This window comes from Pseudobutyrivibrio ruminis, from assembly GCF_015057245.1.
Taxonomy (GTDB): domain Bacteria; phylum Bacillota; class Clostridia; order Lachnospirales; family Lachnospiraceae; genus Pseudobutyrivibrio; species Pseudobutyrivibrio ruminis_E.
Map to the genome: position 1 here is coordinate 115343 of NZ_SVET01000005.1, position 57671 is coordinate 173013.

General features: G+C 39.0%; 53 protein-coding genes, 1 riboswitch and 1 other annotated feature (1 of these 55 cut by a window edge). Of the genes, 49 read left to right on the forward strand and 4 right to left on the reverse strand.

Features of this window, described 5'->3' with window-relative positions; genetic code table 11:
• Positions 1-75, forward strand: partial view of a molecular chaperone DnaJ gene (locus tag E7274_RS06275; protein ID WP_097075953.1) — the 3' end only. 375 nt of this gene lie to the left of the window's left edge; the window shows 75 of its 450 coding nt (coding positions 376-450); its start codon lies off the left edge, out of view; it ends in the stop codon at positions 73-75.
• On the opposite strand, the gene E7274_RS06280 is transcribed toward E7274_RS06275, so the two are convergent.
• Both E7274_RS06280 and E7274_RS06285 read right to left on the reverse strand, forming a co-directional pair.
• The gene (locus E7274_RS06280; RefSeq protein WP_304174616.1) at positions 59-952 is read right to left on the reverse strand and encodes an RluA family pseudouridine synthase; all 894 of its coding nucleotides are present in this window, start codon (positions 950-952) and stop codon (positions 59-61) included. The genes E7274_RS06275 and E7274_RS06280 overlap by 17 nt on opposite strands.
• Before the next feature lie 119 nt (positions 953-1071).
• A complete protein-coding gene (locus tag E7274_RS06285; RefSeq protein WP_304174618.1) occupies positions 1072-3507 on the reverse strand; it encodes a GH36-type glycosyl hydrolase domain-containing protein in 2436 nt (811 codons plus the stop codon).
• A gap of 321 nt (positions 3508-3828) precedes the next feature.
• On the opposite strand from E7274_RS06285, the gene E7274_RS06290 reads away from it, so the two are divergent.
• From E7274_RS06290 to tuf, 17 genes are all read left to right on the forward strand, one after another.
• The gene (locus tag E7274_RS06290) at positions 3829-4842 is read left to right on the forward strand and encodes a LacI family DNA-binding transcriptional regulator (protein ID WP_044936394.1); all 1014 of its coding nucleotides are present in this window, start codon (positions 3829-3831) and stop codon (positions 4840-4842) included.
• 119 nt (positions 4843-4961) lie between these two features.
• The gene (locus E7274_RS06295) at positions 4962-6359 is read left to right on the forward strand and encodes a carbohydrate ABC transporter substrate-binding protein (protein WP_304174620.1); all 1398 of its coding nucleotides are present in this window, start codon (positions 4962-4964) and stop codon (positions 6357-6359) included.
• 90 nt (positions 6360-6449) lie between these two features.
• Entirely contained in the window at positions 6450-7358 is a 909-nt protein-coding gene (locus E7274_RS06300) for a carbohydrate ABC transporter permease (RefSeq protein WP_044936390.1), read from the forward strand.
• A 39-nt stretch (positions 7359-7397) separates the two neighbouring features.
• Entirely contained in the window at positions 7398-8258 is an 861-nt protein-coding gene (locus tag E7274_RS06305; protein ID WP_074790894.1) for a carbohydrate ABC transporter permease, read from the forward strand.
• A gap of 168 nt (positions 8259-8426) precedes the next feature.
• The gene (rpmG, locus tag E7274_RS06310; protein ID WP_028234592.1) at positions 8427-8576 is read left to right on the forward strand and encodes a 50S ribosomal protein L33; all 150 of its coding nucleotides are present in this window, start codon (positions 8427-8429) and stop codon (positions 8574-8576) included.
• Positions 8577-8594: 18 nt separating this feature from the next.
• A complete protein-coding gene (gene secE, locus E7274_RS06315; protein ID WP_033152863.1) occupies positions 8595-8792 on the forward strand; it encodes a preprotein translocase subunit SecE in 198 nt (65 codons plus the stop codon).
• A gap of 14 nt (positions 8793-8806) precedes the next feature.
• On the forward strand, positions 8807-9337 hold the full coding sequence (gene nusG / locus E7274_RS06320) for a transcription termination/antitermination protein NusG (RefSeq protein ID WP_033152865.1): 531 nt from the start codon (positions 8807-8809) through the stop codon (positions 9335-9337).
• Positions 9338-9347: 10 nt separating this feature from the next.
• Positions 9348-9773 carry a 50S ribosomal protein L11 gene (gene rplK / locus E7274_RS06325; protein ID WP_028234589.1) on the forward strand — a complete coding sequence of 142 codons (426 nt, stop codon included), beginning with the start codon at positions 9348-9350 and terminating at the stop codon, positions 9771-9773.
• 83 nt (positions 9774-9856) lie between these two features.
• The gene (gene rplA / locus E7274_RS06330) at positions 9857-10552 is read left to right on the forward strand and encodes a 50S ribosomal protein L1 (RefSeq protein WP_304174622.1); all 696 of its coding nucleotides are present in this window, start codon (positions 9857-9859) and stop codon (positions 10550-10552) included.
• A gap of 29 nt (positions 10553-10581) precedes the next feature.
• Positions 10582-10716 (forward strand) — a sequence feature (ribosomal protein L10 leader region).
• Between the two features lie 39 nt (positions 10717-10755).
• Complete coding sequence (rplJ, locus tag E7274_RS06335; protein WP_044936382.1) at positions 10756-11310, forward strand: 50S ribosomal protein L10; 555 nt, start codon at positions 10756-10758, stop codon at positions 11308-11310.
• 41 nt (positions 11311-11351) lie between these two features.
• On the forward strand, positions 11352-11726 hold the full coding sequence (gene rplL / locus E7274_RS06340) for a 50S ribosomal protein L7/L12 (protein WP_028234586.1): 375 nt from the start codon (positions 11352-11354) through the stop codon (positions 11724-11726).
• Positions 11727-11951: 225 nt separating this feature from the next.
• Positions 11952-15857 carry a DNA-directed RNA polymerase subunit beta gene (gene rpoB / locus E7274_RS06345; RefSeq protein ID WP_304174624.1) on the forward strand — a complete coding sequence of 1302 codons (3906 nt, stop codon included), beginning with the start codon at positions 11952-11954 and terminating at the stop codon, positions 15855-15857.
• Between the two features lie 19 nt (positions 15858-15876).
• On the forward strand, positions 15877-19548 hold the full coding sequence (gene rpoC / locus E7274_RS06350; protein ID WP_304174626.1) for a DNA-directed RNA polymerase subunit beta': 3672 nt from the start codon (positions 15877-15879) through the stop codon (positions 19546-19548).
• 156 nt (positions 19549-19704) lie between these two features.
• Entirely contained in the window at positions 19705-20124 is a 420-nt protein-coding gene (rpsL, locus tag E7274_RS06355; RefSeq protein WP_028234583.1) for a 30S ribosomal protein S12, read from the forward strand.
• A gap of 149 nt (positions 20125-20273) precedes the next feature.
• Positions 20274-20744, forward strand: a complete 471-nt coding sequence (gene rpsG / locus E7274_RS06360; RefSeq protein ID WP_033152875.1) for a 30S ribosomal protein S7 — start codon at positions 20274-20276, stop codon at positions 20742-20744.
• A 15-nt stretch (positions 20745-20759) separates the two neighbouring features.
• On the forward strand, positions 20760-22877 hold the full coding sequence (gene fusA, locus E7274_RS06365; RefSeq protein WP_304174628.1) for an elongation factor G: 2118 nt from the start codon (positions 20760-20762) through the stop codon (positions 22875-22877).
• 108 nt (positions 22878-22985) lie between these two features.
• Positions 22986-24173 (forward strand): elongation factor Tu, encoded by a 1188-nt coding sequence (tuf, locus tag E7274_RS06370; RefSeq protein WP_015548549.1) that lies wholly within the window; start codon positions 22986-22988, stop codon positions 24171-24173.
• A 200-nt stretch (positions 24174-24373) separates the two neighbouring features.
• Here tuf and E7274_RS06375 read toward each other — a convergent pair whose 3' ends face one another.
• Entirely contained in the window at positions 24374-24853 is a 480-nt protein-coding gene (locus E7274_RS06375; RefSeq protein ID WP_304174629.1) for a helix-turn-helix domain-containing protein, read from the reverse strand.
• A 205-nt stretch (positions 24854-25058) separates the two neighbouring features.
• Between E7274_RS06375 and E7274_RS06380 the strand changes: the two genes are divergently transcribed.
• From E7274_RS06380 to E7274_RS06445, 14 genes are all read left to right on the forward strand, one after another.
• Positions 25059-25256, forward strand: coding sequence for a DNA-binding protein (locus tag E7274_RS06380; protein WP_099412757.1), 198 nt, complete (start codon positions 25059-25061; stop codon positions 25254-25256).
• A gap of 10 nt (positions 25257-25266) precedes the next feature.
• The gene (locus E7274_RS06385; protein WP_304174631.1) at positions 25267-26349 is read left to right on the forward strand and encodes a site-specific integrase; all 1083 of its coding nucleotides are present in this window, start codon (positions 25267-25269) and stop codon (positions 26347-26349) included.
• On the forward strand, positions 26337-26864 hold the full coding sequence (locus E7274_RS06390; protein ID WP_304174633.1) for a helix-turn-helix domain-containing protein: 528 nt from the start codon (positions 26337-26339) through the stop codon (positions 26862-26864). Before E7274_RS06385 ends, E7274_RS06390 begins: the two co-directional genes overlap by 13 nt.
• Positions 26773-27603, forward strand: a complete 831-nt coding sequence (locus tag E7274_RS06395) for an ATP-binding protein (protein WP_304174635.1) — start codon at positions 26773-26775, stop codon at positions 27601-27603. The genes E7274_RS06390 and E7274_RS06395 overlap by 92 nt, the downstream gene beginning before the upstream one ends.
• Before the next feature lie 136 nt (positions 27604-27739).
• Positions 27740-28819 (forward strand): plasmid recombination protein, encoded by a 1080-nt coding sequence (locus E7274_RS06400; RefSeq protein ID WP_304174637.1) that lies wholly within the window; start codon positions 27740-27742, stop codon positions 28817-28819.
• Positions 28820-28987: 168 nt separating this feature from the next.
• Positions 28988-29950 (forward strand): Abi family protein, encoded by a 963-nt coding sequence (locus E7274_RS06405; protein WP_099413287.1) that lies wholly within the window; start codon positions 28988-28990, stop codon positions 29948-29950.
• A 609-nt stretch (positions 29951-30559) separates the two neighbouring features.
• Positions 30560-31960: a hypothetical protein gene (locus tag E7274_RS06410; RefSeq protein WP_304174638.1), complete on the forward strand. Its 1401-nt coding sequence runs from the start codon at positions 30560-30562 to the stop codon at positions 31958-31960.
• A 165-nt stretch (positions 31961-32125) separates the two neighbouring features.
• Entirely contained in the window at positions 32126-32971 is an 846-nt protein-coding gene (locus E7274_RS06415; RefSeq protein ID WP_304174640.1) for a hypothetical protein, read from the forward strand.
• 113 nt (positions 32972-33084) lie between these two features.
• Positions 33085-33843, forward strand: a complete 759-nt coding sequence (locus tag E7274_RS06420; RefSeq protein ID WP_304174641.1) for a LytR/AlgR family response regulator transcription factor — start codon at positions 33085-33087, stop codon at positions 33841-33843.
• A 1-nt stretch (position 33844) separates the two neighbouring features.
• Complete coding sequence (locus tag E7274_RS06425; RefSeq protein ID WP_304174643.1) at positions 33845-35233, forward strand: sensor histidine kinase; 1389 nt, start codon at positions 33845-33847, stop codon at positions 35231-35233.
• A gap of 102 nt (positions 35234-35335) precedes the next feature.
• Positions 35336-36046 (forward strand): hypothetical protein, encoded by a 711-nt coding sequence (locus E7274_RS06430; protein WP_304174645.1) that lies wholly within the window; start codon positions 35336-35338, stop codon positions 36044-36046.
• A 96-nt stretch (positions 36047-36142) separates the two neighbouring features.
• The gene (locus tag E7274_RS06435; RefSeq protein WP_304174647.1) at positions 36143-37126 is read left to right on the forward strand and encodes a hypothetical protein; all 984 of its coding nucleotides are present in this window, start codon (positions 36143-36145) and stop codon (positions 37124-37126) included.
• A 104-nt stretch (positions 37127-37230) separates the two neighbouring features.
• Entirely contained in the window at positions 37231-37722 is a 492-nt protein-coding gene (locus E7274_RS06440; RefSeq protein WP_304174649.1) for a GNAT family N-acetyltransferase, read from the forward strand.
• A gap of 43 nt (positions 37723-37765) precedes the next feature.
• A complete protein-coding gene (locus E7274_RS06445) occupies positions 37766-38656 on the forward strand; it encodes a hypothetical protein (protein WP_304174651.1) in 891 nt (296 codons plus the stop codon).
• 53 nt (positions 38657-38709) lie between these two features.
• Here the strand turns inward: E7274_RS06445 and sstT are convergent, their stop codons facing one another.
• A complete protein-coding gene (gene sstT, locus E7274_RS06450; protein WP_097075942.1) occupies positions 38710-39963 on the reverse strand; it encodes a serine/threonine transporter SstT in 1254 nt (417 codons plus the stop codon).
• Between the two features lie 217 nt (positions 39964-40180).
• Between sstT and E7274_RS06455 the strand changes: the two genes are divergently transcribed.
• The 17 genes from E7274_RS06455 (at position 40181) to E7274_RS06535 (ending at position 57557) form a co-directional block, all read left to right on the forward strand.
• Complete coding sequence (locus E7274_RS06455) at positions 40181-41038, forward strand: hypothetical protein (RefSeq protein WP_304174653.1); 858 nt, start codon at positions 40181-40183, stop codon at positions 41036-41038.
• Between the two features lie 3 nt (positions 41039-41041).
• A complete protein-coding gene (locus tag E7274_RS06460; RefSeq protein WP_304174655.1) occupies positions 41042-42985 on the forward strand; it encodes an ATP-dependent helicase in 1944 nt (647 codons plus the stop codon).
• Positions 42986-43002: 17 nt separating this feature from the next.
• The gene (locus E7274_RS06465) at positions 43003-44568 is read left to right on the forward strand and encodes an ABC-F family ATP-binding cassette domain-containing protein (RefSeq protein ID WP_044936358.1); all 1566 of its coding nucleotides are present in this window, start codon (positions 43003-43005) and stop codon (positions 44566-44568) included.
• 147 nt (positions 44569-44715) lie between these two features.
• Positions 44716-46134, forward strand: coding sequence for an amino acid permease (locus E7274_RS06470; RefSeq protein WP_074790923.1), 1419 nt, complete (start codon positions 44716-44718; stop codon positions 46132-46134).
• A 193-nt stretch (positions 46135-46327) separates the two neighbouring features.
• Entirely contained in the window at positions 46328-47068 is a 741-nt protein-coding gene (locus tag E7274_RS06475; protein ID WP_044936355.1) for an ABC transporter ATP-binding protein, read from the forward strand.
• Positions 47068-47991: a SufB/SufD family protein gene (locus E7274_RS06480; RefSeq protein ID WP_090482163.1), complete on the forward strand. Its 924-nt coding sequence runs from the start codon at positions 47068-47070 to the stop codon at positions 47989-47991. Before E7274_RS06475 ends, E7274_RS06480 begins: the two co-directional genes overlap by 1 nt.
• Positions 47992-48134: 143 nt before the next feature.
• Complete coding sequence (locus E7274_RS06485; protein WP_044936351.1) at positions 48135-48494, forward strand: hypothetical protein; 360 nt, start codon at positions 48135-48137, stop codon at positions 48492-48494.
• A 100-nt stretch (positions 48495-48594) separates the two neighbouring features.
• Positions 48595-49146: a DJ-1 family glyoxalase III gene (locus E7274_RS06490; RefSeq protein WP_044936349.1), complete on the forward strand. Its 552-nt coding sequence runs from the start codon at positions 48595-48597 to the stop codon at positions 49144-49146.
• Positions 49147-49159: 13 nt separating this feature from the next.
• Positions 49160-49621 (forward strand): S-ribosylhomocysteine lyase, encoded by a 462-nt coding sequence (locus E7274_RS06495; protein ID WP_090482160.1) that lies wholly within the window; start codon positions 49160-49162, stop codon positions 49619-49621.
• 113 nt (positions 49622-49734) lie between these two features.
• A complete protein-coding gene (locus E7274_RS06500; RefSeq protein WP_033152898.1) occupies positions 49735-50421 on the forward strand; it encodes a 5'-methylthioadenosine/adenosylhomocysteine nucleosidase in 687 nt (228 codons plus the stop codon).
• 105 nt (positions 50422-50526) lie between these two features.
• Positions 50527-50622: riboswitch (THF riboswitch) on the forward strand.
• 64 nt (positions 50623-50686) lie between these two features.
• Positions 50687-51205 carry a folate family ECF transporter S component gene (locus tag E7274_RS06505; RefSeq protein ID WP_304174656.1) on the forward strand — a complete coding sequence of 173 codons (519 nt, stop codon included), beginning with the start codon at positions 50687-50689 and terminating at the stop codon, positions 51203-51205.
• The gene (locus tag E7274_RS06510) at positions 51205-52491 is read left to right on the forward strand and encodes a bifunctional folylpolyglutamate synthase/dihydrofolate synthase (RefSeq protein ID WP_304174658.1); all 1287 of its coding nucleotides are present in this window, start codon (positions 51205-51207) and stop codon (positions 52489-52491) included. Before E7274_RS06505 ends, E7274_RS06510 begins: the two co-directional genes overlap by 1 nt.
• Positions 52492-52562: 71 nt before the next feature.
• Positions 52563-54245 (forward strand): phospho-sugar mutase, encoded by a 1683-nt coding sequence (locus E7274_RS06515; protein ID WP_304174660.1) that lies wholly within the window; start codon positions 52563-52565, stop codon positions 54243-54245.
• A 147-nt stretch (positions 54246-54392) separates the two neighbouring features.
• Complete coding sequence (locus tag E7274_RS06520; RefSeq protein ID WP_304174662.1) at positions 54393-55127, forward strand: nucleoside/nucleotide kinase family protein; 735 nt, start codon at positions 54393-54395, stop codon at positions 55125-55127.
• Between the two features lie 170 nt (positions 55128-55297).
• The gene (locus tag E7274_RS06525) at positions 55298-55774 is read left to right on the forward strand and encodes a DUF2975 domain-containing protein (RefSeq protein ID WP_242942691.1); all 477 of its coding nucleotides are present in this window, start codon (positions 55298-55300) and stop codon (positions 55772-55774) included.
• 17 nt (positions 55775-55791) lie between these two features.
• The gene (locus E7274_RS06530; RefSeq protein WP_033152907.1) at positions 55792-56004 is read left to right on the forward strand and encodes a helix-turn-helix domain-containing protein; all 213 of its coding nucleotides are present in this window, start codon (positions 55792-55794) and stop codon (positions 56002-56004) included.
• Between the two features lie 2 nt (positions 56005-56006).
• The gene (locus E7274_RS06535) at positions 56007-57557 is read left to right on the forward strand and encodes a DUF4153 domain-containing protein (RefSeq protein ID WP_304174663.1); all 1551 of its coding nucleotides are present in this window, start codon (positions 56007-56009) and stop codon (positions 57555-57557) included.
• The last annotated feature ends 114 nt before the right edge of the window (positions 57558-57671 follow it).

Genomic DNA, 57671 nt, shown 5'->3' on the forward strand with positions numbered 1-57671 from the left:
GATGGAGAATCTGGCGACACAGCTACTGTGGCAGAGATTAATCGTGAATACGAAGATCTCAAAAATCAGATGTAATGAAATTCATATCATCAGGCAATGGGGCAATAAACTCCATTGCCTTTTTGGTTATAGGGTGAATAAAACTGATTTTGTGAGAATGCAAAGCTTGCCTTGCCATATATTCAAAATCAGGATTATACAAATGGTCTCCAATCAGTGGGTGACCGATATATTTAAAATGAACACGAATCTGATGGGTGCGACCTGTCTCAAGATGAATTGAGATTAGGCTGTGCCCTTTTTTCTCATCAATCACTTTATAGTGGGTGATGGCCCGCTCGCCATTTTCAAAATCTACCTGCCTTGTGATAATAGAATCGTCTACACGTCCTATAGGAGCATCTATTGTGCCTTCAGGCTCATCAAGATGACCACGGACGATGGCATAGTATTCTCTGTGAAACTCACGGTTTTTTACCATCGTAGATAAAATATTTCCGGAAACTAAGTGCTTAGCAATGACAGTAAGCCCAGAAGTATTCTTATCTAGTCGATTAGCACATCTAAATATAAAGGGCTTATTCTGAGCCTCATAATAATATGCTAGACCGTTTGCTAAGGAATCTTCGTAGTGATTTAAGCTAGGGTGTATAGGGAGTCCAGCAGGCTTATTAATGACGATTATATCCTCATCCTCATAAACGATATCCAAATCCATTTTTACTGGTGGAATCTTTTCAGATGAATCATCTTCGGAGATATTTACAGTTAAAATCTCACCTGCTTGAAGTTTTCGATTCATATGTACCCATTCACCATCGATAACCACATTGTTAGGCATCTTTTTGATCGCGGTGATGTTAGCGCTGGAGTAACCATGAGCTTTTAGATATTTATCTATAGAATATCCTGCATATTCAGAATTGATTTCATAAGTTAATGTTCTATTCATAGCTATAATTTATCTGTATATAAAGAAAAAGTCAAAAATAAAGAGCTCATACTGGGGCGTATGAGCTCTTATTGAAGAAGGAGAATTGGTTAAATGAAGAAAGTAAAGCTATTACTCTTTTACTTCATTGTAGCAACCACGCTAACTGTTTTTTTAGAAGAATCGAATGGGATAACGTTTCCTTCGATTTCCTTGCCATCAACAGTAAGGCTAGCAACACCCTTTTGAACCTTGTTAGGATTCTTAATTTCGATGTTGTATATTACACCTCTGTATTCACGAGTGATATTGAAATCACCAAATGCAGCAGGTGTACATGGATTTACAGATAATCCCTCTAAGGTTGGGTAGATTCCTAAGATATACTGGGAAATATTTGTAAATGTCCAAGCAGCAGTACCTGTGAGCCAGCTGTTCTTGGCCTCACCGTGGAATCTGGCATCTGCGCCAGCAACCATCTGTGAGTAAACGTATGGCTCAGTTCTATGAATTTCTGAAATGTCCTCGATGTATGAAGGACAGGTCTTTTTGTAAACTTCAAATGCTCTGTCACCACGGCCGATGCATGTCTCAGCAATTGAAATCCATGGATTGTTGTGACAGAAGATACCAGCATTCTCTTTGTATCCTGGTGGATATGATGTGATCTCACCAAGTTCAAGATGATATCTTGTATAAGCAGGCTGTAAAATCATTACGCCGTACTTTGTATCAAGCTTTTCTTTTACAGAATCAAGGGCTTTCTTTGCCTTACCATCATCAACGCCTACACCGGCCATTACACACATACCTTGTGGCTCGATGTAGATCTGTCCCTCATCACATTCCTTAGAACCAACTTTGTGGCTGTAAGCGTCATAAGCTCTGACGAACCAATCACCATCCCAGCCATCTTTTTCAATAGCAGCAGTCATCTTATCAACTTCTGCAAGAACACGAGCTTCTTCAGCAGTGTCTCCCATAAGCTTTGCAAGAGCAGCATATTCACGACCATATTTTACAAACATACCAGCAATAAATACTGATTCTGCAACAGGTCCTTCACTAGGTCCGAAGCACTGGAAGCTTTCGCCTGGATGCTCTGAGAAGCAGTTAAGGTTGAGGCAGTCGTTCCAGTCGGCACGACCAATAAGTGGAAGGTCATGTGGACCCTTGTGATTTACAATATAATCAAATGAGCGCTTTAAGTGCTCCATGAGTGTTGTAGCAACTGACATATCATTATCGTAAGGAACCATCTCCTTAAGAATTGATGTGTCTCCGGTTTCGCGGATGTAAGCAGATGTACCAGCAATTAACCAAAGTGGATCGTCGTTAAATCCTGAACCGATATCAGAATTACCCTTCTTTGTAAGTGGCTGATACTGGTGATATGCTGAACCATCCTGGAACTGAGTTGAAGCGATATCAATGATTCTCTCACGAGCTCTGTCTGGAATAAGATGAACAAATCCAAGTAAATCCTGACAAGAATCTCTGAATCCCATTCCTCGTCCAATACCTGTCTCATAGTAAGAAGCTGAACGAGACATGTTGAATGTAACCATACACTGATATTGATTCCAAATATTAACCATACGGTTTACATGCTCATCATTTGATTCAACATGGAACTTGCTGAGAAGTCCATCCCAGTATGTATTAAGCTTTGCAAGTGCGTTGTCAAAATCTTCTGTAGTCTGATATTTAGCAAGAAGAGCATTAGCTCTTTTTTTATTAATGATTCCTGGTTTTTCCCACTTTTCATCTTCAGGGTTTTCCACATAGCCTAAAGCAAATACAAAAGTTTTGCACTCTCCAGCGTCAAGTGAAAGATTAATCTGATGTGAAGCGATTGGATACCATCCTGAAGCGATAGTATTGTGAAGCTTTCCTTCAATTACAGCTTCAGGTTTATCTGGACCATTATAGGCACCTCTGAATTCATCTCGGCTTGTCTCGAAACCATCAATCTTAGTATTAACTGAATATACAGCGTAGTGATTACGACGCTCACGATATTCTGTTTTGTGATAGATAGTTGAATCAACAACTTCAACTTCACCGATTGAAAGGTTACGCTGATAATTCTTCATATCATCATCAGCATTCCATAAACACCATTCTACATATGAGAAAAGTTGAATATCTTTGTGAGCCGAGCTGTTATTTGTGATTGTTACTTTTGTAAGTTCAACAGGATCGCCAATTGGAACAAAAGTAATAAGCTCTGCTTTAACATCATTTTTTACACCAGTAAATTTGCTGTAACCAATACCATGACGACATTCATATGAATCTAGCTCTGTCTTGGTTGGCTGCCAGCCTGGATTCCAAATTGTATCCCCATCCTTAATATAGAAATACTTTCCGTTTGTATCTGGTGTTGTGTCGTTATAGCGATAACGAGTCATACGTAAAAGCTTTGCATCTTTATAGAAAGTATAGCCACCGCATGTGTTTGACATTAAAGAAAAGAAATCGGTACAACCCAAGTAGTTAATCCATGGTAATGGGGTTTTTGGAGTTGTGATTACATATTCTTTGTTTTGATCGTCGAAATGTCCGAACTTCATATATTCCTCCCTAAAACTAAGAAACAATTATTCATACAGAAAACGATTAAGTGAATAATTTGAGAGAAAAGCGGTTCATTCAAAGAAAATGAAGCGTAAACGTTTAAGTTAAAAGATATATTTTCTCGGCATTAGAATACCATAATTATCCTAAAAAGCAATTAGGCTGTTAAATATTTGGCGATATTTCACTAAAATGGGTTACGAAACTTTAACGAAAAGACAAATTTTCGAAAAAACTATTGTACATTTCGTGAAAAGGGGCTATATTGAAATTACGAAAACGATTAAGCAAATGTTTAACACACTAGGGAGAGAGTGATGGTTTCATTAAAAGATATTGCCGGCCGATGTGGCGTATCGGTTGCTACAGTTAGTAAAGCACTGAATGATCACAGTGACATCGGCGCAGAAACAAAGGAAAGAATCAGAAAAGTTGCTAATGAATTAGGATATGTTCCTAATGCAGCAGCAAAATCCATGAAAACAAATCGTACACATAATATAGGAGTTCTTTTCATGGATGATGCCAACAGTGGTTTACAGCATGACTTTTTCGCAAGTGTTCTTGAAGGCTTTAAAAGAGAAGTTGAAAAAGAGGGATATGATATAACCTTTATTTCAAATGACAGATCAAGGCCTGGAAGAGATTCTTATCTTACACATGCAAGATATAGAAGATTTGATGGTGTAATTATTGCAAATGTTCACTTCGGAGATCCTGAAGTAGTTGAACTAGTAAAAAGCGATATACCAGTTGTAACAATTGATCATATTTATAATGATACAACAACAATCCTTTCAGATAATGTTGGAGGCATGACTGAGCTGGTTGATTTTGCAGTAGCTTCTGGCCATAGAAAAATCGCTTACATACACGGTGCTGATTCTTCGGTAACACGCACAAGATTAGTTACCTTCCATAAAAAGATGGAAGAATATGGAATAGAAACTCCAGATGAGTACTTAATGGAATCTCCATATAGAGATACACATGGTGCTTATGAATGCACATTAAAGCTGTTGGAATTAGAAAACAGACCAACCTGCATTTTCTATCCTGATGATTATGCATCTTATGGTGGTATGAGGGCAATATCAGAAAAAGGGTTAAAGGTTCCTGATGATGTATCAGTAGTTGGATTTGATGGAATCAAAGTAGCAAGACATATTAGGCCACGTCTTACTACTTATAGACAGGATACAGAAGAGTTAGGAAGACAGGCAGGAAAGAATCTTATCGATTTAATTGAAAGACCAAAAACTACATTAGTACAACGAGTTGTAGTAAAAGGAAGATTGCTTGAAGGAGATACCCTAAAGAAACTAAATTAGGCATTGGGTTGAGAAATCAACTTATATAAATGCAAACAAATTAATGTAGATATGATGTTGATGTGTTATCAGCATCAAAGGACGAAAGTCCAGGAAAAATATTTTGGGAGGAACACACAATGAAAAAAAGATTAGTTAGTTTGCTCGCGATGGCAACAATGACAGCAACAATGTTTGCTGGCTGCGGAAGCTCAGAAACAGCTTCTACAGAAGAAGCAGCAGCTCCAGCATCAACAGAGGAGATTGATGCAGAGGCAGAAGCTGTAGAACTTCCTGAGGACACAGGTAAAGTTCTTAACATCTATTGTTGGAACGATGAGTGGCAGACACGTGTAAAGGATTTCTATCCTGGATACGAAGAAGTAGATGCTACTCACGGTAAGATTGGTGATGTTGAAGTAGTTTGGAACATTACACCATCTACAGACAATGCATATCAGAACAACCTTGATGAGGCTCTTATCGCTCAGCCAGACGCAGCTGCAGATGATAAGGTAGATTTATTCTTGGTAGAAGCTGATTACGCTCTTAAGTATGTTGACGAGGATGTAACAATGCCATTATCTGACCTCGGCATTACATCTGATGTTCTTTCAGATCAGTACACATATACACAGAGCATCGTAACAGATAGCAATGGTAAACTTAAAGGTTCTTCATGGCAGGCATGCTCAGCAGGTCTTATCTACAACAGAGAGGCAGCAAAGGAAGTTCTTGGAACAGATGATCCAGAAGAGGTTCAGGCAGCAGTAGCTGATTGGGATAAGTACAATGAGACAGCTAAGAAGGTAGCTGATGCTGGTTACACAATGTGCTCAGTAAACGATACATACAGAACATATGCTAACAATGTATCTGGACAGTGGGTACAGGATGGCAAGCTTGTAATTGACCCTAACGTTGATAAGTGGGTAGATGATTCTATGGCACTTATTGAAGCAGGCGCTGAAGATACAGATGATCTTTGGAGCGATGACTGGGCAAAGGGTAAGAGACCAGAAGGAAAGGTATTCTGCTACTTTGGACCAGCTTGGTTCTTCAACTTCTGTCTTGATGCAGATCAGGATGGCACAATCGCTAACCAGGGCGGTTGGGGATACTGCGAAGGTCCTCAGTCTTACTACTGGGGTGGTACATGGGTATGTGCTGCAACAGGTACAGACAATGCTAACCTTGTAAAAGATATCATCGTTACAATGACAACAGATAAGGGAGTTCTTAAGGATATAGCTACAACATACGCTGACTGCGTAAACAGCAAGGAAGTTCTTTCAGAGCTCGCAACATCAGATGAAGGTAACCTTGACCTTCTCGGTGGTCAGAATCCATACGAGCAGCTTGCAGCAGGTGCTGAGACAGTAGATCTTTCAAACCTTTCTAAGTATGATCAGGGATGTACAGAAGAGTTCCAGAAGGCAATGAAGAACTACTTCACAGGAAATGCAACAAAGGACGAGGCTCTCGATATGTTCAAGACAGCAGTTCATGAGAAGTATCCAGATGTTTCAGTTGACTAATTCTAACTGCAACTAATCAGTGAAATGATTTGGGGCGCGTGGGGATTGGCCCTATGCGCCCCTATTTAAAAGAACTAAAAGGGAGCATTTATGAACAAGAAGAGCAAAGTTGTTAGATATAATAAGTGGGGTTATATCTTTCTAATACCTTTTACAGTAATATTTTTAATATTCCAGTTGATCCCACTTGTTTCAACTATATACAATTCATTCTTTGAAAATTACCGTTCAGGCCTTACTCAGATTGGACCTAACTTTGTAGGTCTTGCAAACTATGCAACAATTGTAACTAACGGTGATTTACCAACATATTTTGCGAATACAATGATTATGTGGGTGTTAGGATTTATCCCACAGATTATCCTTTCATTATTATTAGGAGCTTGGTTTACAGATCCATCTCTTAGATTAAAAGGTCAGACATTCTTTAAAACGGTAATCTATTTACCAAACTTGATTATGGCATCAGCTTTTGCGATGTTGTTCTTTACATTATTTGCAGATAGCGGACCAATTAACTCATTGTTAATTCAGATTGGCGTATTCAAGGAAGCATTCTCATTTATGGATCACGCTGCAAGTGTTCGTGGATTGGTAGCTACAATGAACTGCCTTATGTGGTTTGGAAATACGACAATTCTTCTGATGGCAGGTATGCTTGGAATTGATCCATCTCTTTTTGAGGCTGCTCAGGTTGATGGTGCAACTGCTAATCAGATTTTCTATAAAATAACATTGCCTTTACTTAGACCAATTCTTGTATTTGTTATGATTACATCGCTCATTGGTGGTTTGCAGATGTTTGATGTACCTCAGATCTTAACAAATGGTACAGGTAATCCAATGCGTTCATCTATGACTTTGATTATGTACTTGAACAAGCATTTATATAGTAAGAACTTTGGACTTGCAGGTGCACTTTCAGTATTTATGTTTGTAATAACAGCCATTTTAAGCTTGATAGTTTATAAGTTTACTAACGTTCAGGAACAGAAATAAAATCATTGAAATTAAGTAAAATAGATGAGGAGAATAAAAATGGCAAATAACACAAGCAACAGCCAAGGCGGCGGAGTTCATGCTAGAAGAATAGTTTCTTATATAGTATTGATTTTAATTTCATTCTTGTGCTTATTCTGGTTCTATGTATTATTTATCAATTCTACTAGAAGCAATTCAGAGTTGAGCGCAGGTTTCACTCCATTTCCAAGTGTTCATCTTATTGAGAACTGGACAAACTTGAAAAATGGAACATTACCTATTGTAAGTGGTATGATTAATTCACTTTTAATCGCTGTACTTACAGCTACACTTGCAACATATTTTTCAACAATGACAGCTTATGCTATCCATGCATATGACTTCAAATTAAAGAAGTTTATGTTTACCTTCATATTAATGATTATGATGATTCCAACACAGGTAACTGTACTTGGTTTCTTACAGCTCATTGACAAGATGCATTTAGATAATAGTGCTATTCCACTTATTATTCCTGCGATTGCATCTCCTGCTGTATTCTTTTATATGAAGCAATACATGGATTCTACATTACCTCTTTCCTTAATCGAGGCTGCCAGAATTGATGGTTCTGGCGAATTTAGAACATTTAACCAGATTGTAGTACCCCTTATGAAGCCAGCAATTGCTGTACAGGCAATATTCAGCTTTGTAGGTAGCTGGAATAATTACTTCACTCCAGCACTTGTTCTTCATGATGATACAAAGAAGACACTTCCTATATTAATTGCTCAGCTTCGTAATGCAGACTGGTTAAAGTTTGATATGGGACAGGTTTATATTATGATTGCATTCTCAATCTTCCCTGTTATAATTGTATACCTAATACTTTCTAGATATATTGTAGGTGGCGTTACACTTGGTGGTGTAAAGGGCTAAACATAATAATGAAAAAGACTTGACAGTTCTTGCGTCGTATGCTAAATTTAGCTAGCGACTAAGAAAAGCAGGTCTTTTTTTTATGCTCTTTTTTCGCCTTGTCAAATTGTTCGCTATGACAAGTGAGTATAAGTAGACCAAAGTAGAAATTTAACGGAGGTGGAAGTTGTGCGCACAAAGATAACATTAGCTTGCACAGAGTGCCAGCAGCGTAATTACAACATGACAAAAGACAAGAAGACACACCCTGACAGAATGGAAACAAAGAAGTATTGCAGATTCTGCAAGAAGCACACAATGCACAAAGAGACTAAATAGTCATCCGGGAGGTGCGAAATGGCAGAGGAAAAGAAAACCAAGTCAGGACGTTTTGCGGGTCTTAAGACAGAGTTCGGAAAGATCGTCTGGGCAGATCCAAAAGACGTGTCAAAACAGACAACAGCAGTTGTTGCTGTGTCAGTAGTTGTAGCAGTGATCATCATCGTTTTAGATGCAGTGATCAACAAGGGTGTAAATATCCTAGTTAATTTATAATGGAGGCATCGCATATGGCAGAGGCAAAGTGGTATGTAGTTCATACTTACTCAGGCTATGAGAACAAAGTCAAGACAAACATTGAAAAGGCTATCGAGACACAACATCTCGAGGAGCAGATTCTTGATGTAAGAGTACCTATGGTTGAGGTTACCGAAACTAGGGATGGCGTCAAGAAACAAGTTTCAAAGAAGATGTACCCTGGTTACGTTCTTATTGAGATGATTATGAATGACGAGACCTGGTACGTTGTCAGAAATACTAGAGGTGTTACAGGCTTCGTTGGACCAGGAAGTAAACCAGTGCCATTGTCAGAGGCTGAAGTTAAAGCATACTTACTAGGCGAAAGCACTGAAAGAGTCAACGTTGAGGTTGACTTCGAAGTTGGAGATACTCTTAGTGTCGTAGACGGTACCTGGAAAGATACTGTGGGCGTTGTTAAGTCTATCAATGCTAAGAAGCAGACAGTAACCATCAGCGTTGAAATGTTCGGACGTGAAACACCAGTAGAAATTGATTTCACAGACGTACGCAAGATGGATTAGGAGGAATATCATGGCAAAGAAAATTGAAGGCTATATCAAGTTGCAGATTCCAGCAGGCAAGGCTACACCAGCCCCACCAGTTGGTCCAGCACTTGGTCAGCATGGTGTAAACATTGTGGAGTTTACAAAGCAGTTTAACGCAAAGACAGCAGATATGGGAGATACAATTGTTCCTACAATTATCACTGTTTATGCAGATAGAAGCTTCAGCTTCATCACAAAGACTCCACCAGCAGCAGTTCTTATTAAGAAGGCTTGCAAGCTTCAGAAGGCTTCAGGCACACCTAACAAGACAAAGGTTGCAAAGATTACAAAGGCTCAGGTTCAGGAAATCGCAGAGACAAAGATGCCTGACCTTAACGCAGCATCACTTGAGGCTGCTATGAGCATGATCGAAGGAACATGTAGATCAATGGGCGTTGAGGTTGTTGAATAATTCACAGCTTAGCGAAAACAACGTTCTTACTATTAAAGATTTGAGTGGGAGAGCATAAGCTCGATAAACCACAGGAGGTAAACATGAAAAGAGGAAAGAAATACGTTGCAGCTGCAAGCTCATACGATAAGTCAGCTGCATTCGATCCAGCAGAAGCAATCGCACAGGTAAAGAAGAATGCTACTGCAAAATTTGATGAGACAATTGAAGCTCATATCAGAACTGGTTGTGACGGACGTCACGCTGAGCAGCAGATCCGTGGTGCTGTAGTACTTCCACACGGAACTGGTAAGTCAGTTAGAGTATTAGTATTCGCTAAGGGTGCTAAGCTTGACGAGGCACAGGCTGCAGGCGCTGATTTCGTTGGCGGCGAGGAGCTCATTCCAAAGATCCAGAACGAAGGATGGTCTGAGTTCGATTCTGTAGTTGCTACTCCAGACATGATGGGTGTTGTTGGTCGTCTTGGTCGTGTACTTGGACCTAGAGGACTTATGCCAAACCCAAAGGCTGGTACAGTTACTATGGATGTTGCTAAGGCTGTTGAAGAAATCAAAGCTGGTAAGATTGAGTATAGACTTGATAAGACAAACATTATCCATGTACCTATCGGAAAGGCTTCTTTCACAGAGGAGCAGTTAGCGGACAACTTCCAGACTCTTATGGACGCTATCAACAAGGCTAAGCCAGCAAGCTTAAAGGGTCAGTACATTAAGAGCATTTCACTTGCTCCTACAATGGGACCTGGCGTTAAGCTTAATGTTGCAAAGGTTTCTAACTAATTGTTGACAGCCCAATATACATGATGATATAATGCATAAAGTTGTTGCCGAAGACAGCAGGTGGCGTTAGCCGTAAAGATTTTATCTACCAGCCGAGGACGATTAAGTATTTATCGATTAATCACCCTCTATGTCTTTGACATAGAGGGTTTTACTTTATCCTCATATAAGCAACAAACAAATATTATAAGGAGGAAAAATTCGTGGCAAAAGTTGAATTAAAGCAGCCAATAGTTGACGAGATCTCAGAGCAGATTAAGGATGCAGCTTCAGTAGTAGTTGTAGACGCTCGTGGACTTACAGTTGCAGAAGACACACAGTTACGTAAGCAGCTTCGCGAGGCTGGTGTTACTTACAAGGTATACAAGAACACACTTATGAAGCGTGCTTTCGAGGGAACAGATTTTGCATCACTTGATGATGTTCTTGAAGGACCAAGTGCAATCGCTGTTTCAAAGGATGATGCTACAGCTCCAGCAAGAATTCTTGCTAAATTTGCTAAGACAGCTACAAACCTTGAGATCAAGGCTGGTGTCGTAGAAGGTACATTCTATGATGCTAATGGTATGTCAGCAGTTGCAGCTGTACCAAGCAGAGAGGAACTTCTTTCAAAGTTACTTGGAAGCTTACAGTCACCAATCACAAACTTCGCTCGCGTTCTCAACCAGATCGCAGAGCAGGGTGGTGCATCTACAGAGGCACCAGCTGCAGAGGCAGAGGCTCCAGCAGAGGAAGCACCTGCAACAGAAGCAGAGTAATTTAATTGATTTTTATTATTATTTAATGGAGGAAAATAATCATGGCAAAGATGACAACAGAAGAGTTTATCGCAGCTATCAAAGAGCTTAGCGTATTAGAGTTAAATGACCTTGTAAAGGCATGTGAGGAAGAGTTCGGCGTTTCTGCAGCAGCAGGCGTTGTAGTTGCAGCAGCAGCTGGCGATGCAGCAGCAGCTGAGGAGAAGGACGAGTTCGACGTAGAGCTTACAGAAGTAGGTTCTGAGAAGGTTAAGGTTATCAAGGTTGTTCGTGAGGCTACTGGTCTTGGACTTAAGGAAGCTAAGGAACTCGTTGATGGCGCACCAAAGGTTATCAAGGAAGCAGCTGACAAGGCTACAGCAGAGTCAATCAAGGCTCAGCTTGAGGAGATTGGTGCAAAGGTTACTCTTAAGTAAGTTAAACTCGATTGTTTTATATTTAGCAGGTTCAAATGAACCTGCTAAATTTTTTTGAAAATATCTAATTTAATACTTGACTTTGTTATTGACTTTGGCATAGAATGTAGTTTGCACTATTGTGGTGCAGTGTGTATTTCTATGCTTATTTTTATGCACGGATTTTCACACATTTTATTTGATAAGATTTATCCAAATTTAAATATTATGAGAGGTGGAACGTCAATGGAGAAAAACAGAATACGTCCAGTGAAAGCTGGAAAGAACTTGCGTATGAGTTACTCGAGACAAAAAGAGGTACTTGAAATGCCTAATTTAATCGAGGTCCAGAAGAACAGTTATGACTGGTTCGTTAAGGACGGATTAAAAGAAGCATTTGCTGATATCTCTCCTATTCAGGATAGGGGTAATCAGCTTGAGTTGCACTTTGTTGACTTTACATTGTGCAAGGATGAAGTTAAGTACACCATCCCACAGTGCAAGGAAAGAGATGCAACATACGCAGCACCTTTGAAAGTAAAGGTACGCCTTGTAAACAAGGAGTCCGGAGACATGCAGGAGCATGAAATTTTCATGGGTGATTTACCACTTATGACAGAGACTGGCACATTCGTTATTAATGGAGCAGAGCGTGTTATCGTCAGTCAGCTTGTTCGTTCACCAGGTATCTACTATGCTATCGGTCACGACAAGATTGGTAAGGAGCTCTATTCATGTACAGTAATACCTAACCGAGGTGCATGGTTAGAGTATGAGACAGATTCCAATGACGTTTTCTATGTTCGTGTAGACCGTAACAGAAAAGTACCTGTTACAGTACTTATTCGTGCTCTTGGTTTAGGTACAAACCAGGAAATTATTGATGTATTTGGCGAAGAGCCAAAGATTCTTGCTACATTCGCAAAGGATCCTTCTATTACTGAGAAGAATCCTCAGGGTAGCTACGAAGGAGGCTTACTTGAGTTATATCGTAAGCTTCGTCCAGGCGAGCCACTTGCAAAGGATAGCGCCGAGTCATTAATTCACGGTATGTTCTTTGATCCAAGACGTTACGATCTTGCAAAGGTAGGACGTTATAAATTTAATAAGAAGCTTATGCTTCGCAACCGTATTGCAGGTCATATTCTTGCAGAGGATGTAGTTGACACTACAACTGGCGAGATTATTGCAAAGGCTGGAGATAAGATTACACTTGAGAAGGCTGATGAAATCCAGAACGCAGCTGTTACTCATGTATTCATCCAGACTGAGACACGCAATGTAAAGGTTCTTTCAAACATGATGGTTGATATCACAAAGTTTGTTGATATCGATGCAGAAGCTCTTGGTATTACTGAGCTTGTATACTATCCAGTATTAGAGAGAATTCTTTCAGAAAACACAACAAAAGAAGATATTGAGGATGCTATTGAGCGTTCAGTAGCTGATTTGATTCCAAAGCACATTACAGTTGAGGATGTATTCGCATCAATCAACTACAATATGCATCTTGAGTACGGCATTGGTAAGGATGACGATATCGATCACCTTGGTAACCGTCGTATTCGTGCTGTTGGTGAGCTTTTACAGAACCAGTACAGAATCGGTTTATCACGTCTAGAGAAGGTTGTACGTGAGCGTATGACAACTCGTGACCTTGAGGATATTTCTCCACAGAACCTCATCAACATCAAGCCTGTTACAGCTGCAATCAAAGAGTTCTTTGGCTCATCACAGTTGTCACAGTTCATGGATCAGAACAACCCACTTGGTGAGTTGACACATAAGAGACGTCTTTCTGCCCTTGGTCCTGGTGGTCTTTCAAGAGACCGTGCCGGATTCGAGGTTCGAGACGTACACTACTCTCACTATGGACGTATGTGCCCTATCGAGACACCTGAAGGACCTAACATCGGTCTTATCAACTCTCTCGCAAGCTATGCTCGTATCAATGAGTATGGTTTTATTGAGGCGCCATACAGACGTATTGATAAAACAGACCCAGAGAATCCTCGCGTAACAGACGAGGTTATCTATATGACAGCAGACGAAGAGGATAACTATCATGTAGCACAGGCTAACGTCAAGCTTGACGCAGAAGGCCACTTCATGAGAAAGAACGTATCTGGTCGTTTCCGTGAGGAGACACAGGAGTACGATAAGACTATGTTTGATTACATGGACGTATCTCCTAAGATGGTATTCTCAGTTGCTACAGCCCTTATTCCATTCCTTCAGAATGATGACCCTACACGTGCCCTCATGGGATCAAACATGCAGCGTCAGGCAGTACCTCTTCTTACTACAGAGGCTCCAGTTGTTGGTACAGGTATGGAACCAAAGACAGCTGTCGATTCAGGTGTCTGCGTAGTTGCTAAGCGTGCTGGTATCGTAGAGATGTCAGAGACAAAGCGTATTATCATCAAGGCTGACGAAGACGGAACAAGAGATGAGTATGATCTTCTCAAGTTCACACGTTCAAACCAGTCTAACTGCTACAATCAGCGTCCAATCGTATTTAAGGGTGACCATGTAGAAGCAGGCGAGGTTATCGCGGATGGTCCTTCTACAAAGAATGGTGAGCTTGCCCTTGGTAAGAATCCTCTTATCGGTTTCATGACATGGGAAGGTTACAACTACGAGGATGCGGTTCTCCTTTCAGAGAGACTTGTACAGGATGATGTTTATACATCTATTCATATTGAAGAGTACGAAATCGATGCTCGTGATACAAAGCTTGGACCAGAGGAAATCACACGTGATGTTGCTGGTGTAGGTGATGACGCACTTAAGGATCTTGACGAGAGCGGTATTATCCGTATCGGTGCTGAGGTTCGTGCAGGTGATATCCTTGTTGGTAAGGTTACACCTAAGGGAGAGACAGAGCGTACTCCAGAAGAAAGACTTCTTCTTGCAATCTTCGGTGAGAAGGCAAGAGAGGTTCGTGATACATCACTTCGTGTTCCACACGGTGCTTATGGTATCGTTGTTGACGCAAAGGTATTTACTCGTGAGAACGGCGATGAGCTTTCTCCAGGTGTTAATAAATCAGTACGTATCTACATCGCTCAGAAGAGAAAAATCGGTGTAGGTGATAAGATGGCTGGTCGTCATGGTAACAAGGGTGTAGTTTCCCGCGTACTTCCAGTAGAAGATATGCCATATCTTCCAAACGGTCGTCCACTTGATATCGTACTTAACCCATTGGGCGTTCCTTCACGTATGAATATCGGTCAGGTCCTTGAGATTCACCTTTCACTTGCTGCAAAGGCACTTGGATTTGACATTGAAACACCAGTATTTGATGGTGCAAATGAAATTGATATCCAGGATACACTTGAGCTTGCAAATGACTATGTTAATATGCCATTTGACAAGGAAGAAGCTACAAACGGCGCGGAGACATTCTACGACAAGTACGTTGATATTCTTCGTGACGATGTTATGGAGTATCTTTCTACAAACCGTGCACATCGTGCACTTTGGAAGGGTGTTCCAATCTCTCGTGATGGTAAGGTACAGCTTCGCGACGGTCGTACAGGTGAGCCATTTGATGGTCCTGTAACAATCGGACACATGCATTACCTTAAGCTTCACCACCTTGTTGATGATAAGATCCATGCTCGTTCAACTGGTCCTTACTCACTTGTTACACAGCAGCCACTCGGTGGTAAAGCACAGTTCGGTGGACAGCGTTTCGGTGAGATGGAAGTTTGGGCTCTTGAGGCTTATGGTGCATCATACACACTTCAGGAAATCCTTACAATGAAGTCTGATGATGTTATCGGTCGTGTTAAGACATACGAAGCTATCATCAAGGGTGAAAACATCCCTGAGCCAGGTATCCCTGAGTCATTCAAGGTATTACTTAAGGAATTACAGTCACTTGGTCTTGATGTTCGTGTTCTCGATGAAAATCGTGAAGAAGTTGAACTTATGGAAACAAGTGAATATGGAAATACAGACCTCAATGCAATCATCGCTGGAAGCGATAGAAACTTTGCCTTCGAGGATGACAATTCATTCGCACAGGCAGGATTCTCTACAAAGAAGTTTGATTCTGATGGAGATCTTGTTGATGATGAAGATGATGCAGCATTTGAAGAAGATGATGATTTTGCAGATGTAGCAGATGATTTTGATGAGGAATAAATAGGAAGGGAGCTAGAAAATGCCAGAGAATAAAGAAGCGACATATCAACCAATAGCATTTGACGCAATACAGATTGGATTGGCTTCACCTGAAAAGATCAGACAGTGGTCTCGTGGCGAAGTTAAAAAGCCAGAGACAATCAACTATCGTACACTGAAGCCTGAGAAGGATGGTCTTTTCTGCGAAAAGATTTTTGGACCTAGCAAGGACTGGGAATGTCACTGCGGAAAGTACAAGAAGATTCGTTATAAGGGTGTAGTTTGTGATCGTTGTGGTGTTGAAATCACAAAGGCAAGCGTTCGTCGTGAGCGTATGGGTCACATTGAACTTGCTGCACCAGTTTCACATATTTGGTATTTCAAGGGTATTCCTTCACGTATGGGACTTATTCTTGATCTTTCACCAAAGACACTTGAGAAGGTTCTCTACTTTGCATCATACATCGTACTTGATGCAGGAGAGACAGCTCTCATGTATAAGCAGGTTCTTACAGAAGCTGAGTACCAGGAAGCTAGAGAACAGTATGGTAACGGCTTCAGAGTAGGAATGGGTGCTGAAGCTATCCAGGAGCTTCTCAAGGACATTGACCTTGATGAAGAGGCTACAAAGCTTCAGATTGAATTAGATAACGCTACAGGCCAGAAGCGTTCACGTATCATCAAGAGACTCGAGGTTGTTGAGGCATTCCGTGAGTCAGGAAACAGACCTGAATGGATGATTATGACAGTTATCCCTGTTATTCCACCAGATCTTCGTCCTATGGTACAGCTTGATGGTGGCCGTTTTGCTACATCTGATCTTAACGACTTATACCGTCGTATTATCAATAGAAATAACCGACTTCGTCGACTCTTAGAGCTTGGTGCTCCTGATATCATTGTACGTAACGAAAAGCGTATGCTTCAGGAAGCTGTTGATGCTCTTATCGATAACGGTCGTCGTGGTCGTCCTGTTACAGGTCCTGGTAACAGACCTCTTAAGTCACTTTCAGACATGCTTAAGGGTAAGTCTGGTCGATTCAGACAGAACCTTCTTGGTAAGCGTGTTGACTACTCAGGTCGTTCAGTTATCGTCGTTGGACCAGAGCTTAAGATTTACCAGTGTGGTCTTCCAAAGGAGATGGCACTTGAGCTCTTCAAGCCTTTCGTTATGAAGGAGCTTGTTGGCAATGGTATGGCTCACAACATCAAATACGCTAAGAAGATGGTTGAGAAGTTCGAGCCACAGGTTTGGGACATCCTTGAAGATGTCATTAAAGAGCATCCAGTTATGCTTAACCGTGCTCCTACACTTCATAGACTTGGTATTCAGGCTTTCGAGCCAATCCTTGTAGAAGGTAGAGCTATCAAGCTTCATCCACTTGTATGTACAGCTTTCAACGCCGATTTCGATGGTGACCAGATGGCTGTTCACCTTCCACTTACTCAGGAGGCACAGGCTGAATGTAGATTCATGCTTCTTTCACCTAACAACCTCTTGAAGCCTTCAGATGGTGGTCCTGTTGCCGTTCCTTCACAGGATATGGTACTTGGTATTTACTACCTCACACAGGAGCGTGGTAAGTCTGTAGGTGATACTAGAGAAGAGCTTGGCGAAGGCAAAATCTTCAAGAACCTTAGCGAGGCAATTCTTGCATACGAGAACGATGCATTAACAATGCATGCACGTATCACAGTTCGTGTTTCAAAGCAGCATGCTGACGGAACTGTTGTTACAGGTAATGTTTCATCAACACTTGGTAGACTTCTCTTCAACGAGATTATTCCACAGGATCTTGGCTATGTAGATAGAACAAATCCTGAGAACGAGCTTTTGCCAGAGGTAGACTTCCATGTTGGTAAGAAGCAGTTAAAGCAGATTCTTGAAAAAGTTATTAATACACACGGAGCTACAAAGACAGCAGAAGTTCTTGATGATATCAAGGCAATGGGTTACCACTACTCAACAATTGCTGCCATGACAGTTTCAATTTCAGATATGACAGTACCTGCTCAGAAGCCAGAGCTTATTGCTAAGGCTGAGGAGACAGTTGATAAGATTACACGTCAGTATAAGCGTGGTCTTATTACAGAAGAAGAGCGTTATCGTGAAGTAGTTGATACTTGGAAAGAGACTGATGATGAGCTTACTAAGGACCTTCTTGATGGTCTTGATAAGTACAACAACATCTTCATGATGGCTGATTCAGGTGCCCGTGGTTCTGAAAAGCAGATCAAGCAGCTTGCTGGTATGCGTGGTTTGATGGCTGATACAACAGGTAAGACTATCGAGCTTCCTATTAAGTCAAACTTCCGTGAAGGTCTTGATGTACTTGAGTACTTCATGTCAGCTCACGGTGCTCGTAAGGGTCTTTCTGATACAGCTCTTCGTACAGCCGATTCAGGATACTTGACACGTCGAATGGTTGACGTTGCTCAGGAACTTATCGTTCGTGAATCTGACTGTGTTGCTGGTACAAATCGCGAGATTCCAGGTATGTGGGTATACGCATTCATGGATGGTCGTGAAGAAATCGAGTCACTTAAGGATCGTATTACTGGTAGATTCTCATGCTACACAATCTGCGATGCTAAGGGTGAGGTTATCGTTAAGGCTAACCATATGATCACACCTAAGCGTGCAGCTGCAATCATCGAAAAGGGTGTTGATGATAAGGGCAACCCAATCAAGAAAGTTAAGATCAGAAACGTACTTAACTGTCGTTCACACGTTGGTGTTTGTGCTAAGTGCTACGGCGCTAACATGGCATCAGGACGTGCTGTACAGGTTGGTGAAGCAATCGGTATCATCGCTGCTCAGTCAATCGGTGAGCCAGGTACACAGCTTACTATGAGAACATTCCATACTGGTGGTGTTGCTGGTAACGATATTACACAGGGTCTTCCTCGTGTCGAGGAGCTTTTCGAGGCTAGAAAGCCTAAGGGACTTGCAATCATCACAGAGATTGCTGGTACAGTTTCTATCGAAGAAGATTCTAAGACAAAGAAGAGAGAAGTTGTTGTTACAAACTCTGAAACAGGTGATGTAGAGAAGTACTTAATTCCTTACGGATCACGTATCAAGGTTATTTCAGGTCAGGAACTTGAAGCTGGTGATGAGCTTACAGAAGGTTCTGTAAACCCACACGATATCCTTGCAATCAAGGGTAAGTCAGCTGTTCAGGATTACCTCATCCGTGAAGTACAGCGTGTTTACCGTTTACAGGGTGTTGATATCAACGATAAGCATATCGAAGTTCTTTGCCGTCAGATGTTAAAGCGTATCAGAGTTGACGAGGCTGGTGATACAGGATTTATGCCTGGTTCACTTGTAGACTGGCTTGACTTTGAAGAAGCTAACGAGCAGATGGAGGCAGAAGGTAAGGAAGTTGCTACTGGTACACAGGAACTCCTCGGTATCACAAAGGCAGCCCTTGCTACTAACTCATTCCTTTCAGCAGCTTCATTCCAGGAGACAACAAAGGTTCTTACTGATGCAGCTATTAAGGGTAAGGTTGATCCACTTAACGGACTTAAAGAGAACGTTATCATCGGTCGCTTAATCCCTGCTGGTACAGGTATGAAGAGATATTCAAACATTCCTCTTTCAACAGACAATCAGCTTGCAGATGCAGCAATGTCTACAGAAGAGTTCGAAGGCGAAGCTAATGGTGCAGAAGCACTTTCAGATGAGCTTGTAGATGTAGAATAATAAAAATATATAAAAGACCTTGGCATTGCCAGGGTCTTTTTTTCACATTTTTAACCTTGACATAATGAAATTAAGGAAATATAATGTTCTAGCATGCGCTAATAGGATATTTATGCCTATTTTTGCGTAAAGAAATAAATTAGGAGGTAAAAAAGAATGCCAACATTCAACCAGCTAGTTAGAAAAGGTCGTCAGACATCTGTAAAGAAGTCTACAGCACCAGCACTTCAGAGAGGTTACAATTCTCTTAAGAAGAAGCCTACAAACACTTCTTCTCCACAGAAGCGTGGTGTATGTACAGCTGTTAAGACAGCTACACCTAAGAAGCCTAACTCAGCTCTTCGTAAGATTGCCAGAGTTCGTCTTTCAAACGGAATCGAAGTAACATCATACATTCCAGGCGAAGGTCACAATCTTCAGGAGCATAGCGTTGTTTTGATTCGTGGTGGTCGTGTTAAGGATTTACCTGGTACACGTTATCACGTAATCAGAGGTACTCTTGATACAGCCGGCGTTGCAAACCGCAAGCAGGGACGTTCAAAGTACGGCGCTAAGAGACCTAAGGATGCTAAGTAAAATAGCGTAAAGGCTTAGGAAATTTATTGTATATCACAAAAATTTGGTTAATGTTGTTATTTTTTCTCTATAGAATAAATAATGCATGAACACAAGTAAATTTGTGAGTACCGTTGATCTAACAAATTTTAGTTAAGGAGGGAAGTATCGTGCCAAGAAAAGGACATACTCAAAAAAGAGACGTTTTGGCAGATCCTATATACAATAGCAAAGTAGTTACAAAGCTTATCAACAACATCATGCTTGATGGTAAGAAGGGTGTAGCTCAGAAGATTGTATATGGTGCATTTGGCAAAGTCGAGGAAAAGACTGGAAGACCTGCACTTGAGGTTTTCGAGGAAGCTATGAACAACGTTATGCCTGTACTTGAGGTAAAGGCTAGACGTATCGGTGGTGCTACATATCAGGTACCTATCGAAGTAAGACCAGATCGTCGTCAGGCCCTTGGCCTTAGATGGCTCACAATGTTCTCACGTACACGTACAGAGAAGACAATGGAAGAGCGTCTTGCAAACGAGATCATGGATGCAGCTGGAAACACAGGTTCAGCTGTTAAGAGAAAAGAAGAAATGCATAGAATGGCAGAAGCTAATAAGGCATTTGCTCATTACAGATTCTAATAGGAGGGACAAACAGTGGCAGGAAGAGAATATCCACTTGAGCGTACCAGAAATATTGGTATTATGGCTCATATCGATGCCGGAAAGACTACACTTACAGAGCGTATTCTTTACTATACTGGTGTTAACTACAAGATCGGTGATACTCACGAAGGTACTGCAACCATGGACTGGATGGAGCAGGAAGCTGAGAGAGGTATCACAATTACTTCAGCTGCTACAACATGTCACTGGACTGAGCAGGAAAACTGCAAGCCTAAGAAGGGTGCTCTTGAGCACCGTATCAATATCATTGATACACCAGGCCACGTAGACTTTACTGTTGAGGTTGAGCGTTCCCTTCGTGTACTTGATGGCGCCGTTGGTGTCTTCTGTGCAAAGGGTGGCGTTGAGCCACAGTCAGAGAATGTTTGGAGACAGGCTGACACATATAACGTACCAAGAATGGCTTTCATCAATAAGATGGATATCCTTGGTGCAAACTTCTACGGAGCTGTTGATCAGATCCGTGATAGACTTAAGAAGAACGCTATCGTTCTTCAGCTTCCAATCGGTAAGGAAGATGATTTCCAGGGAATCATCGATCTTTTCGAGATGAAAGCATACATCTATAACGATGATAAGGGTGATGATATTTCTATCACAGACATCCCAGCTGATATGGCTGATGATGCTGAGCTTTATCATACAGAACTCGTTGAGAAGATCTGTGAGTTAGATGATGATCTTATGATGGCTTATCTTGAGGGTGAGGAGCCTTCTATCGATGAGCTTAAGGCTGTACTTCGTAAGGCAACTTGCGAATGTAAGGCTATCCCAGTATGCTGTGGATCTGCATATAGAAACAAGGGTGTTCAGAAGCTTCTTGATGCTATCCTTGAGTTCATGCCAGCTCCTACAGACGTACCAGCTATTCAGGGTACAGACTTAGATGGTAACCCAGTTGAGAAGCACTCATCAGATGATGAGCCATTCGCAGCTTTAGCTTTCAAGATTATGGCTGATCCATTCGTTGGAAAGCTCGCATTTATCCGTGTATACTCAGGTACATTGAACTCAGGTTCATACTGCCTTAACGCTACAAAGGATAAGAAGGAGCGTGTTGGTCGTATTCTTCAGATGCACGCTAACAAGCGTACAGAGTTAGACAAGGTTTATTCTGGTGATATCGCAGCTGTTGTAGGTCTTAAGTTTACAACAACTGGTGATACAATCTGCGATGAGCAGCATCCAGTAATCCTTGAGTCTATGGAATTCCCAGAGCCAGTTATCGAGCTTGCTATCGAGCCTAAGACTAAGGCTGGACAGCAGAAGATGGGCGAAGCTCTTGCAAAGCTTGCTGAAGAGGATCCTACATTCCGTCAGCATACTGATCAGGAGACAGGCCAGACTATCATCGCTGGTATGGGTGAGCTTCACCTTGAAATCATTGTTGATCGTCTTCTTAGAGAGTTCAAGGTTGAGGCTAACGTTGGTGCACCTCAGGTTGCATACAAAGAGACATTTACAAAGGCAGTTGATCAGGAATACAAGTATGCTAAGCAGTCTGGTGGACGTGGTCAGTACGGTCATTGTAAGGTTAGATTTACTCCAATTGATGCTAACGCTGAAGAGACATTCAGATTTAAGTCTTCAGTAGTTGGTGGTGCTATTCCTAAGGAATACATCCCATCTGTTGGTGAGGGTATCGAGGAAGCAGCTAAGGCTGGTATCCTTTGCGGATTCCCTGTTCTTGGTGTAGAAGCAGACGTTTACGATGGTTCTTACCATGAAGTCGATTCATCAGAAATGGCATTCCACATTGCAGGTTCAATGTGCTTCAAGGAAGCTATGGCTAAGGCCGCTCCAGTTCTTCTTGAGCCAATCATGAAGGTTGAAGTAACAATGCCTGAGGAATACATGGGTGATGTAATCGGATCACTTAACGCAAAGCGTGGTCAGATCCAGTCAATGGATGACCTTGGCGGCGGCAAGATTGTTAGAGCACTTGTTCCACTTGCAGAGATGTTCGGATACTCAACAGAGCTTCGTTCATCTACACAGGGACGTGGTAACTACTCAATGTTCTTCGAGAAGTATGAGCCAGTTCCAAAGAACGTTCAGGAGCAGATCATCTCTAACCACGCAAAATAAAACATAAATAGTTGAAAACTCTCAGTATTTTCGATATAATCGAGATACTGAGAGTATAGAACTAACTTTGCCCAAATAGGGGCAGTATATTAAGGAGGATTTTTAAAAATGGCAAAAGAGCATTTTGACAGAACCAAACCACATTGTAACATCGGTACTATCGGACACGTAGATCACGGTAAAACAACTCTTACAGCAGCTATCACAAAGGTACTTGCTGAGCGTGTAGCTGGTAACGCTAAGGTAGATTTCGAGAACATCGATAAGGCTCCAGAAGAGCGTGAAAGAGGTATCACAATTTCTACAGCTCACGTTGAGTATCAGACAGAGAAGAGACATTACGCACACGTTGACTGCCCAGGCCATGCTGATTATGTAAAGAACATGATCACTGGTGCTGCTCAGATGGATGGCGCTATCCTTGTAGTAGCTGCAACTGACGGTGTTATGGCTCAGACAAAGGAGCACATCCTTCTTTCTCGTCAGGTAGGTGTACCTTACATCGTTGTATTCCTTAACAAGTGTGATATGGTTGATGATGAGGAGCTTATCGAGCTCGTAGAGATGGAAGTTACAGAGCAGCTTGAAGAGTATGACTTCAATGATTGCCCAATCATTAAGGGTTCAGCTCTTAAGGCTCTTGAGGATCCAAACGGCGAGTGGGGCGACAAGATCATGGAACTTATGGATACTGTTGATTCTTACATCCCAGATCCACAGCGTGAGACAGATAAGCCATTCCTTATGCCAGTAGAGGACGTATTCACAATCACAGGTCGTGGTACTGTTGCTACAGGTAGAGTAGAGCGTGGTGTTCTTCACCTTAACGACGAACTTGAAATCATCGGTATCAAGGAAGATACACAGAAGACTGTTGTAACTGGTATCGAGATGTTCCGTAAGCTTCTTGATGAGGCTCAGGCTGGTGATAACATCGGTGCACTTCTTCGTGGTGTTAACCGTGACCAGATCCAGCGTGGACAGGTACTTGCTAAGCCAGGTACTGTAACATGCCACACAAAGTTTACAGCTCAGGTTTACGTTCTTACAAAGGATGAAGGTGGTCGTCATACTCCATTCTTCAACAACTATCGTCCACAGTTCTACTTCAGAACAACAGACGTTACAGGTGTTTGCGAGCTTCCAGCAGGTACAGAGATGTGCATGCCTGGCGATAACGTAGAGATGACAATCGAGCTCATCCACCCAATCGCTATGGAGCAGGGTCTTACATTCGCTATCCGTGAGGGTGGTAGAACAGTAGGTTCTGGTCGTGTTGCTACAATCATCGAATAATTTCGAGCGAACAGCCCAACCCAAATAGTAAAATCAAGGCTTCCGAGGATTTCTTCGGGAGCCTTTTTTCATGCGAAAATAGGAAAACGGAGTTAGTAAAAAAAAGTGTCTGGTACTATTCTGGTACTATTTTTAGAAGGTTTAGTACCAGAACATAATAAAAAAGACTTCTTCTCTATGAGAAAAAGCCTTAAAAACAATTACCATTTCTTTATATTTTTTATTTCTTCTGCACGTTTTGGATCACGATGATATTGGAGTTTTACTTTTATAGTATCAACTATTTCATTACGTGCTTCATCATCAAGCTGGTAGAAAGATGTTAATAGATTATCTACATCAGGCATAGCATTCTTCCCATATAACATCATTAAAGGATACATAGAATATAATAGATAATCTTTAACACGAGATTTATCTAATAATCCAGTGTGATCTTTTACAGTCATATAGATTTCATCTTCCTTTAATTCACCAGAGAATGGGCTTGCTGAGCATACTTCATTTACATCTACTCCGAGTTCATTAGCAATTCTTAAAGCATAATCAAATCTTATATTAGTATCTTTTTGGATTATTGAATATAGTGTTGATGCTTTCAATCCAGAAGCTTTGGCAAGCTGTCTAACATTGGTGCCTTTAGCATCAATTAGTTCTTTTAAATTCTTTCCATCTCCCATTATTAATACCTCCAATAATCAGTATTACAATAATTATTCTATCATATTTACGAAAAACATAACAATGAAAAATATAAAAAGTAAAAATAAATTACGAAAATCGTAAATATAGTATTTACAAAATGAATAGCGAATGGTATATTAAATTTACGAAAATCGTAAATTATAAAATTATGTACATAATAAATAGAGAAAGGAGAAGGTTATGAAATCTAATTATATGATAGGCGTTGAAGAAGTATCTGCTGAATTAGGTGTTTCAAAGGGACATGCATATAAGGTAATTAGAGAGTTAAATGAAGAGTTGTCCAAACAAGGATTCATAGTCGTAGCAGGTAAAATTCCAAAAGCTTATTGGGAAACAAAGTTTTATGGATACAACACAATGAATGTAGCAATTTAAGGAGGATAAAATGCCAGCGTACAAAGACGATAATGGAATGTGGTTTTGTTCCTTCTATTACAAAGACTGGACAGGAGTCTCGAAGAAGAAGCATAAACGCAACTTTAAAACGAAAAAAGAAGCACAACAATTTGAAGTGAACTTCAAGCTTGCAGCAAGAGCAGATATGTCTATGAGGTTAAAAGATTTTGTAGAAATCTATTTCACAGACAAGGAGCATGAATTAAAAGCAAGAACAAAGAAAAATAAAAGGTATATGATTGATGCTTATGTAACAACGTACTTTGGGGGTAAAGCATTAAATGAAATTTCACCTTCAGATATTATTGCTTGGCAAAATGATATCAAGAAGAATAATGATTTTTCGGAAGCATATCTAAGAATGTTACAAAATCAATTAACTGCTTTATTTACTCATGCAGAGAGGATATATGGGTTAAAAGATAATCCTTGTAAGCGAGTAAAGAAGATGGGGTCATCTGATGATAGGAGTTTGGATTTCTGGACAATAGAAGAATATCAAAAGTTCATTGATACATTCGAACTTGGTTCAATGCATCGGTTGATTTTTGAGATATTGTTTTGGACAGGAATACGAGAAGGCGAGCTTTTAGCATTAACAAAGAATGATATAGATATTCCTCAGCATAAACTGAATATTACAAAGACGTATTACAGAGTAGATGGTGAGGATATTATCACAACTCCAAAGACGCAAAACTCAGTGCGAAGTATTGACCTACCAAAATTCCTTGTTGAGGAAATATTGGATTATTATAAACGGTTGTATCGTTATCCTAACAATGAAAGATTGTTTGGAATGACAGCAAAGGCACTACAGGAGTTAATGAAAAGGCATATCAAGAAAGTAGATGTAAAAAAGATTAGAGTCCATGATTTAAGGCATAGCCATTGTGCCTATCTGATTCATCATGGAGTACAGCCTTTAATTATCAAGGAGAGATTAGGGCATAAGGATATCAAGATTACACTAAATACCTATGGACATCTATATCCTAACGAGCAACGAAAAGTAGCATCATTACTTGATAACTTGCAAAAGGAAAGGGGGAATAATGATTGCCAGTATTAAAAAATAAGACTCAAGGAAACTTCACTATGATCAGTAATGGAATATTAAGAAATAAAGACCTTCATCTAAAAGAAAGAGGATTACTGGTTACATTGATAGGGCTTCCTGATAAATGGGACTTTTCAATAAATGGATTAGTAGCAATACTTCCAGATGGTAAAGATAAAATAAAGACTGGATTACAAGAATTGGAAAAAATGGGTTATATAACAAGATATCAAGAAAGGAAAGAAGGTGGTGCGTTTGGACCTGAAGTTTTAGAAATACATGAAATACCTGCGGTTTCACCGCGAGTGGATTTTCCGCATACGGATAACCCGTCAACGGGAAAACCGTCAGCGGAAAACCAGACACAATATAATAATAAAGAATATAAAACCAAAAAATATAAAAAACAAAAAAATATAAAGGGGGACAATGCATATGGAAGTGAAAGACATTATGGAACAGCAACTTCAGGAAATCAAGGAAAGAACAATTGGACAAAAGAAGAACTTGATTTATATGGAATCTAATGTTTGCCCAATATGTAAAGGAACAGGTTTTGAGTTTTATGAGGATGAACAAGGCCGTCCATTTACAAGAGATTGCAGTTGTGGGATTCGACAAAAGCTCATTACAAGGGAACGTGTAGCCTTTGCAAATATACCTGAAGGGTTTAAGAACTACTGGTTAGAAAACTACAGTAAGGATATTTATGAAAAGGAGCAATCAAAAATTATTATCGAGAAGAATCTAATCGCTGCGAAATGGTGGATAGATAATTTTGAAAGGATGAAAAGCATAGGAATGGGATTTTATCTTTATTCGCCAACCAAGGGATGTGGGAAAACAAGATTTGCCATTTCTCTGGCAAACGAATTATTGAAAATGGAAAAATGTTCAGTGAAGTTTGCAACGTCAATTGAGATATTAAATGAAATCAGAGCAACCTGGAATAAGGATTATGAATACACGGAGCAGCAGCTTCTTGAAGGGTTAACCAAAGTTGATGTTTTGATAATTGATGATTTTGATACTGAAACACCGAAGGATTGGACGCAGGAAAAGTTTTATCAAATCATAAATGAGCGATACATGAATAATCTGATTACCATTTATACATGCAACATGGCTATTGATAATATGGATTATGATGAACGAATAAAGAACAGAATAAAAGAAAAAAGCTATCAGTTAACTTTTCCAGATGAATCAATAAGGGAGCAAATCGGTAAATGGAATCAGGAAGAATTAAAAGCGGCTATAGCATAGCGAGCGGAGCGAGCTTACCGCATAACGTGTCGTTATGGGTAACCCTCTAGGTATAATGACATAGATGTCATTATACGGGGGCTCTCCGAGGGGTCTGCCGACGGCTTAATTGTCCAAATGAAAGGAGTGATTTTACATGATATCTTGTTCATGTCATTTGTCCAATAAAAAACATGCACTGACCACAACTCATTCAATCACCGCAGCAAGCAAACATAACTTGCGGCTATACACTCAACAATCAGAATACAATGTTGAGCTGATTGAAATAGTTGAGGGCAGTGGTACGAGCATCCTCAATGATGTAAAACAAATATATAAAGATGAATTCTCAGAAGTGTTGAAGGAGTACAATGAAGGTAAGAGAGCGGATAGACAAATAAAAGATTATTTGAAGTATGCCTCCGATAGTAAAAAGAATGATGTAGCTGCAGAAGTTATTTTGCAAATCGGTGATAAAGAATTTTGGGGACAGAAAACAATAGAAGAATGGAAAGCAATGACGCCACTTTTGAAAGAGCAACTGGAAGCTTTTAAAGCTGCAGTTCCTGAATTCAAAGTGGCGTCTGCTGTTATACACTTTGATGAATCATCACCTCATATGCAGGTTGTAGGTGTACCCGTAGCAAGTGGTTATCAGAGGGGAATGAAAAAGCAGGTAGCAAAAACAAAGGTATTCACAAAAGAAAGAATGGAGCGGCTTCAGGGTTTACTACATGATCAAGCCGAAAAACTAATCCAAGAGCATCCAGAAATTTTTGGAGATGAAACTTTAAAGCCAAAGGAAAAGGGAAGAAATAATGATATGTCAAAAGAGTTCTATATCCGCATGAAGCAAAAGCAGTACGAAGAAATCTCAGAGGAAATAACCAAGTTAGAAGTTGAGCGTGATAATCTGGTTGAAGTCAAAAATGAGATTGCTAAGGCAACCAATAAGATAGTTGATGAAGCAGTCGAGAGGATTGCCGATACGGAAATGAAGAAAGAATTTATGAGATATGCGACGCTAAGAGAACCGAAGACAGGTATAGGAAAACTTGTATCAGGAGCATTTAGAAAATTTAAACAATGGTGGGAACTAAACAAAAAGCCTGTTGTGCTAGAAGAAGCTAGAGAGAGTACATTGGAGAAACTAAGAAGATATAAGAAAAACATTGAAGATGAAAATAGGACTAAGGTAAGAAATATAGTGTCAAGAAGAGACTTAGATCGATAAAAATAGTTCGAAGAAATAATGAATTAGCCCTTTAAACATTATTGAAAAAGCCCTATAACCTTGCTATCATTAAATCAATTAGGGATGAGTGAAAATATTAGACGATGTAAAGTGACGGGAGAGCCTCTCGTCACTTTGGCATAAAAATTGGGAGTACAATTGATACCTATGGACAAGAGAAAATTATCTTATGAACAGCAGATAGAAGATTTAAAAGAAAAGAATGTTAAATTTGAAATGTATACTGAGGAAGAGGCGCGGAAGTTTCTTCAGTATAATAACTACTATTTTAAGCTGAAATCATATGCTAGAAATTATACAAAGTATAGCAAGGTGGAATTATCAAATAAATATATTAATCTAGATTTTGCTTGTCTTGTAGAGCTAAGTACATTAGATATGTATTTGCGCCGATTAATTGTAGGTTTGTGTTTAGATGTTGAACATTTACTGAAAACACGTCTTATGAGAGATATTACTAATAACGATTTAGAGGATGGCTACGAGATAGTAAAAAGATACAATGATATTGATTATTCTGTTATGGCAGGAATAAAGGCTAACAAGGATAAATCTGCAACATCGGATTTGATTAAAAATTTTGATGAAAACGATAATATTCCAGTATGGAGTTTTATTGAAACTTTATCGTTTGGTCATTTTATTGAGTTATATGAACTGTATTATGGCGTGTACGGAGGACATTCTTATTCTTCTTATTTAGGCAGTATCAAATTTTTAAGGAATGCAGCTGCTCATAATAGCTGCTTATTGAATTCCATGCGTAAGCCATATTCGATAAAGATTAAAAAGAATAAAGACATAATGGATGCGTTAGCAAAGTCGAATAAATTTTCTACCAGCTACAAGAAGAAAATGGAAAATCCTGTAGTACATGATTTTGTCGTATTATTATTTGTATATTATGATATTTTAAATACACCCGCAAATAGAAATATGAGAGACAAAGGGATGCAACAGGTTAAGGAATTGTTCTTAAAGACTATGCTTAGGAATGACAATGCTAATATGTTTAAGAAGAATGATGTTCTTGTGGAGAATTATCATTTTATATGTGAAGTGATTGCATATTTAGAGAATAGTAGAAACAAGCCTGTATTAAAAAAGTGATTGACATGCTAATGATCATGTTTTACTATAATTATAACGAACGAAAACCTTCGAGGTTTTCAGCGGAAGCGGTGCCAGCATCAATTCCGTCCTTGTTTTATGAAGAGAGAGCACTTAGGTGTTCTTTTTTTATGTGCTAATATATTTTGGCGTTTTGAGCAAAGTAGTCTAGACTTAATACACAATTGAAAAGCATGAGCTTTTATAGGGAGTCGCCATCTGATGGGGCTCCTTAATTTTATTAATAGAGAAATTGTGCTTGGTGACATAATCCTTTTTGTGTTTCATTACAATAAAAGTGCTTTTCATTACATATGGTTAACGATGTAATATGATGTGCCGATATAAATATAGAAAATATAAATAGTCTTTGGAAGTAATGATAAGAAATGGATTTAAAGGATATCAATGGATTGAAAAATCTTTTGATGTCCTTTTTTGATTAAAACAAATTATTTCAAAGGTTGATAAATGGGGTGGTTTTATTGATTGTGTATGAGTAGTTATGAGTAATGTTTTTTTACCACTTGGACCCGAAGCAAGCCAAAGCTTTTGACAAGGGAAAGTGAATCAGCTTTGAATGATAGATAGGCTGAAGAAAGGGTTTATATGACAGATTTTTTAACAGAAAATAGTTTGTATTATCAGAGTAGCAGTTTTAGTAGTAGCTACTTCTTTACAAATCAAAATTATAAAAATTACGATTTCAAAAATGCTATTGAAACGTCAACAAATGAAGCATTAAATGATGTAGATGCATCTATTGAAGATGATTCAAAGGGGAAGACAAGTTACACTCGTATAGTTTCCGCAAGTGTAATGACTAGTCAGATGAGTGCCATAGCCAGTTCTGATGGGGGAACTGCGTATTCATATCAGGGAGTTATGCAAAAATTTGAAATTAGAATTGATGTTAATGGTGACGAGCGGAAGTATACAGCTACTGGAACAGATAAGGATGGAAAGGAATTTTCTAAAGAAATTGATCCTTATAATGTTGATCCTACAGATGCTGATTTTACTGAATTTGCAGCATTATGCTCCTATATTCGAGATACAGAAAACTTGGCTGACGAAACTATGAAATTTGTGGATAATGTAGCAGCTGATGATATTTTTGAGCGAATGAATTATCTTTCAGCATTTTCTGCTGAGGTAGGAAAATTTGAATTTGCTGGACTTAGTAATTTAGCTGCTGAAAAATTAATGCCGCATATCAATAGGCTAATGGAAGTTTTGATTAATTCAGGTATTGGGAATATTGAAGGTGCAAAGATTAATGTGGTACCAACAGGAAGTATTATATCTAGTACAGGAATTATTTCCTCACTAAGCCTTGAATATGATGTTGATTTAAGTGAGTCAGAGCCGAAAGATAATAAGGTTCAGGAAAAAGATTTAGGCATGGGATTTGTTCTTACGCCTGGTATGGGACATGGAATGACGGCTACACAGCTAATCAATGAAGATATTGATGATGTCATTGTTAGAGTAAATATTTCTAATGGCTCATCTTATGATGTAAATCTTTCTGAGGTAGATCCAAGAAATGCTACAGCTATAGAAATGTTTGCTTATTGTCAGTATGCTGATGAAAATGGTACGGGAATAGCTGGAAATCATTTTGGTAGTTGGAGTGCCCTCAAGAGTTTTATGGACCCATTAGGTGGACTAGAATTTTCATCTGTTGAAGAAGCAGCAACTAAGAAATTAAACTGGGTGCAAGCTATTTCTGAGGCTGACGTATCATTTAAAAGAGAATCAACTGGTGAAGTTATGGATGTACAGGATGTATTAAAGATGCTCATTGAGACGTACAGTAAGCTAGAATCAAAGAATGAAGAGGATGATTGGCGAGGCATGTCTGATGAGGAATGGGAAAAGCTTCTTGATCGAGTTGATAATGATATTAATGCTATGATTGAGCTTATTAGAGAAGAAGCCGAAAAAGCAAAAGAGACTCATCAGAAAGAAGATGAATTAGACGAACAGGTCGCAGAAGAAATATAGATATCTATTCAATACATTATTACTGCTATTGATTACATCTCTATAAATGAGCAGATGTAATGGTCGATAGATATTACATCATGGAAGTTATGAGTGCTTTTGGCATTGTTTCAAGGAGGAAATCTAATTTGAAGCAATGCCATTTTTAATGGAGGTGTAAGAACTATGTATGGTATGTCAGTGCAACAGGCAATATTTAACTATTCCGGTTCTGTAATACAAGGAATGCAGAAATATACTAAAATTAATAGCTCAAACAGTAGTTTCTCAGAAACACTTTCAAAGATTGACTTTGCAAAGAGCTCCGGAAAGAAAAGAATCCAACCAGAAGAAAGTACAGTAGATAAATACATATCAAAACATAAGGATAGAAAAGCTGATGTTGATAAGATGGTTAGTGCTGGTGAAAATGTTATAAAGCAGTACCTTGGTGAAAATTACAATCCTGATGATTTGACATTAGAAGAATATAAGGGTGTCATTAATGATGTGATTTCTAAGATTCCTTATGATTCCAGTCAACTAAATGATGTTGAATATATAAATATTACGGAAGATGGCTATAAACAGATGAAATCAGATCCTAAATATGAGGCATGGGTACTTGGATATTTTAAAATTGACAGGGCTGTGCATTTTCCTATTGGAGCTCAGGGACACTACCATGCTGAACACTTTGGAGCTTCAATAGAAGAACATCATGGGGAAGGCTATCCTTTAGAGTTTGCTGATTCTAAAGATGATGAAAGCTGGTGGGAAAAGAGACAGAAACGTCATGATATGTTAATGGAGCTTATGGAAAAATATTATGAAAAACGTCATATGGAAAGAGAAGCAGCTACGAAGAAAAATGCAGAAAGAATGATTGCTTCGGATGCTTTTAGTTTATTCGGAGCTAAGGGGGTCGATAATGTTTTTTCTGAAACTAGTTATTTGGGTGGAGAGATTAGTGCAGCAGCTGAATTTTTTATGATGATGTTCACAGGAACAGGAAATGGAGCAGCACAGTAGAACGTAGTGCGTTTATTCTATTTATGACATTTATCAGTCCATTTGTGACAATAAATTCTAGTTGAGATATATTTAAGGTATACTTTTTAATAAGATGAAAAAGGGGAAAGAAAATGGTTGTAGGTATATGTGATGATGAAATAATAGTTAGAGAATCTTTAGAAAAGTATGTATCTGAATTACTTGGTACTGCCAAATGTGTTCAATTTTCCTCTGGAGATGAAATTTTACACTATTATTTATGCCCAGACAAACCTGAAATAGATATTCTGCTTCTAGATTTAGCTATGGCTGAAACGGATGGTATGGTTGTTGCAGAAACCATTCAGGCTAAAATAAAGGAAAAAGAGCAAAGTGTGAGACTTACAAAACCTTTAATTATTTTTGTGACTGGGATACAGGACAGAATGGCTGAAGCATTTAATGTTAATGCCTTCGATTACATAGTTAAGCCTATAAACAAAGATAAATTTAAAAATACAGTATTGAGTGCTGCAGAGGAAATAAAAAGAATTGATTTGCTGCCTAATTCTTGCAGAGAAGAAAACCATATAACAATAAAAAATGGTGGAACAACTTTTTCATTGAATGAGGAAGATATAGTTTGCATTGAAAGTGTAGGAAGAAAAGTTGTTATTCATGCACTTGGACGGAAAATTGAAATTTATGGAAAAATTGGCGAATGGGAACAGAACTTGGGGGATACATTTTTCAGAGTGCATAAAAGCTATCTCGTAAACATGAAGCATGTGAAAAAATATACCAGAGGAGACATCACAATGGCTAGCGGTCAACAGGCATTACTGTCAAAGTATAGGTATAATGATTTTGTCCAAAGTTATATGAATTATATTGCAGATAGGGAGAGTTGATATGACAGAGGCAACATTTCAAATTATACAGAAGATATATGAGCTTACATTAATTTTTATTCAATTAGGGATTATTGTGAGCTTATTTTTCATTTTTGTTCCAAACGAAGAAATTACAATACGTAAGAGGAATCTTTTTATAGCAACTATATCAGTAGAGCGTTTGGTGATTAGTTTTGTTACAGCTGAAACAAAAGGGGTGTTTTTGTTTATTTCTGCCGTGACAGTATTATTGTTTTTTTATAAGAGAGATAGGGAAATGTTGCCATTGTTGGTATATCTTTATTTCTTATGGAATAGTATTTTTAGTATTTGCTTTATTTTTACAGGGTTTTTATCTGATAGTATTTCTGATTTTCTTTTAGAGCGCATAGATTATGCCTCAGGCGATGCTATGGAAAGTGTGTATAATCAGCTTACAATCTGGATAGTAATAATGGCATTTATCTATGTGGTTTGTGTGACATTCGAGCTGGTGATAGTGAAAAGAATAGTTAGAAAGAAATACCTTATGACGGTTAAGCAGGCATGCTTGTTGTCGGTATATTCAGTAGTTGCATTATTGATGATGTATATGCTAAGTGAAATATCTATTATTCCGTTGGAAAAAGAAGTCTTTATCTTTAGCGAGCAGGACATAAGTATAAGAATTAAATTGCCAGTGATGGCTGTATTACTGTTTTTAGGCCAACTTTCTGGAGTAGTGTTATGGCAGGAGTTCCAAAAGTTAAAAGAACAAGAACTTGAAAATCAGAAAATTATAGCAAGTACAAATTATGCAAAAAAGTATATAGAAGATTTAGATTCTTATCATACTAAAATCCGTATACTTAGACATGATATGGCTGGCAAACTTACGACATTACGCGGATTGATAGAGTCTCATAGTAAAGAAGAGGTAATAGAATATTTATCTCAAATGGGAATAGAACTTAATAGTACTATGCATAAGTTTAATACTGGAAATGCGTTGATAGATGTAATTGTTAACGAAAAGAGTGCATTGGCAGAAGAAAAAGGGATATTATTTGAAAGTGATTTTTTATGGTCTAATGTAATTAGTATTCCTCCATATGACATAGGGGTTATTATGACAAACTTGTTGGACAATGCGATTACAGAGTGCATGGAATATAATCATGAAAGAAGGATAATATTAAGGGGCATCAAAAAAGATAGTTTCTTTATAGTGGAAGTTAAGAATACCTTTACAGGGACGATAACTAAATTTGATGATGGGCTCCCTGTGACAACAAAATCTGGAGAACATGGATTGGGGTTAAAAAGTGTTAAACAGATAGCGGAGAAATATCTTGGTGGTATTACTATAGAGAATAAGGACGGATGGTATAGCGCAATGGTGATGTTGCAGAATTTAGACCAGTTATGACACCCTGGCGCCCAGTTGTTACAAAGCTATTCTTTATCATGTTTTGATGGACGATACTAGATTTAACAGTAGTTAATCATCCAAGCAGATAAGGAGGCACTTATGAATTTTGGAATGGATTATTTCAGCTTGTTAACTGGAGGTATTAATAGTAGTACAAACTCTATTTTAAATCAGTATGGCAAGCAAAAAGTAGGAAAGAATTCAAAGGGGAATGGAATCCAAAAATCTTATGGAGCCTTTAGTACTATCGATAATAGTAAGGTGTTTGGCTCGCTTTATAAGATGGCATCGAAAACCAATGATAAAATTCTAAATGGCGCAAGTAAAGCAGATACCGCAGGACGGCAGCTAAGTAACAAATCAATTTATCAAGATGGAAACCGTAATTCATTATATTCAAATGTCAAGAACTTGATTGATGGATACAATGAGATAGTTGAGGGGACATCAAATAGTTCATCAGTACAAATAAGTAACAGGGCATCTGTGATGAAGAGAATTGCATTAACAAACAAGGCAGATCTCGAAAAAGTTGGTATTAGTTATGACTTTAAAACAGGTGCGTTGTCAATGGATGAAGAAAAACTAAAGAGTGCTGATGCAGGTGATCTACAGAGAGTGTTCGGTACCAATGGTTCATTTGGACAAAACGTAAGAGCTAGTGCTGTAGTGACTCAAAACACAGCAGCGTCATCAATGTTTCAGCAAAACGGATTGGCAGGATTATATAACAGTTACGGAATGAACGGAAAGTATAGTGCGTTGAATAATTACGGACTATCTTCGTTCTTTGGAAGCTGGTTTATTTAACAGATTAGAAATTTAAAAGCAATAGGTGTTAAGGAAAGCATCTGCATTCTATGGATGGATAGAGTGCAGATGCTTTTGTTTTGTGAGGTGTTACATATGAGAATTGGCGAAAGTAATGTAAATAGCTATTCAAACAGACAATATTCAAAGACATATGGTGGAGGAGTGGCACAGGGCGCTTCCTTTGGAGGCTATGTTGAAAGTAGAGTTGAAAAGGAGCAAACTAATTATGGAGCAGAGGGAAAAGTTAAAACTCAGGATGGGAGAGAAATAGATGTTGACTTAAAGATGGAAATGGCAAGAACCAAAAAGCATGATACTTTTATTCAGATGAGTTCTCCATTGGATGCATTGTGTGATCCATTAATTATCAATATAGATGCAAAATCTGCAAGCCTAAGTGATTCAAAGTTTAAATTTGACTTAGACGCAGATGGAAAGGATGATGAGATTTCTTGTCTAGGTAAAGGGAGCGGATTTCTGGCATTAGATAAAAATGGTGATGGACATATAAATGATGGCACTGAGTTATTTGGTGTGAAGAGCGGAGATGGTTTTAAAGATTTGGCCGAGTATGATAAGGATAATAATGGCTGGATTGATGAAGATGATGAGATTTTTAATGATTTAAAGGTATGGTATCGAGATGAAAATGGGATTGACCGTTTAATAGATCTGAAAGAAGCTAGCGTAGGAGCAATTTATTTAGGTTCTGAATCTACTGAATTCACAATGGAAGGAAACGATGAGGCATTAGATGGTAAATTAAGAAGAACAGGGTTCTTCCTGAAAGAAAATGGTGAGGCAGGTACCATCCAGCATGTCGATTTAGCTATAAAAGGCAGAGAAAATGAATTGTTGACAGTAGAAGAACAAATGGAACAGGTCTTGGATAACATAAAATCTAATCAGAGTCGAAGCAGGAGAAATAATAATGCTCAGAGAGAGGCAAAAGCAAGAGCTCAGAAGGCTGCAAAAAGGAAAGCGGATTTAAAGAAGTATTATGAAAAACAAGAGGAATATCGAAAAATGGTGAAGGAATGGCACGAGAGCAAACCTAATCAAAATTTATTTAACTAGGATTAACTTTGGTACTATCCTGGTACCAAAAACAGGGAGAGATACCTTTATTTCATATCATATGATATGATATGGAAAATAATATACAACAGGAGGATACACTTATGGAACTAATTAGAGTACAGGATTCAGACTACAAAAAGACTTACGAGTTGTTTATGACATTTGAGGCAGATGAGAATGGCTTCTTGAATCCGGTATATGGCTACGATTATGACAAATTCCTTGAATGGATAGAAATAAAAAAAGATTGGTCCATGGGAAAGAATCTTCCTGAGGGATTTGTGCCAGATACTACCTTCGTTTTAGAGGATGAGGACAAGTATGTGGGAATATTCAATCTGAGACATTGTTTAAACGATGCGCTTAGAAATGGGTCAGGCCACATCGGTTACGGGGTAGGCAGAGCATATAGAGGCAAAGGATATGCTACAAAAGGCTTAAAACTAGCTCTTGTAGAAGCAAGAAAGCGAGATATACAAGAAGTATATTTATCAGTAAACAAGGATAACACACCAAGTCTTAAAGCACAGCTGGCAAATGGAGCATATATACATCATGAAGATGATACACAATACTTCACAAGAATAAGCTAAATAAATGATATAATTGCCATAGAAAATCATGTTAGGAGCAAGAATGAAAGCATATTATCATTTACCAGGTTTGTTTGAGTTTTATGATTTTTATAAAGTTCTATTACCACTATTCAGGAATCACCGAGAATACTTTTATGATTGGTGTGAAATAGGTTCAATCTATGGTGCTCCAGCAGATTGCTTGTGGGGCGGAGGCCGCGTTGGATTTGGCGAAGAACAGGCAACTGATGTAATCAAGCTACTGAGAGATTACAGCATATCAGCAAGACTTACATTCAGCAATTCATTAATCAGAGAAGAGCATCTAACAGATAAGCGATGCAACAGGCTGTGTGAGCTATTTGAAAAAACGGGTACTCAAAATGGTATTATCATATACTCTGACTTACTTATGGATTATATAAAGCAAAACTATCCAGAGTATTATTTTGTTTCATCAACCACAAAGGTACTAACAGATTTTAAAGATTTAGAGGTAGAACTTGATAGAGAAGATTTCAAATATGTAGTGCCAGACTTTCGTTTGAACAAATCATTTGAAAAGCTGGAGCAGTTGTCCAAAATTCAGAAAGACAAAGTGGAATTTCTGTGCAATGAATGCTGTTCATTTGGTTGTACTGATAGAAAAGAATGCTATGAGAATGTTAGCCGTAAAAGCCTCGGGGAGGATTGCGAGGATCACATATGTCAATCGCCTCAGGCTAAAAGAGGATACCGATTCTCAGATGCAATGCGAAATCCTGGTTTTATCAGCGTAGAGGATATTCAAAACACATACATGCCAATGGGATTTTCTAATTTCAAAATAGAAGGACGTAGCCTGGGAAGTGCGATAGTATTAGAATTCATTCTCTACTACATGGTTAAACCGGAATATCAGCTTATAGTCAGAGAAGAAATCTATTTAGACAGTTCATTAGATTTATTCTAAAAGCAAAAAGCTCACCTCATTAAGAGGTGAGCTTTTAATATATCTAGACAGAATTAGATATCAACTTTAGTAGTTCCGCCAAGGAATGTAGGAAGAGATTTGCCATCGCGCTTCCACTGTGAGTATTCTGCAGTAGCGGCAAACATTACATCGCCTGAAGAGTTAAGGGCAGTCTCAACAGAATCCTGAACTACACCAATGATAAAGCCTACAGCAACAACTTGCATTGCAACATCGGCGTTAACACCGAACAATGAGCAAGCCATTGGTATAAGAAGCAATGAACCACCAGCAACACCGGAAGCACCGCAAGCTGCAAGAGTAGCAATGAATGCAAGGATGAGAGCTGTTGCAAATGATACGTGGATTCCAACAGTATTGGCAGCTGCAAGGGACATAACAGCAATAGTGATAGCTGCACCGTCCATGTTGATTGTAGCGCCAAGTGGAATTGATACAGCGTACATTTCCTTATCCATGCCAAGTGCCTCGCAAAGCTCCATATTTACAGGAATGTTTGCTGCAGAGCTACGAGTAAAGAATGCGGTAACACCAGATTCCTTAAGGCATCTAAATACAAGTGGATATGGATTTGTGCGAAGTACGATAGCTGCAAGAAGTGGATCAATTACAAGTGCAACAACCAGCATACATCCAACTAAAAGTGCTAAGAGCTTTCCGTAATCAGTAAAGATTGCAAGACCGTTTGTTGAAACATTTGAATAAACAAGACCCATGATACCGAATGGGGCAAGATTGATAATCCATTTAACAGCAAGTGAAACGATGTTTGCAAAATCTTCCATTACCTTCTTTGTGTTGTCACTGGCAACTCTCTTAGAGGCAAGGCCAAGAACAACAGCCCAGAAAAGGATGCCGATGTATCTACCATCTACAATAGCGCCGATAGGATTGCCAACCATGTTTACAAGAAGATTTGAAAGAACCTCGCCAACTCCTGTAGGTACAGTGTCTGCTTCGGCAGCTTCACTAAGCATGATTGTCTGTGGGAAAACATAGCTTCCGACAACAGCAACCACTGATGCTAAAAATGTGCTGACCATGTAAAGGATGATAACAAGACCGAATCTTCTATCAAGCTTATCATTTCCTTGAGCGAGGGCAGATACAACAAGCACGAACACAAGTACAGGTGCAACAGCCTTCAAAGCGCCAACAAAAATAGTACCTAAAAGTGAAACAACCTGGAGATTATCAAAAAGTAGTCCGAGGACTGCACCAATCAATAATCCGCATAAAATCCTAATAATAAGACTTACGCTATTATACGCTTTAACTAGTTTCATATAAGAACTCCCTATTAGTTTATTTACCCTATACCAAGGCATTAATTAAGTGATATTTTAACGCTTTAACTCGTTAAAGTAAATAGAGCATAAAAAAATAAAGCATAAATTGAATTATTTCTAACAATAAGTAACATTTAAAAATAGGGAGAGGTTTGATAAAATTTAAAATGTTTGAAACGTAATATGAGTTATTTGTAAATAATGGAGGCTGAATATGAGTTACGCAGAATATGTAAAGCATTATTTTACATTGCCAGATTGTATTATTTTCTTAGTATTAGCATTGGTATTATTAGCAGTTGTTTATGCTGCATTTTATATTTATTCAAAGGGCCGATTCAAAAATCCTCGTAAGATGCAGCATGAGTTTTTCTCTTTGACAGAAAGATTTTACGAGCTGATTTTTTCAGGCGGAAGCATCATAGGATTTATGGCAGCATATTATCTTATTAATCGCTTTGTGACATCGGGAGCTTTTTATCAGTTCTGGAGCGATTATAAAGATTATCTTTTGCTGGTATTTATGATAATATCCATATTGGTCAACACATTTTTTGATCATGTGTTAGTTCCTTTAAAGCGACTTGATAGAGATGAAATGGCATCCATCAGACTCACTGGCATGCTGTATATGATTCTTATCTTTTGTTATATCAAGTTTATATATGAAGATAACAATTATGATATGTTTATCACTTATTTCCTTACACTTATGATAGGTCGATTTGTTTACTTTGATGCAAGCTTTAAGGATTTCCTTCATTGTATTAAGCAGGCGGCTGCGAATATTCCTATTATGATTATGGGATTGACTTACCTTGGTATTCTATGTTTATATGGATATTCAACATCATATTTATTAAAACATAACGGAGTAATCACAAATATCTTCTTCTGCCATTTATATATTGTAGTGGCAATATTTGTTTTGCATTTCATTCCAGAAATTTACTTTAAGAAAAAGGAAAAGGAAAGAGGCAATAGACCAAAGAAAAAGAAACGTCCTAAGCCATCAGATGTAGATGAGGACGTTGAATTAGAAGAAATAGATATAGAAATTTTAGATTTGTAATTTATGCAGGAAAAAGATTTTTTTGAAAAGTACATATCAAGGCTGAATTCACAGCAACAGGAAGCAGTGCAGACCGTAGAAGGCCCTGTGCTGCTTCTTGCTGTGCCAGGAAGTGGTAAAACCACAGTGCTGGTAAACAGACTGGGGTATATGATTTATTGCAAGAACATTGCACCGGAAAATATCTTAACACTTACTTACACGGTGGCAGCCACAAAGGATATGTCTGAAAGATTTGTTAGTATATTTGGACCGGGGCTTGCTGACCGATTGGAGTTTAGAACCATCAATGGCATATGTGCAAAGATAATTGCATATTATGGTCGAATGATTGGAAAAGACCCATTTGAATTGTGCACCGATGAAAAGTTTACAGGACAGCTTCTAACAAATATATACGTAAATGTTGTGGGAGAATACCCAACAGACAGTGACATCAAAGGAGTTAGGACGCTTATTACATATTGCAAAAATATGTATCTTTCCGACGATGAGATTAAGAAGCTTGGTAAAGATGAGGGCATCGATTTAATAAAGATATACAAAACCTACAATAATGAGCTTAAGCAGCGCAATATGATGGACTACGATGACCAGATGATGTATGCCTACAGGATGCTTAAAAGCTCACCAGTGGTGCTTAATCATTTTCAGGAAATCTACAAGTATATATGCGTAGATGAGGCTCAGGATACATCCAAGATTCAGCATATGATTATTGCTCTTTTTGCAGGTGCTAAGGGCAATCTTTTCATGGTAGGTGATGAGGACCAAAGTATCTATGGCTTTAGAGCAGCCTACCCTGATGCACTTCTTAACTTTGAAAACGAGCATCCAGGCGCAAAGGTCCTGGTGATGGATAAAAATTATCGTTCGAACGCAAGAATCGTAGAAGCTGCGGACATATTTATCCAGCACAACAAAGACAGACATAAAAAGCACATCTGTGCAACTAAAGCGGCATCAACAGATATTGAGTTCGTGAAGCTTGGACGAGAGAAGCAGTATTCTTATTTACTTAGCTTGGCAAAAGAAATAAATCGAAAGACAGCTGTTTTATACAGAGATAATGAAAGTGTTTTGCCACTTGTAGATTTGTTGGAAAGAGAAGGCGTTCCATACAACATAAAAAATGCGGATATGGCCTTCTTCACAAACAGAGTGGTGATAGATATAGTAAACATGCTCAGGTTTGCATTTGTTCCTATGGATGAAGAAATATTTATGAAGATATATTTCAAATTCCAGACTTACCTTAGTAAGAAAGATGCAATTGAAATGTGTCAGCTTGCAGAGAGAAATCATTCGGGAATACTAGATGCAGCAGAGCTTCTAAATCTTAATGGACATGTGCTTGGAAATTGCAGATCCCTTAGAACTCATTTTAAGAACATGGCCAGTGAGAACCCATATAAGGCCATAAATCGAATCGAAAAGTTTATGGGCTACGGGGAATATCTAATTTCCAACAACATAGATAACAACAAAGTCTTTATATTAAAGATGATAGCAAAGCAGGAAAAGGATATTCCATCATTCCTGAATAGACTGAATGAGCTCAGAATGATTCTTCAGGAAAAGCAATATACACCAGGCGCCAAATTCATTCTTTCAACTATTCATTCCAGCAAAGGTTTGGAATATGAGAATGTTATTCTAATAGATGCAATAAATGGAGTTTTCCCTAATAAGGTCATTAGGGCTAATTCAAGGGCAACAGCTCAAGACAAGAAAAACTTTGAAGAAGAGCGTAGAATCTTTTATGTAGGAATAACAAGAGCAAAAGAAAAGCTTACAATCTTCAAATACACTGATAAGCAATCAGTATTTATAAATGAGCTGAGGCCGCAAAAAGAAGAAACAATAAAGGCAGAGGTAAAAGCGCCAGCCGGTTCTTATGCGGCAGCCGCCTCATCATATTTAAGTAGAATGCGTAAGCAGGGTTAGAGATAGAAAGGTAAAATATGAGTATTTTAAACGTTGAACACTTATCCCATGGTTTTGGAGATAGAGCCATTTTTGAGGATGTTTCATTTAGATTATTGAAGGGCGAGCATATCGGTCTTGTTGGTGCAAACGGTGAAGGTAAGTCTACATTCATGAACATCATCACAGGAAAGCTTCAGCCTGATGAGGGAAAAATCGAATGGTCGAAGAAGGTTCGTGTTGGATATTTGGACCAGCACACAGTGCTAGAAAAGGGCATGACTATTGGCAGTGTGCTTCACTCAGCATTTGACTTCCTCTACGAGATGGAACAGGAAATGAATGATATCTACGCTAGTCTTGGTGAGGTCACAGACGATGACGAGATGAATAAGCGCATGGAAGAGGCAGGAACTATTGCTGATCTTCTTACAATGCATGATTTTTACATGATTGATTCAAAGGTTGAAGAAGTAGCACGTGCACTTGGCGTATTAGAGCTGGGTCTTGATAAAGATGTTACAGAGCTTTCAGGTGGACAGCGTACAAAGGTGCTTATGGCAAAGCTTCTTTTGGAAAAGCCAGACATCCTTCTTCTGGACGAGCCTACAAACTATTTGGATGTTGAGCACATTGAGTGGCTTAAGAGATATCTTAATGACTACGAAAATGCATTTATTCTTATCTCACACGATGTGCCATTTCTTAACTCAGTAATCAATCTTATTTACCATATGGATAACAAGCAGCTCAATCGTTATGTTGGCGATTATGATAAGTTCCAGGAAGTTTATGCTATGAAGCAGAGTCAGCTTCAGGCAGCTTATAATCGTCAGCAAAAGGAAATCGCAGAGCTAAAGGATTTCGTTGCAAGAAATAAAGCAAATGTAGCCACAAGAAATATGGCTATGTCACGTCAGAAGAAGCTCGATAAGATGGATGTTATCGAGCTGGCAGCAGAAAAGCCAAAGCCAGAATTCTATTTCAAAGAGGCAAGAACACCTAGCCGTGTAATCTTTTCTACAAAGGATTTGATTATTGGCTACGATAAAAATGAGCCACTTTCAAAGCCACTGAATTTGGAGATGCAGCGCAAGCAAAAGATAGTTCTTACAGGTGCAAATGGTATTGGAAAGACCACTCTGTTAAAAAGTATTCTTGGTCTTATTCCACCTCTTTCTGGAACAGTTTATCAGGGAGAGTTTTTGGAGATTGGATATTTTGAGCAGGAGATGGACCAGCACATTTCCACAACATGTATAGAGGAAATCTGGAATGAGTTTCCATCTTACAATCAAAACGAAGTACGTTCTGCTTTGGCAAAATGCGGCCTTACAACAAAGCATATTGAAAGCTTGTGTAGAGTGCTTTCCGGAGGAGAGCAGGCAAAGGTTCGTCTTTGCAAGCTGCTAAATCGCGAGACAAATCTGCTTCTTTTGGACGAGCCTACAAACCACTTGGATGTGGATGCCAAGGATGAGTTGAAGCGTGCGCTTAAAGAATACAATGGAAGCATCCTTATGGTTTGCCACGAGCCAGAGTTTTACGAAGGGCTTGCAACGGACGTGTGGGATTGCAGTCAGTGGACTACAAAAACTATATAATTACAATTTAATAAACAGGTGAGCCGTTTAAAGTGTTAAAGCGAATTGTCTGAATATTTAATTCCTGATTTAATTCTTTAAAGAGATGCTGTATAATACTGATATTCGCTTTAAACCGATAAAGAAAAAAGGGAGGACATTTAATTAATGGATTCAAAAAAAATCAAGTGGTCTACACTTGCGTTTATGGCGTTTTCCACTGTATGGGGATTCGGAAACGTTTTAAACGGATTTATCTACTTTAACGGCATCCAGAGCATCTTTAGCTGGATTCTTATGTTTGCACTCTACTTCGTGCCATACGCACTTATGGTAGGTGAGCTTGGTTCAGCATTCAAGACATCAGGCGGAGGTGTCAGCTCATGGATTTTCGGAACAACTGGTGCAAAGGCAGCTTACTATGCAGGTTGGACATACTGGGCTTGCCACATCACTTACATCGCTTCTAAGTCATCAGGTGGCTTAAAGGCTCTTAGCTGGGCAATCTTCAGAAATGGTGAAACTTATGATAGCTTCCCAACACTTGCAGTTCAGCTTGTTACATTCGCTATTTTGATTTTATTCTGCTACGTAGCATCTCGTGGTCTTAATCCACTTAAGAAGCTTGCTACAATCGCAGGTACATCAATGTTTGTTATGTCAATTCTTTACATCATCATGATGTTTGCAGCACCTGCAATCAATCCTCATGCTGATTATGTATCAATGGAATTTACAAGACAGACACTTATTCCACAGTTTAATGTTAAGTACTTTACATCACTTTCAATCCTTGTATTTGCAGTAGGTGGATGTGAAAAGATTTCCCCATATGTTAACAAGGTAGAGAACCCTTCAAAGGGATTTCCTAAGGCAATGATTACACTTGCTGTCATGGTTATGGTATGTGCTATTCTTGGTACTATCGCTATGGGAATGATGTTTGATCCAGCTGAAATCAATGCAAACTTTGATGCATACAATTCAAACGGTTCATACTGGGCATTCCAGAAGCTTGGTCAGTACTATCATGTTGGAAATTCAATCATGATTATATATGCGCTTTGCAATGCTATCGGTCAGCTTTCAACACTTGTTATTTCAATTGATGCTCCACTTCGTATGCTTCTTGACAATGAGGATGCTAGAGAGTTCATCCCATCTAAGCTTCTCAAGAAGAACGATGCAGGTGCTTATGTAAATGGTATCAAGATGGTTGCAGTTCTTTCAGGTGCTATCATCCTTATCCAGTCATTCGTTCCTGGTGCAGCAGTAGTTCTTAAGCAGCTTACAAAGCTTAACTCAGTATGTATGCCACTTCGTTACCTTTGGGTATTCTTCGCATACATCATGCTCCGTAAGGCTGGTGAGAAATTCAATCCTGAGTACAAGTTTGTTAAGAATCAGGGTATTGCAATCTTCGCAGGATGCTGGTGCTTCTTTGTAACAGCAGCTAGCTGCTTACTTGGTATGTATGTTGAGGGAGATTTATTTAACACATTCCTTAACATCCTTACACCAATCGTGCTTGCAGCACTTGGCGTAATCTTACCAATGATTGCTAAAAAGGAAAAAGCGAACAATTAATTAGTTAATGAAAAATGTAGGGCTACTGAGAATGTTTCTCAGTAGCCCTTTATTAATAAATTTTTAATAAAAAAACAGAGCAAAACGTGGTAATATAATAAAGCTCGATTAATTTTGTACAATCGAATTAGTTGTGCCTAACTGCTACTGGCATAGTAGTTAGGGAGAGTTTTATAGAGTTAGGAGTAGAAATATGCTAGAAATCAAAAACCTGTGTTACAAGGTTGAAGATGAGGGTGACACTACCAAAGAAATCATTGATAATCTTAATCTCACAGTAGAGGATGGAAAGTTTATCGTCATCACAGGACCAAACGGTGGCGGTAAGTCAACACTTGCAAAGCTTATTATGGGTGTAAATGAACTTACATCAGGACAGATTATTCTTGATGGTGAGGACATTTCACAGAAGAATATTACTGAAAGAGCAAAGCGTGGAATTAGTTTTGCATTCCAGGCACCTGTTCATTTCAAAGGAATTAGAGTAATTGATTTATTACGTCTTGCAGCAGGAGAAAACATTTCAGTTGCTGCAGCTTGTGAATATCTTTCACGAGTAGGCCTTTGCGCAAAGGACTATGTTGAGCGCGAGGTTAATGGTTCACTTTCAGGTGGAGAGCTTAAGCGTATCGAAATCGCCACAGTTCTTGCACGTGGTACAAAGCTTTCAATTTTCGATGAGCCAGAGGCTGGTATCGATTTATGGAGTTTCCAGAACCTTATCAAGGTTTTCGAGAACATGCGTAAGACAATCAACGGAACAATCATTGTTATTTCTCATCAGGAGCGTATCTTAAATATCGCCGATGAAATCGTTGTTATCGAAAATGGTAAGGTTAAGAAGCAGGGACCAAAGGATGAAATCCTTCCTGAACTTTTAGGTACATCTGCAGCAGCAAATATTGCTTGCGAAAAGTTAGGAGGTGACCAGTAATGGCTTTAGATGCAATTCAAAAGAACATTTTACATGAGGTCGCTGATTTAGATGGTATTCCACAGGGCGCATACAACATTCGTGCAAACGGTACAAGCGCAGGTAGAAATACAACAGCAAATATCGACATCGTTACAAAAGAAGATAAGCCAGGTATTGATATCATTATCAAGCCAGGTACAAAGGGCGAAAGTGTTCATATCCCTGTAGTTCTTACAGAGAGTGGACTTAAGGATATGGTATACAACGATTTCTATGTTGGAGAGGGAGCTGATGTTACTATCGTAGCAGGATGCGGTATTTCCAACTGCGGAGATCAGGACTCACAGCACGATGGTATTCACACATTCCACGTTGGTAAAAACGCCAAGGTTAAATACGTAGAAAAGCACTATGGCGAAGGCGATGGAAATGGTGCAAGAATTCTTAATCCAGTTACTACTGTTTACCAGGAAGAAGGTAGCTATGTAGAAATGGAGATGGTTCAGATTAAGGGTGTTGATTCAACAGTTCGAACAAACTATGCTGAGCTTGCTGATGGAGCTACACTTCTTATTCATGAGGCTCTTATGACACATGGTAAGCAGCAGGCCACATCTGACTATAAGGTTGTTCTTAATGGTGAAAACTCTAGCGCAGATGTTGTTTCTCGTTCTGTTGCAAAGGATGATTCTGAGCAGATTTTTGAAGTAGCAATCGAAGGTAACACAGCATGTAACGGTCATGCAGCTTGTGATGCAATCATCATGGGAAATGCACATGTAGTTGCTATTCCACGTCTTGATGCAAAGAATGTGGATGCTGCACTTATCCATGAGGCAGCCATCGGAAAGATCGCTGGCGACCAGCTTATTAAGCTTATGTCACTAGGACTTACAGAAGAAGAGGCAGAAGAACAAATTGTGGCAGGATTCCTTAGATAAAAGCGAAAGTAGATACTTTCAGCTACATATTTTGGCATCATGTGTATCAATGAATTCTCTGTGATTTTACTTTATAAAGATTGTGATTTTTGGTTTTGAAAAACATAATCATGATATTATGAAAAAGCACGGAGGGAATGAGTATGGCGATTTCACCAATTATGGGAATAGGTTCATATGGAAATGTAGCATCTGTTCAGCCAATGAATTATGCGGTTGATAATGATGCAGATTTTTCCGATGTTTACAATACTGAGTCTACCAAGCAAAGTGGAGTGGTGAATGGGGCATCTCCTGTTCAGTACCCTAATGCCCAGGTGCAGGATGTAGACGATCAGGCGATTCAGATTGATCCACTGGAGAGACAAAAGAAAACCCTTCAGGTTTCAAATGAATTTAATAACATAGCAATGCAGTTCTCATCAAACAATACTAGCTACAGTATGAAAGGTGTAGGCGCTAGCTATGGAATGGCGGGAAGCCGATTTGATGCATACGCATAAATTTAATATTAAATAGATGATAAAAGAAGCCGAGAAATTCGGCTTCTTTTGTGTTATCATAGATTTTAGTTGATATGATAATAGCAGGGAGGTAATGGATATGAGCAAAGTTCTTATATTTATGGCGGAAGGCCACGAGGAAATAGAAGCACTTACAGTTGTTGATATTCTGAGACGTGCTGATATTGAAATAGACATGGTTTCTATCACAGGCAACAAAAAGGTTCCTGGAGCTCATGGAATCACAACATACTGTGATAAGCTGATAGAAAATACTGACTTTGAAAAAGCAGATATGATAGTGCTTCCAGGCGGAATGCCAGGTACATTAAATCTTGGGCTTTGTGAGCCTCTCATGGATCAGATACATGGATTTAACACCTCAAAGAAGGGGCTTGCAGCTATTTGCGCAGCGCCAACAGTTTTTGGAAAGGCAGGACTTCTTGAAGGAAAGAAAGCTACATGCTATCCAGGAATGGAAGGGGATTTGTTAGGGGCAAATGTTTCAACCGACAGTGTTTGCCACGATGGTCACATCATTACCAGCCGTGGTATGGGAACAGCAATTCCATTCGCACTTGAGATTGTAAAGACATTCAAGGGTGAGGATGTTGCAAATAAGCTGGCACAGGCTATTGTGTATAATAATTAAAACGAGGTTTAAAATGGAAAAGATTAAAAGTTTTACAATTAACCATAATGTACTCACTCCAGGCTTCTACATTTCACGTGTAGATGATGGAGATATAATCACATACGATTTGCGCACTCGTAAGCCAAACGCAGGTGATTATATGGATAATGCGACTATGCATTCAGTGGAGCATATGATTGCAACATATATGCGTAACTCAGAAATCGCAGACCATGTAATTTACTTTGGACCAATGGGATGCCAGACTGGATTCTATCTTGTAATTAAGGGAGTAGATTCTAAAAAGACATTCGAAGTAGTTAAAAAAGTTTTCAAGCAGACAGTAGACCATGAGGGAGACGTATTCGGAAAGAGTGCAATTGAGTGTGGCCACTATGAGAACCTGGATATTCAGCTCGCTAAAACAGAGTGCCAGCGTTACTTGGACGTACTTAATTCATGGTCAAATATGGAATTCACATACCCAGAGTAAAAATAGGCAGTAAGCAACAAGCTCTTAGATTTCTCAAGCGAGACATGTAGTCGAGCGGAGAAATAATAAGGCTTGTAGCTGTAACTGCCGAGAGAAATACTAGGAGGATAGAGATGAAATTAGGAATTATTGGTGCTATGCAGATTGAGATTGAGAATCTCAAGCCAAGCATTAAGAATCAAAAGACATCAACAATCAGTGGTGTAAACTTTATTGAAGGTGAAGTTAACGGCGTGCCTGTAGTTGCAGCAGTTAGTGGAATCGGTAAGGTATTCGCTGCTATTTGTACAGAGATTATGGTGCTTCACTTTGGAGTAGACCATGTAATCAATATCGGAGTAGCAGGTTCACTTGTACCTACACTTAAGGTACTTGATGTAGCAGTTGCAGAGTCAGCTGTTCAGCATGATATGAACACAACAGCAGTAGGTGATCCATTAGGACTCATCTCTGGTATCAATGTAATCAACTTTGAAGCAGATGCCGATCTTAGAAAGAATGTTACAGATGTACTTTCTGCAAGAGGCATCAATTATGAGGTTGGTGTTATTGCTTCAGGAGATTTATTTGTAGATACAAACAAGCAGCGTGAGACAATCAGAAACAGATTCGATGCAATCGCAGCAGATATGGAAGGCGCAAGCATTGCTCAAACATGCTACGTAAACAAAGTGCCATTTACACTTATCCGTTCTATTTCAGATGCAGATGGAAGTGCAATGGATTACAATACATTTGCAGGTAAGGCTGCAGAGCAGTCAATTGCAATCGTTTTGGATGTAATTGAGAAACTTAAATAATACTGGCTATAATTTATACCTATTACAGGAAGGAGATTTTTTCTGTAATAGGTATTGCTATTTATGTGGAATACACATATAATCTATGCAACTATTAACAAGAAATGCAGAGTAGACTGTAAAGCGTTAAGTGCCGTTTGCACAGGGAGTTGGCAGATGGACGAAGGATTATCCGCGGTTTTATGGTCGCATCCCGCTGCTACATACGAGGTTTATTACACCTTCATTGTAGACAAAAGGAGACTGCAAAGGAGGTGTATTTTTTATGAAGAAACTAACTAACACAAAAACACTTACAGCTGCAGCCATGTTATCAGCACTAGGAATTGTACTGGGATTTTTCAAAATACCAATCAATCAGCTGATAGAAATCAGATTTGGCGCTTTGCCAATTGAGATGGCAGGTCAGCTCTTTGGACCTGCTGTAGCAGGAGTTGTAGGAGGAATCACAGATATCGGAGGATATCTTGTAAAGCCAACTGGCCCATTCTTCCCAGGGTTCACATTTAGCAGTATCGTTGGTGGTATTATCTTTGGACTAATGCTACACAACAAAAAGATTACATTCCTTAGAGTGCTTGCAACTCAGGTTGTTTACACTATAGTAGTTGGAATTATATTAAACAGCTACTGGCTGGACGTTTTATATTTCCAGAACGGTTATTTTGCAACAATCATGGCACGACTTCCAAAGGAGCTTATTATGATTCCTATCATGTCAGTGATTTATTATTCAATCGTCAAAGCATTTGGCAGAACAAGAATAGGAGAATTCGCAAGATAATGAAGGAATATAGTTATTCTCAGGCAATAGACTTTTTCAAAAACATGCCCCATTTTATTCCACCCAAGGGTGGAGGAGCCAAGAAGGATTATTTCTCTTTAGATGCAGAATTAATGCTTTTGGAAAAACTAGACAAGCCTCAGAATAAACTAAAATATGTCCATATAGCTGGAACAAATGGCAAAGGTTCCACGACATCATATTTAGCGAGTATTTTAAATGAGGCATCCGTTGTTACGGGTGCCTTTACTTCGCCATTTTTGTATAGATATAACGAAATGTTCAAAGTAAACGGCGAGGATATTTCGGATGCTGATTTTGCTGAGGTGTTCTCAGAAGTAAAGCCTGCCTACGATGAACTTGCAGCAGATGGAGTCTTTGTTAGCGAATATGAATTTCTGACTGTTATGGCATTTATCTATTTTCTGAAAAAGGGCTGTGAGATTGTGCTCTTAGAAGTAAGCATGGGTGGCAGAATGGATACAACAAATGTAATACCGGCTCCACTTGTGTCTATCATCACACCGATAAGTTATGATCACATGACTATTCTTGGAAATACATTGACTGAGATAGCTACTGAAAAAGCTGGAATCATAAAAACAGGGACGGTAGTTGTAAGTGCTACCCAGGAGAGGGAAGTTCAGCTGGTATTGAGAGATACTTGTAAGTCGAATGATAATGTCCCAATAGAGTTTGTGGAGCCTGCAAAGATTTTATCAAGAGATATCCACGGTCAGAAATTTACCGTATCAGATGGAAGCCAATACGCAACTACGATGCTTGGCACATATCAGATAGATAATGCAGCAGTGGCCATTGCGGCAGCAAGAAAGCTTACGGAGAAGGGATACCATATTACTGAGGAGTCCATAAGAAAAGGTATCGCAAATACGAAGTGGTTTGGGCGTTTCACATTGCTATCAGAGAACCCGCCTGTGGTGATTGATGGCGGACATAATCGCCAGGGAGCAAAGGTTTTACGAGAATCCTTGGAAACTTATTTCCCAGGTAAAAAGATAACGTTTGTGCTTGGAATACTTGCAGATAAAGAAGTGGATTTAATACTTGATACTCTTGCTCCAATTATGAAGAAGTGTTACACAGTGGCTGTGCCAAATCCAAGGACGATGAAGCCACAGGCGCTGGCGGGGATGATACAGGAAAGAGGAATTGAAGCCGAGCTTCTAGATTCAAAATCTACCATTGAAGACATAAAAAATCAGTCTGATGTTGTATGCTTAGCCGGTTCACTATATTTAATCTCCCTATTTGATAAAGCCTAAGGTTAGGTTGACACCACTAACCGGAAAACTTAAAATTATAACAGTTAAGGACATATGGAGGAGAAATAATTATGTACAATGATGAATATAAGCGTTGGCTTGCAGCTGATCTTGATGATCCAGATTTAAAGCCAGAATTATTAAAAATTGAGGGGAATGACGAAGAAATCAAAGACAGATTTGCAGTAGCACTTGCCTTTGGTACAGCAGGACTTCGTGGTGTGCTTGGCGCAGGTACAAACCGTATGAACGTTTACGTAGTTCGTCAGGCTACACAGGGACTTGCAAACTGGGTTAAGACTCAGGGCGGCAACCAGACAGTAGCAATTAGTTATGACTCTCGTATCAAGAGTGATGTTTTTGCAAAGACTGCAGCAGGTGTTCTTGCAGCCAATGGTATTAATGTTCGTATTTACGATGCACTTATGCCAGTTCCTGCACTTTCATTTGCTACACGCTACTATAAATGCAATGCAGGTATTATGGTTACAGCATCTCATAACCCTGCTAAATACAATGGATACAAGGCATACGGTCCAGACGGATGCCAGATGACAGACGATGCAGCAGCTATCGTTTATGCAGAGATTCAAAAGACAGATATTCTTAATGGCGTTAAATACATGTCATTTGCAGAGGGTGTTGAAAAGGGACTTATTAAGTTCGTAGGTGATGACTGCAAGGATGCATTCTATGCAGCAATCGAAGACAGACAGGTTCGTCCAGGCCTTTGCAAGACAGCTGGCCTCAAGCTTGTTTACAGCCCACTTAATGGCTCAGGCTTAGTTCCAGTTACACGCGTACTTAACGATATCGGTATCACAGATATCACAATCGTTCCAGAGCAGGAATATCCAAATGGATACTTCACAACATGCAGCTATCCAAACCCAGAAATCTTTGAAGCACTTGAGCTTGGTCTTGAGCTTGCAAAGAAAGAGGGAGCAGATTTAATGCTTGCTACTGATCCAGATGCAGACCGTGTTGGTATTGCTATGAAGTGCCCAGATGGAAGCTATGAGCTTGTTTCTGGTAATGAAGTTGGTGTACTTCTTCTTGACTACATTGCAGCAGGACGTATCGAAAAGGGCACAATGCCAAAGAACCCTGTAGCAGTTAAGTCAATTGTTTCAACACCACTTGCTGATGCAGTTGCAGAGCACTATGGTGTAGAGCTTCGCTCAGTTCTTACAGGCTTCAAGTGGATTGGTGATCAGATTGCCGGTCTTGAGGCTGATGGCGAAGTAGATAGATTTATCTTCGGTTTCGAGGAGTCATACGGATACCTTGCAGGTCCTTATGTTCGTGATAAGGATGCAGTTATCGGTTCAATGCTTATCTGCGAAATGGCTGCTTACTATCGCAGCATCGGCAGCTCTATCAAGCAGCGTCTTGAGGAGATTTATGCTGAGTATGGTCGTTACCTCAACAAGGTAGATTCATTTGAGTTCCCAGGCCTTTCAGGTATGGACACAATGGCTGGTATCATGACATCACTTCGTGAGAATCCACCAAAGGATATCGCAGGTATCGCTGTTACAAAGGTTACAGACTACAAGAATACAGCAGAGACAGGACTTCCTTCTTCAAATGTTCTTATCTATGGCCTTGAGAATGGATGCACAGTTGTTGTACGCCCTTCAGGTACAGAGCCTAAGATTAAGACTTACTTCACAACAAAAGGAAAAGATCTCGCTGAAGCACAGGCAATGAAAGACAAGCTTGCTGATGCTTTAAAACCTTTATTTAAATAAGACTAAAGACCTACGAAAGTCCCAAGTTACGGCTACAAGCCTACTGATTTCTCCGCTCGGTGACATACCTCGCTTGAGAAATAGTAGAGCTTGATGCCTACTTGGGCTTTCTTATGTTGAGAAAATGTTAAAGGTAGATATTAAACTATGGAGTATAAAGCTACTATCAATGGATACCAAGTAGAAGCGTATTATAGTGATGAAAATATTGACGAGATATTTATACCTCTGCTACGAAAGCTTACCGCTATGCAGCAGGATAAGGGGCGGAGGATACTTGTGATGCTTGCAGCGCCTCCTGGTGCCGGCAAGAGTACGCTTCTTGATTTTCTGGAGTATTTGTCTAAGAATACAGATGGGGTGAAGGAAATCCAGACAATTGGAATGGATGGATTTCATCATTATCAGGACTACTTACTTAGTCATGAAACTGTCAGAGATGGAAAGACAATCAAAATGGTGGAGATAAAGGGCGCGCCAATTACATTCGATTTGGATGCTCTTTCAAAGCGTGTTCAGCTAGTAGCCAGTGGCGAAAAATGTGGCTGGCCAACCTACGACAGAAATCTCCACAATCCCGTGGAAGACACAATCCAGATTGACTCAGATATAGTGCTTCTGGAAGGCAATTATCTTCTTTTGGATGAAGATGGTTGGAAGGACATTTCAAGTATGGCAGACTACACTATTTTCATTTCTGCAGATGAGGATATGCTTCGAAGCAGATTGGTGGAGCGCAAAGCAAAGAACACTCCATTGGAAGCTGCAAAGAAGTTTGTAGAATACTCAGATATGCGCAATGCCCTAGAGGTTTTACACCATTCCAAGAAAGCAGACTTAAATCTGGAAATCCTAGAAAACAATGAGTATAAAGTAATTTAATAATTGAGTTTTTAGCTCATCCCTTATAAAAGGGGATGAGCTTTTTTATGTTTGGGACAAATGTAAAACGGAAAATATTTATCGCAAATCGATAAATAGTTGTTGCAAAACAAAAATAAGAGTGATATAACAAAATTAAGTTAAGAAATGAAATGCATTGGAGGCATACAATGAACAATAAATTAAATGTATTTGTAAAAAGGATTTTGGACATATGCTTTTTCATAGGAGCAGTGATGGAAGTGGCCGTTCCATTTGGTCTGAAATATGCAGTAAATCTTACAATTAAGATTCTTGGCGAGACAACAGAGTATGCAAAGATTTTAGAGCATTATCCATATGCAGTTGTTTCCATTATGGTAGCTGGCGGCTCAGCACTTTTGATTCTGTTTGAGCTTAGAAAGATGATGAAAACTGTTATAGAGGATGATTGCTTCGTAATGCAAAATGTTACTAGTCTTTACAAGATGGGAACATACGCATTTGTAATCACAGGAGTGAAGCTACTTCGTTGCTTCGTATATTTCACACCTTCGGCTGTTGTTGTGGCAGGAGTATTCTTCTTTGCAGGATTATTCAGCAAGGTTTTAGCTCGAGTGTTTGAAAGAGCTGTTAGTTACAAGCAGGAAAATGATTTAACTATATAGAAAGCTCAGGTGAAAATATGATTGTAATAAATTTAGATGTCATGATGGCAAAAAGAAAAATTGGATTGACTGAGCTGGCAGGAATAGTTGGAATCACAAATGCCAATCTTTCAATTCTAAAGAACAATAAGGCAAAGGCAGTTAGGCTGGAAACCTTGGATGCCATATGCAAAGCATTGGATTGCCAGCCGGGAGACATATTGGAATACGTTGTGGATGAGGAGGAATAGTTATGGATAACACCGCTAGAGAAAATAATTATAATGAACCAAGTATGACAAATATTGTTTTAGAAGCTCCAGTGCAAGCGCAGGTTAAAGGCGATGCAAAGAGCTTCAGAAAATATGGATTATTATCTCTTGTATTTGCTATCGTATATACGTTTTGCTTATACAAGAATAAATCGGGAATTACATATCCTATATTTATGGTCATAACATTTGGCTTAATATATGCAGTCAGAAAGTCAGATGATTTACCATTCCTGAAAGACAAAAATGGAAAAATAGGATTAAATCTATTTTATGTGATTTCATTGTTTTTGCTATCAGTTACAAAGTGCATGTTTACAAGCTATAGCATCCAGTGGCTTAGCGGATTGGCTATATTCCTTTTATTCTTTTCATTTATCATGCAGCTTTACATTGATACTACTGGCTGGGATATAGTTGGATGGCTTGGCGGAATCGCACTTACAATGATACGACCTATAGCAAACATTGCATGGCCATTTCAGGACTTTGCTCTTTTTGTAAAGGAAAGAGGCAGTGAGACAAGTAAAGAAAAAAAGAATGCTATTATGGCAGTTCTTATTGGACTTATTGTTGCAGTTCCGCTTCTTGCAGTGGTTGTTAGCTTGCTTGTGTCAGCAGATGCAGTGTTCAGCCGCATTTTAGAAAAAGTATTTGAGGGCATCCACCTACCAGATAACTTTGGAGACATTGTTGGAATAGTATTAACTTTGTGCATCTCATTTATTTGCGCATATATAATTCCAAATTCCTTATATAAGAAGAAAATTGGAATTGGCCCAGCAAAACAGGGAAACATAAATCCACTTATCGCCATTACATTCACTGTTTTACTTGGTTTAGTATATCTTCTTTTCTGCTTGATACAGGTATTATTCTTATTCACAGGAAGCATGACTTTACCAGCTGGATACACATACGCATCATATGCTCACGAGGGATTCTACCAGTTGCTAGCAGTATGCTTGATTAACGTGGCGCTTGTGTCAGTTTGCTCAAGAATGTTTGCAAAGAATAAATTATTAACATGCATTCTGTCTATCATCGGCATTTGCACATACATAATGATTGCATCTTCCGCTATGAGAATGATTCTATACATCGGAGCGTATACGCTTACATTCCTTAGATTGTTTGTACTTTGGTTCCTTTGTGTACTTAGCCTTTGGCTTGCATATTTGATTATTGGATTGTATAAATCAGATTTTCCAGTATTCAAAGCTGCCATGGTGACAATCACAGTTGCTTACTTAGCATTTGCATTTGCTAATCCTGATTATCAGATAGCGAAATATGATTTGGCACATGCAGATATGTCTGATGATACAAGTACATATGGCTCAGTACAAAGATACATTGTATATAATTTATCATTGGATTCTATTCCTGCTATTGAATCAAATGAGCAGTTACTTAGTGAATACAATGATAATATCTACTTTGATCAGTGGGAAACTAATTATGAAGGCAGCATCAGAAAGTTCAACTATTCATATTGGAGAGCAGAAAAAGTATTTGAGGAAGAGAAATAGGAAGAATCGATTAAGTATTCAAGGCCAAATATAATAATTAAATTTAGTGCAGTTTGTATATTAAAATAAAAAAGCTTATACCCGATATTCTATACGTAACAGTTCAATAGGGAA

Excerpts from the sequence above, each read along its gene's own strand:
- E7274_RS06280 (WP_304174616.1), bottom strand. The coding sequence starts at position 952 with ATGAATAGAACATTAACTTATGAAATCAATTCTGAATATGCAGGATAT.
- E7274_RS06285 (WP_304174618.1), bottom strand. The coding sequence starts at position 3,507 with ATGAAGTTCGGACATTTCGACGATCAAAACAAAGAATATGTAATCACA.
- E7274_RS06290 (WP_044936394.1), top strand. The coding sequence starts at position 3,829 with ATGGTTTCATTAAAAGATATTGCCGGCCGATGTGGCGTATCGGTTGCT.
- E7274_RS06295 (WP_304174620.1), top strand. The coding sequence starts at position 4,962 with ATGAAAAAAAGATTAGTTAGTTTGCTCGCGATGGCAACAATGACAGCA.
- E7274_RS06300 (WP_044936390.1), top strand. The coding sequence starts at position 6,450 with ATGAACAAGAAGAGCAAAGTTGTTAGATATAATAAGTGGGGTTATATC.
- E7274_RS06305 (WP_074790894.1), top strand. The coding sequence starts at position 7,398 with ATGGCAAATAACACAAGCAACAGCCAAGGCGGCGGAGTTCATGCTAGA.
- secE (WP_033152863.1), top strand. The coding sequence starts at position 8,595 with ATGGCAGAGGAAAAGAAAACCAAGTCAGGACGTTTTGCGGGTCTTAAG.
- nusG (WP_033152865.1), top strand. The coding sequence starts at position 8,807 with ATGGCAGAGGCAAAGTGGTATGTAGTTCATACTTACTCAGGCTATGAG.
- rplK (WP_028234589.1), top strand. The coding sequence starts at position 9,348 with ATGGCAAAGAAAATTGAAGGCTATATCAAGTTGCAGATTCCAGCAGGC.
- rplA (WP_304174622.1), top strand. The coding sequence starts at position 9,857 with ATGAAAAGAGGAAAGAAATACGTTGCAGCTGCAAGCTCATACGATAAG.
- rplL (WP_028234586.1), top strand. The coding sequence starts at position 11,352 with ATGGCAAAGATGACAACAGAAGAGTTTATCGCAGCTATCAAAGAGCTT.
- rpoB (WP_304174624.1), top strand. The coding sequence starts at position 11,952 with ATGGAGAAAAACAGAATACGTCCAGTGAAAGCTGGAAAGAACTTGCGT.
- rpoC (WP_304174626.1), top strand. The coding sequence starts at position 15,877 with ATGCCAGAGAATAAAGAAGCGACATATCAACCAATAGCATTTGACGCA.
- rpsL (WP_028234583.1), top strand. The coding sequence starts at position 19,705 with ATGCCAACATTCAACCAGCTAGTTAGAAAAGGTCGTCAGACATCTGTA.
- tuf (WP_015548549.1), top strand. The coding sequence starts at position 22,986 with ATGGCAAAAGAGCATTTTGACAGAACCAAACCACATTGTAACATCGGT.
- E7274_RS06375 (WP_304174629.1), bottom strand. The coding sequence starts at position 24,853 with ATGGGAGATGGAAAGAATTTAAAAGAACTAATTGATGCTAAAGGCACC.
- E7274_RS06380 (WP_099412757.1), top strand. The coding sequence starts at position 25,059 with ATGAAATCTAATTATATGATAGGCGTTGAAGAAGTATCTGCTGAATTA.
- E7274_RS06385 (WP_304174631.1), top strand. The coding sequence starts at position 25,267 with ATGCCAGCGTACAAAGACGATAATGGAATGTGGTTTTGTTCCTTCTAT.
- E7274_RS06395 (WP_304174635.1), top strand. The coding sequence starts at position 26,773 with ATGGAAGTGAAAGACATTATGGAACAGCAACTTCAGGAAATCAAGGAA.
- E7274_RS06400 (WP_304174637.1), top strand. The coding sequence starts at position 27,740 with ATGATATCTTGTTCATGTCATTTGTCCAATAAAAAACATGCACTGACC.
- E7274_RS06405 (WP_099413287.1), top strand. The coding sequence starts at position 28,988 with ATGGACAAGAGAAAATTATCTTATGAACAGCAGATAGAAGATTTAAAA.
- E7274_RS06410 (WP_304174638.1), top strand. The coding sequence starts at position 30,560 with ATGACAGATTTTTTAACAGAAAATAGTTTGTATTATCAGAGTAGCAGT.
- E7274_RS06415 (WP_304174640.1), top strand. The coding sequence starts at position 32,126 with ATGTATGGTATGTCAGTGCAACAGGCAATATTTAACTATTCCGGTTCT.
- E7274_RS06420 (WP_304174641.1), top strand. The coding sequence starts at position 33,085 with ATGGTTGTAGGTATATGTGATGATGAAATAATAGTTAGAGAATCTTTA.
- E7274_RS06425 (WP_304174643.1), top strand. The coding sequence starts at position 33,845 with ATGACAGAGGCAACATTTCAAATTATACAGAAGATATATGAGCTTACA.
- E7274_RS06430 (WP_304174645.1), top strand. The coding sequence starts at position 35,336 with ATGAATTTTGGAATGGATTATTTCAGCTTGTTAACTGGAGGTATTAAT.
- E7274_RS06435 (WP_304174647.1), top strand. The coding sequence starts at position 36,143 with ATGAGAATTGGCGAAAGTAATGTAAATAGCTATTCAAACAGACAATAT.
- E7274_RS06440 (WP_304174649.1), top strand. The coding sequence starts at position 37,231 with ATGGAACTAATTAGAGTACAGGATTCAGACTACAAAAAGACTTACGAG.
- E7274_RS06445 (WP_304174651.1), top strand. The coding sequence starts at position 37,766 with ATGAAAGCATATTATCATTTACCAGGTTTGTTTGAGTTTTATGATTTT.
- sstT (WP_097075942.1), bottom strand. The coding sequence starts at position 39,963 with ATGAAACTAGTTAAAGCGTATAATAGCGTAAGTCTTATTATTAGGATT.
- E7274_RS06455 (WP_304174653.1), top strand. The coding sequence starts at position 40,181 with ATGAGTTACGCAGAATATGTAAAGCATTATTTTACATTGCCAGATTGT.
- E7274_RS06460 (WP_304174655.1), top strand. The coding sequence starts at position 41,042 with ATGCAGGAAAAAGATTTTTTTGAAAAGTACATATCAAGGCTGAATTCA.
- E7274_RS06465 (WP_044936358.1), top strand. The coding sequence starts at position 43,003 with ATGAGTATTTTAAACGTTGAACACTTATCCCATGGTTTTGGAGATAGA.
- E7274_RS06470 (WP_074790923.1), top strand. The coding sequence starts at position 44,716 with ATGGATTCAAAAAAAATCAAGTGGTCTACACTTGCGTTTATGGCGTTT.
- E7274_RS06475 (WP_044936355.1), top strand. The coding sequence starts at position 46,328 with ATGCTAGAAATCAAAAACCTGTGTTACAAGGTTGAAGATGAGGGTGAC.
- E7274_RS06480 (WP_090482163.1), top strand. The coding sequence starts at position 47,068 with ATGGCTTTAGATGCAATTCAAAAGAACATTTTACATGAGGTCGCTGAT.
- E7274_RS06485 (WP_044936351.1), top strand. The coding sequence starts at position 48,135 with ATGGCGATTTCACCAATTATGGGAATAGGTTCATATGGAAATGTAGCA.
- E7274_RS06490 (WP_044936349.1), top strand. The coding sequence starts at position 48,595 with ATGAGCAAAGTTCTTATATTTATGGCGGAAGGCCACGAGGAAATAGAA.
- E7274_RS06495 (WP_090482160.1), top strand. The coding sequence starts at position 49,160 with ATGGAAAAGATTAAAAGTTTTACAATTAACCATAATGTACTCACTCCA.
- E7274_RS06500 (WP_033152898.1), top strand. The coding sequence starts at position 49,735 with ATGAAATTAGGAATTATTGGTGCTATGCAGATTGAGATTGAGAATCTC.
- E7274_RS06505 (WP_304174656.1), top strand. The coding sequence starts at position 50,687 with ATGAAGAAACTAACTAACACAAAAACACTTACAGCTGCAGCCATGTTA.
- E7274_RS06510 (WP_304174658.1), top strand. The coding sequence starts at position 51,205 with ATGAAGGAATATAGTTATTCTCAGGCAATAGACTTTTTCAAAAACATG.
- E7274_RS06515 (WP_304174660.1), top strand. The coding sequence starts at position 52,563 with ATGTACAATGATGAATATAAGCGTTGGCTTGCAGCTGATCTTGATGAT.
- E7274_RS06520 (WP_304174662.1), top strand. The coding sequence starts at position 54,393 with ATGGAGTATAAAGCTACTATCAATGGATACCAAGTAGAAGCGTATTAT.
- E7274_RS06525 (WP_242942691.1), top strand. The coding sequence starts at position 55,298 with ATGAACAATAAATTAAATGTATTTGTAAAAAGGATTTTGGACATATGC.
- E7274_RS06530 (WP_033152907.1), top strand. The coding sequence starts at position 55,792 with ATGATTGTAATAAATTTAGATGTCATGATGGCAAAAAGAAAAATTGGA.
- E7274_RS06535 (WP_304174663.1), top strand. The coding sequence starts at position 56,007 with ATGGATAACACCGCTAGAGAAAATAATTATAATGAACCAAGTATGACA.